This window comes from Clostridium sp. FS41 (assembly GCF_000954015.1).
Taxonomy (GTDB): Bacteria; Bacillota; Clostridia; order Lachnospirales; family Lachnospiraceae; genus Enterocloster; species Enterocloster citroniae.
This window is the reverse complement of the sequence record NZ_JYHN01000056.1, coordinates 230,687-278,504: the sequence shown is the minus strand read 5'-3', so window position 1 is coordinate 278,504 and position 47,818 is coordinate 230,687. Positions and strand designations below refer to the sequence as shown.

General features: G+C 50.6%; 44 protein-coding genes. 29 read left to right on the top strand and 15 right to left on the bottom strand.

Features of this window, described 5'->3' with window-relative positions:
• Positions 1 to 340 precede the first annotated feature (340 nt).
• From CLFS41_RS11730 to CLFS41_RS11695, 8 genes are all read right to left on the bottom strand, one after another.
• On the bottom strand, positions 341 to 1,543 hold the full coding sequence (locus CLFS41_RS11730) for an ABC transporter substrate-binding protein (RefSeq protein WP_007867645.1): 1,203 nt from the start codon (positions 1,541 to 1,543) through the stop codon (positions 341 to 343).
• A gap of 77 nt (positions 1,544 to 1,620) precedes the next feature.
• Complete coding sequence (locus tag CLFS41_RS11725) at positions 1,621 to 2,568, bottom strand: oligopeptide/dipeptide ABC transporter ATP-binding protein (RefSeq protein ID WP_045092376.1); 948 nt, start codon at positions 2,566 to 2,568, stop codon at positions 1,621 to 1,623.
• 1 nt (position 2,569) lies between these two features.
• Positions 2,570 to 3,547 carry an ABC transporter ATP-binding protein gene (locus CLFS41_RS11720; protein ID WP_045092375.1) on the bottom strand — a complete coding sequence of 326 codons (978 nt, stop codon included), beginning with the start codon at positions 3,545 to 3,547 and terminating at the stop codon, positions 2,570 to 2,572.
• Between the two features lie 21 nt (positions 3,548 to 3,568).
• Complete coding sequence (locus tag CLFS41_RS11715; RefSeq protein ID WP_045092374.1) at positions 3,569 to 4,447, bottom strand: ABC transporter permease; 879 nt, start codon at positions 4,445 to 4,447, stop codon at positions 3,569 to 3,571.
• 17 nt (positions 4,448 to 4,464) lie between these two features.
• Positions 4,465 to 5,388 carry an ABC transporter permease gene (locus CLFS41_RS11710; RefSeq protein WP_045092373.1) on the bottom strand — a complete coding sequence of 308 codons (924 nt, stop codon included), beginning with the start codon at positions 5,386 to 5,388 and terminating at the stop codon, positions 4,465 to 4,467.
• A 27-nt stretch (positions 5,389 to 5,415) separates the two neighbouring features.
• Entirely contained in the window at positions 5,416 to 6,975 is a 1,560-nt protein-coding gene (locus CLFS41_RS11705; RefSeq protein WP_045092372.1) for an ABC transporter substrate-binding protein, read from the bottom strand.
• A gap of 19 nt (positions 6,976 to 6,994) precedes the next feature.
• Complete coding sequence (locus CLFS41_RS11700; RefSeq protein ID WP_045092371.1) at positions 6,995 to 7,996, bottom strand: membrane dipeptidase; 1,002 nt, start codon at positions 7,994 to 7,996, stop codon at positions 6,995 to 6,997.
• A 94-nt stretch (positions 7,997 to 8,090) separates the two neighbouring features.
• The gene (locus tag CLFS41_RS11695; RefSeq protein ID WP_045092370.1) at positions 8,091 to 9,272 is read right to left on the bottom strand and encodes an enolase C-terminal domain-like protein; all 1,182 of its coding nucleotides are present in this window, start codon (positions 9,270 to 9,272) and stop codon (positions 8,091 to 8,093) included.
• A 337-nt stretch (positions 9,273 to 9,609) separates the two neighbouring features.
• Between CLFS41_RS11695 and CLFS41_RS11690 the strand changes: the two genes are divergently transcribed.
• From CLFS41_RS11690 to CLFS41_RS11660, 7 genes are all read left to right on the top strand, one after another.
• The gene (locus CLFS41_RS11690; protein ID WP_045092369.1) at positions 9,610 to 10,698 is read left to right on the top strand and encodes a TRAP transporter substrate-binding protein; all 1,089 of its coding nucleotides are present in this window, start codon (positions 9,610 to 9,612) and stop codon (positions 10,696 to 10,698) included.
• 22 nt (positions 10,699 to 10,720) lie between these two features.
• A complete protein-coding gene (locus CLFS41_RS11685; protein WP_045092368.1) occupies positions 10,721 to 11,215 on the top strand; it encodes a TRAP transporter small permease in 495 nt (164 codons plus the stop codon).
• Positions 11,212 to 12,516 carry a TRAP transporter large permease gene (locus CLFS41_RS11680; protein ID WP_045092367.1) on the top strand — a complete coding sequence of 435 codons (1,305 nt, stop codon included), beginning with the start codon at positions 11,212 to 11,214 and terminating at the stop codon, positions 12,514 to 12,516. Before CLFS41_RS11685 ends, CLFS41_RS11680 begins: the two co-directional genes overlap by 4 nt.
• 40 nt (positions 12,517 to 12,556) lie before the next feature.
• Positions 12,557 to 13,294, top strand: a complete 738-nt coding sequence (locus CLFS41_RS11675; RefSeq protein WP_007867627.1) for a hypothetical protein — start codon at positions 12,557 to 12,559, stop codon at positions 13,292 to 13,294.
• A gap of 164 nt (positions 13,295 to 13,458) precedes the next feature.
• Entirely contained in the window at positions 13,459 to 14,649 is a 1,191-nt protein-coding gene (locus tag CLFS41_RS11670) for a coenzyme F420-0:L-glutamate ligase (protein WP_007867625.1), read from the top strand.
• Between the two features lie 154 nt (positions 14,650 to 14,803).
• Positions 14,804 to 15,589: an aspartate dehydrogenase domain-containing protein gene (locus tag CLFS41_RS11665; RefSeq protein ID WP_007867623.1), complete on the top strand. Its 786-nt coding sequence runs from the start codon at positions 14,804 to 14,806 to the stop codon at positions 15,587 to 15,589.
• Positions 15,590 to 15,659: 70 nt separating this feature from the next.
• Entirely contained in the window at positions 15,660 to 16,556 is an 897-nt protein-coding gene (locus tag CLFS41_RS11660; RefSeq protein ID WP_045092366.1) for an NAD(P)-dependent oxidoreductase, read from the top strand.
• Between the two features lie 11 nt (positions 16,557 to 16,567).
• On the opposite strand, the gene CLFS41_RS11655 is transcribed toward CLFS41_RS11660, so the two are convergent.
• The 3 genes from CLFS41_RS11655 to CLFS41_RS11645 all read right to left on the bottom strand — a co-directional run bounded on the left by CLFS41_RS11655 (position 16,568) and on the right by CLFS41_RS11645 (position 20,692).
• A complete protein-coding gene (locus CLFS41_RS11655) occupies positions 16,568 to 17,014 on the bottom strand; it encodes a MarR family winged helix-turn-helix transcriptional regulator (protein WP_007867618.1) in 447 nt (148 codons plus the stop codon).
• Positions 17,015 to 17,117: 103 nt separating this feature from the next.
• On the bottom strand, positions 17,118 to 18,968 hold the full coding sequence (locus tag CLFS41_RS11650) for an ABC transporter ATP-binding protein (protein WP_045092365.1): 1,851 nt from the start codon (positions 18,966 to 18,968) through the stop codon (positions 17,118 to 17,120).
• Positions 18,968 to 20,692, bottom strand: a complete 1,725-nt coding sequence (locus tag CLFS41_RS11645; RefSeq protein ID WP_007867613.1) for an ABC transporter ATP-binding protein — start codon at positions 20,690 to 20,692, stop codon at positions 18,968 to 18,970. Before CLFS41_RS11645 ends, CLFS41_RS11650 begins: the two co-directional genes overlap by 1 nt.
• A gap of 210 nt (positions 20,693 to 20,902) precedes the next feature.
• On the opposite strand from CLFS41_RS11645, the gene CLFS41_RS11640 reads away from it, so the two are divergent.
• The 6 genes from CLFS41_RS11640 (at position 20,903) to thiI (ending at position 27,098) form a co-directional block, all read left to right on the top strand.
• The gene (locus tag CLFS41_RS11640) at positions 20,903 to 21,622 is read left to right on the top strand and encodes a hypothetical protein (protein WP_045092364.1); all 720 of its coding nucleotides are present in this window, start codon (positions 20,903 to 20,905) and stop codon (positions 21,620 to 21,622) included.
• A gap of 447 nt (positions 21,623 to 22,069) precedes the next feature.
• Positions 22,070 to 22,825 carry a TSUP family transporter gene (locus CLFS41_RS11635; RefSeq protein ID WP_007867607.1) on the top strand — a complete coding sequence of 252 codons (756 nt, stop codon included), beginning with the start codon at positions 22,070 to 22,072 and terminating at the stop codon, positions 22,823 to 22,825.
• Between the two features lie 62 nt (positions 22,826 to 22,887).
• Positions 22,888 to 23,844 carry a 50S ribosomal protein L11 methyltransferase gene (gene prmA, locus CLFS41_RS11630; RefSeq protein WP_045092363.1) on the top strand — a complete coding sequence of 319 codons (957 nt, stop codon included), beginning with the start codon at positions 22,888 to 22,890 and terminating at the stop codon, positions 23,842 to 23,844.
• An 11-nt stretch (positions 23,845 to 23,855) separates the two neighbouring features.
• Positions 23,856 to 24,605 (top strand): 16S rRNA (uracil(1498)-N(3))-methyltransferase, encoded by a 750-nt coding sequence (locus CLFS41_RS11625; RefSeq protein WP_045092362.1) that lies wholly within the window; start codon positions 23,856 to 23,858, stop codon positions 24,603 to 24,605.
• Between the two features lie 146 nt (positions 24,606 to 24,751).
• Positions 24,752 to 25,900: a cysteine desulfurase family protein gene (locus tag CLFS41_RS11620; RefSeq protein WP_045092361.1), complete on the top strand. Its 1,149-nt coding sequence runs from the start codon at positions 24,752 to 24,754 to the stop codon at positions 25,898 to 25,900.
• 13 nt (positions 25,901 to 25,913) lie between these two features.
• Positions 25,914 to 27,098 carry a tRNA uracil 4-sulfurtransferase ThiI gene (gene thiI / locus CLFS41_RS11615; RefSeq protein ID WP_007867592.1) on the top strand — a complete coding sequence of 395 codons (1,185 nt, stop codon included), beginning with the start codon at positions 25,914 to 25,916 and terminating at the stop codon, positions 27,096 to 27,098.
• Between the two features lie 159 nt (positions 27,099 to 27,257).
• Here thiI and CLFS41_RS11610 read toward each other — a convergent pair whose 3' ends face one another.
• Positions 27,258 to 27,491, bottom strand: coding sequence for an HPr family phosphocarrier protein (locus CLFS41_RS11610; RefSeq protein WP_007867589.1), 234 nt, complete (start codon positions 27,489 to 27,491; stop codon positions 27,258 to 27,260).
• Between the two features lie 188 nt (positions 27,492 to 27,679).
• Here CLFS41_RS11610 and mtaB point away from each other — a divergent pair, with 188 nt between their 5' ends.
• The 14 genes from mtaB to CLFS41_RS11540 all read left to right on the top strand — a co-directional run bounded on the left by mtaB (position 27,680) and on the right by CLFS41_RS11540 (position 43,469).
• A complete protein-coding gene (gene mtaB / locus CLFS41_RS11605; RefSeq protein WP_045092360.1) occupies positions 27,680 to 29,035 on the top strand; it encodes a tRNA (N(6)-L-threonylcarbamoyladenosine(37)-C(2))-methylthiotransferase MtaB in 1,356 nt (451 codons plus the stop codon).
• A 164-nt stretch (positions 29,036 to 29,199) separates the two neighbouring features.
• Positions 29,200 to 29,460 carry an IreB family regulatory phosphoprotein gene (locus tag CLFS41_RS11600; protein ID WP_007867583.1) on the top strand — a complete coding sequence of 87 codons (261 nt, stop codon included), beginning with the start codon at positions 29,200 to 29,202 and terminating at the stop codon, positions 29,458 to 29,460.
• Positions 29,461 to 29,817: 357 nt separating this feature from the next.
• On the top strand, positions 29,818 to 30,264 hold the full coding sequence (gene ruvX / locus CLFS41_RS11595) for a Holliday junction resolvase RuvX (protein ID WP_007867581.1): 447 nt from the start codon (positions 29,818 to 29,820) through the stop codon (positions 30,262 to 30,264).
• Positions 30,254 to 30,553 carry a DUF1292 domain-containing protein gene (locus CLFS41_RS11590; RefSeq protein WP_007867576.1) on the top strand — a complete coding sequence of 100 codons (300 nt, stop codon included), beginning with the start codon at positions 30,254 to 30,256 and terminating at the stop codon, positions 30,551 to 30,553. The genes ruvX and CLFS41_RS11590 overlap by 11 nt, the downstream gene beginning before the upstream one ends.
• Before the next feature lie 560 nt (positions 30,554 to 31,113).
• On the top strand, positions 31,114 to 32,817 hold the full coding sequence (locus CLFS41_RS11585; RefSeq protein WP_195415373.1) for a ribonuclease J: 1,704 nt from the start codon (positions 31,114 to 31,116) through the stop codon (positions 32,815 to 32,817).
• Positions 32,818 to 32,911: 94 nt separating this feature from the next.
• Positions 32,912 to 33,652 (top strand): endolytic transglycosylase MltG, encoded by a 741-nt coding sequence (locus tag CLFS41_RS11580; protein ID WP_045092359.1) that lies wholly within the window; start codon positions 32,912 to 32,914, stop codon positions 33,650 to 33,652.
• Positions 33,653 to 33,657: 5 nt separating this feature from the next.
• On the top strand, positions 33,658 to 34,305 hold the full coding sequence (locus CLFS41_RS11575; RefSeq protein WP_045092358.1) for an O-methyltransferase: 648 nt from the start codon (positions 33,658 to 33,660) through the stop codon (positions 34,303 to 34,305).
• Positions 34,306 to 34,363: 58 nt separating this feature from the next.
• Entirely contained in the window at positions 34,364 to 35,602 is a 1,239-nt protein-coding gene (locus CLFS41_RS11570; RefSeq protein ID WP_007867564.1) for a U32 family peptidase, read from the top strand.
• Positions 35,603 to 35,627: 25 nt separating this feature from the next.
• Complete coding sequence (locus CLFS41_RS11565; RefSeq protein WP_007867562.1) at positions 35,628 to 36,455, top strand: YdcF family protein; 828 nt, start codon at positions 35,628 to 35,630, stop codon at positions 36,453 to 36,455.
• Positions 36,456 to 36,584: 129 nt separating this feature from the next.
• Positions 36,585 to 39,554, top strand: coding sequence for an insulinase family protein (locus CLFS41_RS11560; protein ID WP_045092357.1), 2,970 nt, complete (start codon positions 36,585 to 36,587; stop codon positions 39,552 to 39,554).
• Between the two features lie 13 nt (positions 39,555 to 39,567).
• Positions 39,568 to 40,479, top strand: coding sequence for a GTPase Era (era, locus tag CLFS41_RS11555; protein WP_007867538.1), 912 nt, complete (start codon positions 39,568 to 39,570; stop codon positions 40,477 to 40,479).
• 101 nt (positions 40,480 to 40,580) lie between these two features.
• Complete coding sequence (gene recO / locus CLFS41_RS11550; RefSeq protein WP_045092356.1) at positions 40,581 to 41,231, top strand: DNA repair protein RecO; 651 nt, start codon at positions 40,581 to 40,583, stop codon at positions 41,229 to 41,231.
• A 158-nt stretch (positions 41,232 to 41,389) separates the two neighbouring features.
• Positions 41,390 to 42,043, top strand: a complete 654-nt coding sequence (locus tag CLFS41_RS11545) for a hypothetical protein (RefSeq protein ID WP_007867531.1) — start codon at positions 41,390 to 41,392, stop codon at positions 42,041 to 42,043.
• 37 nt (positions 42,044 to 42,080) lie between these two features.
• Positions 42,081 to 43,469 (top strand): glycine--tRNA ligase, encoded by a 1,389-nt coding sequence (locus CLFS41_RS11540; protein ID WP_007867527.1) that lies wholly within the window; start codon positions 42,081 to 42,083, stop codon positions 43,467 to 43,469.
• A 113-nt stretch (positions 43,470 to 43,582) separates the two neighbouring features.
• Here CLFS41_RS11540 and CLFS41_RS11535 read toward each other — a convergent pair whose 3' ends face one another.
• Together CLFS41_RS11535 and CLFS41_RS11530 are read right to left on the bottom strand one after the other, a co-directional pair.
• Complete coding sequence (locus CLFS41_RS11535) at positions 43,583 to 44,464, bottom strand: phosphatidylserine decarboxylase (protein ID WP_045092355.1); 882 nt, start codon at positions 44,462 to 44,464, stop codon at positions 43,583 to 43,585.
• Between the two features lie 57 nt (positions 44,465 to 44,521).
• Entirely contained in the window at positions 44,522 to 45,136 is a 615-nt protein-coding gene (locus CLFS41_RS11530) for a CDP-alcohol phosphatidyltransferase family protein (RefSeq protein WP_040417158.1), read from the bottom strand.
• 230 nt (positions 45,137 to 45,366) lie between these two features.
• On the opposite strand from CLFS41_RS11530, the gene CLFS41_RS11525 reads away from it, so the two are divergent.
• Positions 45,367 to 46,905, top strand: a complete 1,539-nt coding sequence (locus tag CLFS41_RS11525) for a HAMP domain-containing sensor histidine kinase (RefSeq protein ID WP_045092354.1) — start codon at positions 45,367 to 45,369, stop codon at positions 46,903 to 46,905.
• Positions 46,877 to 47,566 carry a response regulator transcription factor gene (locus CLFS41_RS11520; RefSeq protein WP_007867519.1) on the top strand — a complete coding sequence of 230 codons (690 nt, stop codon included), beginning with the start codon at positions 46,877 to 46,879 and terminating at the stop codon, positions 47,564 to 47,566. Before CLFS41_RS11525 ends, CLFS41_RS11520 begins: the two co-directional genes overlap by 29 nt.
• A 46-nt stretch (positions 47,567 to 47,612) precedes the next feature.
• Here the strand turns inward: CLFS41_RS11520 and CLFS41_RS31000 are convergent, their stop codons facing one another.
• The gene (locus CLFS41_RS31000) at positions 47,613 to 47,735 is read right to left on the bottom strand and encodes a hypothetical protein (RefSeq protein ID WP_264470465.1); all 123 of its coding nucleotides are present in this window, start codon (positions 47,733 to 47,735) and stop codon (positions 47,613 to 47,615) included.
• Between the last annotated feature and the right edge of the window lie 83 nt (positions 47,736 to 47,818).

Here is a 47,818-nt window from a genome sequence, read left to right as displayed (position 1 = left end):
GTATATAAAGAGTTCATGTTGTATGCGATAGGCAGGAATATGATGAAATACCACCGATTTTTACACCATGAAATCGAAAAATATGAAGGGAAAAAGGAGCAGAAAACCGCTTAGCAGACAGAGCGCTCCGTAAAAACCAAACAAGGGTGTTTTGCGCCCTGAAATAGGAGCAAGAAAAAGGAAGAGACAGTCCCGTAGAGAATTTTGCCTTAGAAAAGGCCCGAATTCTCTGGGATTGTCTCTTCCTATCATGTTAGGGGTTAAAAGTCGGTATTAACCGATACCCCCTTATTGTTTTTACATTGTATTTTTCACGTTATCTTTCTCTCTTTATCTCTTTCTATTTTTCATCGATCCCTACATATGTTCCGTTTTTCGCGATCAGCATGTGGGGCTTAGCATTGGGGTTATCTCCGTTTGCATCAAATCCTTCCACATCCACCATGATTCCTGAATAGGATGCATTGGAGCGGAGCCATTCCACCAGGGCATTGCCGTTTAAACCGTTTGTCTCCTCATTTTTCAGGGCTTCCGATACCATGTAGATCAGATCATATGGTCCTGCCGCTTCCTGGCCGGGATCCACGCCGGTCAATTCGGTATAGCTTTTTACGAATTTCCGGACGCGTTCATTTGTGCTCTCGGCATCAAAGGCTGACATGGTGATAAATCCTTCCGTACACTCGGCATCGGCCACCTGGAAGATAAGAGGATTGGCACAGCCAGTGTTTCCAAACACCTGAACATCCCAGCCAAGGGAAGCCTTCTGTTTCAGGAATAATCCGGCGGGATTATACTCGGTAAGCAGATATACGGCATCCGCGCCCTTTCCCTTAAAGTTTGTGATATAGGCGGTGTAATCCTTTTCCGTTTCCACCTGTACCTGTGCGGAATCAATGATATCGATGTTGTACTTATCTTTCAGATAGTTTTTTGTAAAATCAAAGTTAGTTACATCCGTATCGGCTGATGTATACAGAATGGCAGGTTTTTTTACGCCGCATTCATTTACCATGTAATCGCACATCTGCTCAATAATTGCGGAATCCTTGGCACAGATCCTCAGATAATTCTTATATCCCAGTTCCGTGATGGTATTTCCCGTATTGATCCCGGAGAGGACCGGAAGGTCGGCGTTGGCCCAGGTGGGGTATGCTGCCTTGGAACAGCCTGTGGAAATGGATGTGACCACAAAACGGTATTTGTTTGCGGCAACCATTTTCTCCGCACAGATCACTGCCTGATTGGTATTCATCTGGTCGTCATACACATCATAGACAAGTTTCTTCCCATTGATCCCGCCGTTTTCATTGATCTCCTGCACTGCAAGACGGACGCCGTATTCCTGCTGTTGTCCAAGTCCGGCCGTATCGCCGGTCATGGGCCCCATAACCGCGAATTCAATGGTTTCCGCATCTTCGCTTTTGCTGCTTTGCGGTTCGGAAGCTCCTCCGCTTGTTCCCGAAGCACTGCATCCCGCAAGGGTTACTGCTGCTAACAATGTGAGTGATAAATTTCTGATACATCCTGATCTTTTTTTCATATGAAACCTCCGCATTTTATTATATTTTCAGCTTTATACCAGCTGCCTTATGCCAGTTGCTTTTTACATACTGCTTGTTACAGATATTCATGACAGGCCACAAAATGTCCCGGTTCTATCTCAGCCAGTTCCGGTTTTGTCTGGAAGCATATTTCTTTGGCAAAGGGACAGCGTTTGGCAAACCTGCATTCATTTCCCGGATTGATGGGGGATGTGATCTCACCGTGGATGATCTCCCTTTGCTTATTGCGGCTGCTGAGCTTTGGCACCGGGATGGCGGCCAGCAGAGCCCTTGTGTAGGGATGGGACGGATGGGAAAATAAAAGCTTTTTGGGAGCAAGCTCCACGACCTGGCCCAGGTACATGACCATGATGTTGTCGGAGATATGTTTTACAACGCTCAGGTTATGTGTGATAAACATATAAGTAAATCCCTTTTGTTCCTGAAGATCCTGCATCAGGTTAAGAATCTGTGCCTGGATGGATACATCCAGTGCGGATACAGGCTCATCGCAGACAATGAATTCCGGGTTCAGCGCCAGGGCCCTTGCAATGCCTATTCTCTGCCTCCGGCCTCCGTCCAGCTCGTGAGGGTAGGAGTTGATCAAACGCTCTGCCAGCCCCACGGTCTCCATTAATTCGTATATTTTGTCGTCAAGTTCTGTTTTAGACAAGTAAAGCTTGTTTACGATCAGGGCTTCGGATATGATCTCCCCCACGCTTGCCCTGGGATTTAAGGATTCATAAGGGTCCTGAAAGATAATCTGCATCTTTTGGCGCATCATGCGCATTTTGTGCTTGTCATAGGCGAGGATATTGTCCCCTTTGTAATAGACTTCCCCCTCGGTTGAATCCAGAAGGCGCAGGATCAGGCGCCCCAGCGTACTTTTGCCGCAGCCGGACTCGCCCACCACGCCCAGCGTGGTGCCTTCTTCAATGGTAAATGATACGTCATCCACCGCGTGGAGATAGCCCTTGGCAGTGGGGAAATATTTTTTTAAATGCTGGATCTCCAGTAAATTCATATCAATTCCCCTCCTTTTGTTTTTCCCAATACCAACACATGACACGATGGCCGTTTTCAGCCTCACTGGCAGGCGGGCTGGTCTTGCATAACTCTGTTGCGTAAGGACATCTGGGATGAAAATGGCAGCCAGCGGGCAGATTGGTGGGATCCGGCATTAAGCCATCGATGGGTGTCAGCCTGTGCTTGTCGTCATCCAGGCTGGGGACTGAATTAAACAGACCCTGTGTATACGGGTGAAGAGGCGTGCTGTATATCTGTTCAACACTTCCTGATTCAACGATCTCCCCGGCATACATGATCGCCACCTTGTCGCACATTTCCACCACGATCCCCAGATCATGGGTGATCAGCAGCATGGAGGTGTGATACTCTCTTTTTAGATCCTCCATCAGGTTTAATATCTGTGCCTGAATGGTTACATCCAGCGCTGTTGTGGGCTCATCGGCAATGAGCAGCTTTGGATTGCATGCCAGTGCAATGGCGATCACCACCCTTTGTTTCATGCCGCCGGAAAACTGATGGGGATATTCTGTTTTGCGCCCTTTTGGAAGCCCGACCTTTTCCATGAGTTCATCCACCTGGTTGCTCAGTTCCTGCTTGCTGAAATGGTTGTGGAGCAGTATCATCTCGCCGATCTGTTCTCCCACGGTTTGAAGGGGGTTCAATGAGGTCATGGGATCCTGGAATATCATGGCCACCTTTCTTCCGCGGATCAGCCTCATTTTCTTTTCCGGCGATTTCACCAGTTCCTCGCCGTCCAGCACAATGCTCCCCGAAACGATTTCCGATACCTTTGGGGGGAGCAGGCCCATGATGCTGAGTGCCGTGGTGGTTTTTCCGGCGCCGGTTTCACCCACCAGTCCCAGCGTTTCGCCGTCCTTTAATTCCAGATCAATGCCGTTCACTGCGTTTACAGTTTCATTGTTGGAATAATAACGGATGTTTAAATTTTTTATCTGTAAATAATCCTTTTGCACGGTAAAACCCTCTCTTTCTGCTTACTTTAACCGGGGATCCAATGCATCCCTCAACCCATCACCCAGAAGATTCAGCGAGAGGACGGTAAGCACGATGCAGATGCCTGGAAACACGACCAGATAGGGCAGGTTACGGATAAATTCCTTGCCCTCGGAAAGCATTGCCCCCCATTCGGGCATAGGCGGGTTAATGCCTAATCCCAAAAAGCTTAAGCCCGCGGCAGATATGATGATCTCACCCACCCCCAAGGTGGCCTGCACGATCACAGGGCCGATGGCGTTTGGGATGATGTTTTTCAGTATAATGCGGCCGTCCCATGTTCCGATGGCCCGGGCCGCTTCTATGAACTCCTTATCCCGGATAGATAGGATGGAGGAGCGGATAATACGCGCATACCGCGGGACGCAGGATATGGCAACCGCCACCATGATGTTTACGATCCCGGTGCCCAGAGCGGCGATCACTGCGATCGCCAGGAGGATGGAGGGAAGGCTGAGGAAAATGTCCATGATCCTCATTAACACATTATCCAGCTTGCCTCCGTAAAAACCGGCAATGGCTCCAATGAGGCCGCCGATGACCAGTGAGGCAAAAACCGTGATAACCCCTATGGTCAGGGATATTCTGGCCCCATAGATCAAACGGGCCAGCACATCCCGTCCGTACTGGTCTGTTCCCAGCCAATGGGCCGCATTGGGGGGCTGCAGGCGGTTGGCGATATCCTGTCTGATCACATCAGTGTTATAATCCACCAGAACATCAGCAAAAATTGCGATCAGCAAAATGCATATAAACAGCCCCAGGCCAAACATGGCCTGTTTGTTTTTTCTCATTCGCAGCCATATTTCATAGAGCTGGCTTCTCTTATAAACATTCCGTTCCTTTTTGATTTCCTTCATTGTACTCCTCCTGTCGTTTAATCCGTCCGGATCCGGGGATCGAATAGGGTGTATAAAATATCGATCAGCAGATTGACAACGCTAAATGTAAAAGCCACAAACAGCACCGCTCCCATTACAACAGGAATATCTTTTTGACGAATGGATGTTACCATCTGGATCCCCATGCCGGGAATGCCAAAAACAGTTTCCGCAATTGCGGATCCGCCTAAAACGATTCCGAAGTTAATGCCGATCACGGTTAAAACAGGGATGATCGCATTTTTTAAGGCGTGCTTGAAAATAACCCTGGTTTCAGAGGCGCCTTTAGCGCGGGCTGTCCTTACAAAATCCTGGCGCAGGACTTCCAGCATGCTGGATCTTGTCATCCTTATGATCTGGGCGGAGTTTACCAGCGCCAATGTGATGGCAGGAAGTACAAAGCTTTTTACCCCATCAAATCCACTGGATGGAAACCAGCCCAGTTTCAATGAAAACAGCAGGATCAGCATAAGCCCCAGCCAGAATACGGGTATGGAGGTGAGGAGAAGTGCAAAGACAACCGTAATACTGTCGATTACCGTATACTGTTTTACTGCGGATAAGGTTCCGATGGGAATACTGAAGATGACTGCCAGCAGCATGGAAGACACAGCCATGATCAAGGTGATGGGAAAGCGGATCTTTAATATGATATCAGTTACAGGCATTCCCAGCTGATAGGAAGTGCCGAAATCTCCATGGAGTATGTTGGTCAGGTATGTAAAAAACTGTACTAAAAACGGTTTGTTTAATCCCATTTCTTCTCTTAAGGCATCCACCTGGGCCTGGGGGACTTTGTCCCCCAGGATCATACGCGCGGGATCGCCGGGCGCCAGGTACATGATCGAATAGACAAGAAATACGATTCCAAACAACACAGGGATAAAATATATAATTCGTTTGACAATATATTTACTCATTGATTTCCTCCCTATCGGTCATATTCATCATTCTTCCAAGGTCCATTCCTTTACAGGAAAGTAGCAGTTATTGTAGATCGTAACGCCTTTGATATGGGCATTGGCGCCCACGATCTCAGCAGGGAAGAATAAGGGAACCACAACCATGCTTTCGTCTGCCCTTTTGATGATATCCGTATAGATCTGTCCTCTTTCCTTGGTATCCATGGTCTGGGTTGCCTTTATCAGCATTTCGTCAATGACAGGGTCATTAAAGCATCTGTCATAGTTCTGGTCGCCGTCTGATTTGTACAGGAAGGACAGCATTTTGTCAACGCTGGGCCAGTTCAGATAGCCGATGGTCATATCGAAATCGCAGTTCCCCAAATATTCGATCCAGGTGGCCTTTTCCATCTGTTCGATCTGTAAGTCGATTCCAATCTCTGCCAGCTGTGCCTGCAGGACCTGAGCTACCTTCATGAGAAATGCTTTATCTGTTCTCACAAGCACGGTGGTGGTAAAACCATCCTGATAGCCTGCTTCTTCCATGAGCTTTTTAGCCCCTTCCAGATCGTATGTATCAAAGGGAAGGTCCTCCGTGTATCCCAGCTGCAGACTGTTTAACGGAGCGTTTGCAAGCGCTCCCGCGTTGTCATAGGAGGCGGCAATGATATCGTTTTTATTTACGGCCTTTGCAATGGCTTCTCTTACCTTCTGGTTGTCAAAAGGAGGTTTGGACTTGTTAAATGTCAGGTGCACAAAGGAGAAGCTTGGAGCCTGGTGCACGACCAGATTCTCGTCCTCATCCACAATGGACATGTCTGCTACGGATAAATCCGGCATGAAGTCAACTTCTCCCTTTTGCAGCGCAATAACAGCAGTGCTGGCATCGGGCAGGATCTTAAAATTGATCTTCTGGATCTGGGGCTGTTCTCCCCAATAGCCGTCAAATGCAACAAGTGAAAACGGCTGCCCGGGAATACATTCCCCTTCCAGCTTATAAGGGCCGGTTCCAATGGGATGGAACTTATAATTGTCACCTGCTTCGGTCACAGCCTTTTCGCTGACAATGGAACCGCCCAGGCTTCCGATCACTTGAAGGAAGTTAGCTTGTATATACTTACATGTGATCACAAGGGTGGTATCGTCCGGCGCTTCCACGTGGTCGATCATGGAAAAACTGGAGGCTGTTACCGGCTCGGACATGGCGCGTTCCACTGAGAATTTGGCATCGGCGGAGGTGAATTTGTCACCGTTGTGGAATAGCACATTATCCCGTAATTTAAAGGTATACACAAGATTGTCATCGCTGACAGACCATTCAGTGGCCAGCTCAGGCAGGATTTCTGAGGATACTTCGTCTTTGCTGTCAACAAGCGTATTGTAGATATTGCCGCCCTGTGCGATCATGGAAGTTCCGTCAATGGTGGTATGGGGGTCAAGGCTGGTCTGCTGGCTCAAAAGCGCAATGGTCACCTGCTTTTGTGCAGCCGTGTCAACGGTTTTTTCTGACGCAGTCCCTTCTGTTGAAGCTGGTTTGCCTGCACAGCCTGAAACTAACATGGCAAGACAGACTAAAAGTATTGTTGTTTTTTTGTTTTTTCTCATAGTTCTTCTCCCTTCACGATCATCCTATTGTAGAAGCCAGTAAACGCATCAGATTATCCCCGAGTATTCCTTTGATCTCTGATTCTGTAAAACCGGTTTCCATTAATTTTTCCACAAAAAGAGGAAGTTCCTCGTGTGTTTTTATCACATCGAATGTCTCGTTTGCGGTCTGGTGATTCATCCTGTCAAACTGATCCAGTCCCAAACCGGCAATTTCCAACATACCATGTTCTTTTAGATAGCAGTAATGCCGGATCAGGTCGTCCAGTGATGCATGTTCCTGGTCCTCGAAGCGCAGCATCATGCTGACACCGTTTAAACCAACCACACAGGAACGTTCCATCATAACTGCAAGTTGTTTATCCATCAGGTTTCGGGGAGAGTGGGAAATCTCATACACATTTGAGTGGGTGGCTATGAATGGACAGCCTGTCAAATAGATCAGATCCCAGAATCCGGTAAAATTAAGGTGGGAAACATCCAGGAGCATTCCTAGCTTCTGGGCATATTCGATCAGGCGTTCACCGTCCTCTGTAATGCCATACCCGGGCCGTTCGCTGTAAAAACGTGCGCCGTCCGCGGCCCAGTTTGAGCGTGCCCAGCATAATCCCAGAACACGCACTCCCAGGTTGTAGAAGATCCGCAGCAGTGAGACATCTCCGTTTAAGGGCTCAACCCCTTCCATGGTGATCAGGATCCCTATTTTGCCCTGATGTCTGGCTTCCCGGATCTCATCCGTATTCCGTACAATGACTACCTCATCCCGCAGCTCATCCAACTCTGTGTAAAGGGCTTCGACCTGCCGCAGTGCCTGTCTCAAGCCCTGTTCAGGAAGATATTCATCATCCACAAAGATTGCTGCAAATATCACGTCCACACAGCCTGCCCGGAAGGATTCCAGATAGTCTTCTTTTATTACGTGCTGCCTTCCCATTGCGTGCTTGCGCTCCAAATCGGACATCAGATCCAAATGGGCGTCTATTACCATTGATTCTTTCAGTATCTCGTCTGCTGTTTTCATAGCCTTCCCTCTCTATAACCTTCCCTCTCTATACATGTTTGTGTTCCGTATGTTTTTGCTCTGTGTAACATCCCTTTTTAATATGTATGTTGTTTCAGACCTGCCTGCAGATGGTCTTGCTCTCGCAGTCACCGCCTGTTAAGGGCATGCCCCAGATAAAGTCCATTCCGAATCCAGGTTTTTCAGGAAGATACATTTTGCCGTCCTTCAGCTTGTAGCCGCTGAAATCAACACCTTCCGTGGTATCGGTTACTCCTTCCACACGGGCAACGCCGGGATATCCCGCACAGAACTGGGCTGCATAATGTGTTTTCAGCTTCAGGCCCCAGGCATGAGGAGAGATCCTTGCGCCTATTTCTTCAAGCTTTGGCATTACCCTTCTCCAGGGAGTAAGGCCGAATGCATGCCCCAGGGTATAGTCGCCCTGGATATCCATCTGGAATACGCCTAACAGGCCCTTTTTATACAGGTCAATGAGAAGATCCATGTTGGGATCGGTTTCCCCATCGGCGATCAATGTTCTTGGTGACTTGGCATCCAGATGCTCCCGAAGCGCGCGGAAATCCTGTTCATTTTCCCTGAAGGGCTCTTCGATCCAGTACAGTCCCACGTCAGCCACCCCGTCCACATACTGCTTCATTTTTTCCACGGTGTAGGCATCATTGGCATCCACCAGGATCTCACAGTCCGGGAAGCGTTCCCTGACAGCCCTTGTCACATCGATATCCCGCTTTAATCCGTCCGTCCAGTTCATCCACATGGGAGCACGGCCGATCTTAAGCTTAAATGCCCTGTAGCCGTAGTCGTATCCGTACTGGCATTCCTCCAGGATTTTTGCGATCCCTCCGGGTTTTCTGTCAGGGCTGATATCGTCAAAATAGATCAGCGTGTCATAAACGGGAACCGCGCCCACCCCCTTGTTGCCGAACATCTTGTAGCATGGAATGCCAAGTATGCTGCCGGCCAGGTCATGTAATGCAAAGTCAAAGGTAGAGAGGCTCATGTCCACGATCCCCTTGTCCGGGTCAAATACATCCGAGACGGATTTTCCCAGGATCATTCTGTCATCTGTTTCCGGATCCTGATGGTAAAACAGTCCGGATGACAGGCCCCATCCGCGGGCCCCCTGATCGGTGATGATTTCCTTTACTACAAACTCATCTCCATATGCATGTTCATTTCTGAATGCATTTTTGCCCACAAGACGGGGGAAATGGCTCCTGACTTTGTAGGTATTTACATTTGAAATTTTGTGGTACTGAAGTTCGTTGTTCATTTTGGTCACCTCGTGAGAATATTATTTGTTTGCTTTAGACAATTTTAATAATATTTTACAGGAAAGTCATTTCAATAATCTGTCAGGATTATGTACTATTTTTTCAAAAACAATGTTTTGACTGGTGAGGGAGCGGGCGGCGGGATATGTGCAAAACGCAAAAAATGTAGACAATATAGCAAGATAAGAAACAATATATATCTATATAAGTAGAATTGCAGCAAGAAAGGATATATGAATGGCAAACATAATAATCGATTTATAAGACTTATTTTTGTAAACTATAGACAAGTCAAAAGCGCTGGAGAAAAAAATACATATAACGGAGGTAGCAATTATGAGATCAATAAAAAAGTGGTTGGCATTAGGTATGTGTGTATCGCTTGCGGCAGGGTTGGCAGGATGTTCCTCAACCGCCCCATCCGGTACCCAGGGAAACAATACAGCATCAGCAGAAAGCAGTAAGAGCGGGGAAAGCAGCAAAGGTTCGGAGAACGGGAAAGCTTCGGGGGTAAAGACGATCCGTATCGCCAACGGACAGCCTGAGGACCATCCTGAGAATATTGCCCTCTATGCATTTAAGGATTTTATTGAGGAGAGGCTGGGAGATAAGTATACGGTGGAGATCTATCCCAATGAGCTGATGGGCGGTTCTGCCCAGGCTTTGGAGCTGATGCAGTCCGGTTCCCTGGAAATGGTAATTGCCAGTACCAGCAATCTGGAAGCATTCTCCAATACATACAAAATCTTTGGGCTTCCTTACTTGTTTGACAGCCTGGACAGCTATTACAAGGTAATGGACACAGAGGAGTTTATTAATAAGATTTACAGCAGTACCATTGATTCGGGAATCCAGGGTGTTGCCTGGTTCAGCGCCGGGACAAGAAGCTTCTATTCCCCTAAAAAGATTGAATCTCCTGCTGATCTGAAGGGTAAAAAGGTCAGGGTACAGTCCAGTGACACCAATGTAAAGATGGTGGAGGCCCTGGGAGGCGCAGCAGTCATCTTATCCTACGGCGAAGTGTATACAGCTCTTCAGAACGGCGTTATCGATGTTGCCGAAAGTCCTGAGATCGCTCTGGTCAGCCATAAGCATGGTGAGGTTGCCAAATTCTACAGCTATGATGAGCACCAGATCATGCCTGACATGCTGGTTGCCAGCCCTAAATTCATGTCCAGTCTGAGTGAGGAAGAAAAGGCGGTTTTTGAAGAAGGATTTAAAATGTGTTCCGAAAAAGAGAGAGTTGAGTGGGACGCAGAGATTGATGCAGTGAAGGAAAAAGCACTGGAAATGGGTGTTGAGTTTGTGGATGTGGACAAAGAGCCCTTTAAAGAGCTGCTTCTGCCCGTTACCCAGAAGGTACTGGAGGAAAATCCCGACCTGAAACCTCTGTATGATGAGATTAAGCAGATACAGGAGAACTAGAATTTTTACTGGAGGTGATTGAGTGAAACAGGCAAAACAGATATTGGACAAAATATTGTGTGTCATTTGCGCGGTACTGATGGCATTCATGAGCATTCTGGTCGTTTATCAGGTGTTCACCAGATACGTATTAAACAATCCAAGTACATTTTCCGAGGACCTTCTTACCTATGCATTTGTGTGGATGTCGCTGTTAAGCACAGCGCTGGTATTCGGCGAGCAAGATCACATGAAACTTTCGATCCTGGCTGATAAAGTAAATGGGAAAGGTCAGATCATATTGTCTATTGTGACGGAATTGATTATACTGGTGATAACCTATATCATATTCCTGAATGGCGGAAAATCATTTATGAACGTGGGTGCAATGCAGGTTTCACCAACACTCCACATACGTATGGTTTATGTGTATGCCATCCTGCCGGCTGCGGGTGTCCTCATTGTTATATATTGTATTCTTAACATAGGACTGCTGACATCGCAGTTTATGAAACCGAAAGGAGATGAAAAGGTATGAGTGGAACAGTAACAGCAGGATTGATCATTTTGATCGTACTTGTGGTTCTTTTGCTGGCAGGAGTCCCCATCGGTATATCCCTCAGCGTGGCTTCCATGGCTGCAATCGTGTCATCCCTTGGTTATGCCGAGGCTGTCTCGGCCGCGGCGCTCAGGATGTTCCGCGGGATATCCATATTCACCCTTCTTGCGATCCCCTTTTTCATACTTGCGGGAAATATCATGAACAAGGGCGGGATCGCCATGCGCCTGATCAATCTGGCAAAGGCCCTTACGGGAAAGATACCCGGGTCCCTGGCCCATACAAATATTGTGGCAAATATGATGTTCGGCGCCATATCCGGTTCCGGAGTGGCGGCAGCATCCGCCATGGGCTCCATTGTGGGCCCCATTGAAAAACAGGAAGGCTATGATGAGGATTTCTCAGCGGCGGTCAACATAGCCACAGCCCCCACGGGACTGCTGATACCCCCAAGCAATGTCCTGATCACCTATGCCCTGGCCAGCGGCGGAACCTCTGTGGCCGCCCTGTTCCTGGGCGGTTATATCCCCGGGGTCCTTTGGGGGGTAAGTTGTATGATTGTGGTGTATTTTTACGCCAGAAAGATGGGGTATGTCAGCAACATCAAAGTAAGTCCCAGTGAATTTATAAAGGTGCTTTTAGATGCTGTTCCCAGTCTGCTGCTGATCGTGATCATTGTGGGCGGGATCTGTACCGGGATCTTTACCGCCACAGAAGCGGCCGGTATTGCAGTGGCATACAGCCTGGTCTTATCCCTTTTTATATACCGGACCATTGATCTAAAGGAATTGTATGTGATCCTGGTGGACAGCGCTAAGATGTCCGGAACCATTATGTTCCTGGTGGGCGCTTCCAACATCATGGCATGGGTCATGACTTTTACCGGGATCCCGGGAGCCATAGCAAGCGCGATTCTGGGAGTTTCAGACAACAAGGTGGTCATCCTGCTGATCATTAATATCCTGCTTCTGTTTGTGGGAACATTTATGGATATCACACCGGCCATATTGATATTTACCCCAATCCTGCTGCCCATCTGTACCCAGCTTGGCATGACGCCGCTGCACTTTGGGATCATGATGACCTTTAACCTGTGTATCGGCTGTATCACGCCCCCGGTGGGAAATATCCTGTTTGTGGGCATCAAGGTTGCGGGCAGAAAGCTGGAGGATGTGATGAAACCCCTGCTAAAATGCTACATTGCGATATTTGTTGTGCTTATGATGGTAACCTTCATACCGGCATTGTCAAGCTGGCTGCCTGCATGGGCCGGATATTGATAGGATCAAAAAATAAAATAAATTTCTAGGAGGAATAGAGATGGAATATAGTGGAGGAAGACCTTTTTACGGGGATGTGGTAGGTGTCCTGATGCTGGACATGGAGGCTCCTTTGATTCCGGGAAATGTAGGAAATGCAATGTCATACGAGTTTCCGGTCCGCTACAAGGTTATGAAGGGACTGCCTGCTGACTGGTGGTGTGATGAGATCGGCCCGGATGAGACGCGCTGCCAGATGTTTATCCAGGCGGCAAAGGAGCTGGAGGCTGAAGGGTGCAAAGCCATTACCTCCGGATGCGGTTTCTTTGCAATTTATCAGAAACGCGTGGCGGCAGAGGTCAACATCCCTGTATTTTTATCCCCGCTTCTGATGGTGCCCATGCTTTCCATGATGATGGGAAAAAGAAGGGTGGGGATTTTATCTGCCGGAGGAAGGCACTTAAAGGGAGATTTCTTAAAGACGGTTGGAATTGATGAAAATGTAAACTATGCGGTTGGAGGCCTGGATGACACCGAGGAATTCTATCATGTGCATGTTACCTGTAATAAGAAGACCATCAACCCTGAGAAGATCCAGGCAGAGGTGATCCAGGCAGCAGAGAATTTGATCAGGCAATATCCAGATATAGGCTGCTTTGTGTTTGAATGCAGCGATATCCCGCCTTTTGCAAGGGAAGTGGCGCGCAGGACAGGACGCCCGGTATTTGACTTTATCGGGCTGGCCCACATGGTGGCCAGAGCCGTGGTGCCCCCTAAATATCCGGAGTTTTTCGGTTGATCCAATGATCGGAAGTAAACTGAAACCCCAGAGGTCATAAGGCCCCTGGGATTTTAGTATGTAAAATGACTGGCAAAATTTGAATGAAAATACTTCCCCTATCCGATTTTTTATACTATAATAGAATAGTTGACGTAAATTATAATGTACAGGAGAAAATACATATGGAAAGAAAAGTAGGTACAGTTTCAAGAGGTATCCGCTGTCCGATCATCAGGGAAGGCGACAATCTGGCGGAGATTGTGGTCAACAGTGTGCTGGAGGCAGGGGCAGATGAAGGCTTTGAAATCCGCGACAGGGATGTTATCTCCGTGACAGAATCCGTGGTTGCAAGGGCGCAGGGGAATTATGCTCCCATTCAGGCCATATCAGAGGATGTGAAGGCAAAACTGGGAGGAGGTACCATCGGAGTTATTTTCCCGATCCTGTCCAGGAACCGTTTTTCCATCTGTTTAAAGGGAATTGCAGGGGGCGCCAAGAAGATCGTCCTTATGCTCAGCTATCCCAGCGATGAGGTGGGCAATTCACTTGTTTCCCTGGACCAGGTGGATGAGGCAGGGATCAATCCATACAGCGATGTGCTTACCCTGGAGCGCTATCGGGAACTCTTTGGAGAGAACAAGCATGAGTTTACCGGCGTGGATTATGTGGACTACTACTGTCAGATCATCCGGGAGGCCGGGGCGGAGGCGGAGGTTATCTTTGCCAATAACCCCAGGGAGATACTGAATCATACCAAGCGTGTCCTTACCTGCGATATCCATTCCCGTGCAAGGACCAAGCGCATCCTTAAGGAAGCCGGCGCCGAAGTGGTGTGCGGAATGGACGATATCCTCAATGCACCGGTGAACGGCAGCGGTTGTAATGAGAAATACGGTCTTTTGGGTTCCAACAAGTCCACAGAGGACAGCATCAAGCTTTTCCCAAGGGAGTGCATGGACCTGGTGCTGGATATTCAGAAACAGATCCTTGACAGGACGGGAAAGCATGTGGAAGTCATGGTATACGGCGATGGGGCGTTTAAGGATCCGGTAGGAAAGATCTGGGAACTGGCCGACCCATGTGTTGCGGTAGCCAACACAGAAGGGCTGGAGGGAACGCCCAATGAGGTCAAGTTAAAATACCTGGCTGACAATGATTTTAAGGACCTGTCAGGCGAGGCTTTAAAGAATGCCATTTCACAGAGGATCAAGGAGAAGAAATCCAATCTGGTGGGAGATATGTCCTCCCAGGGAACCACTCCAAGGCGTCTTACGGACCTGATCGGATCCCTGTGTGACCTTACCAGCGGCTCCGGTGATAAAGGCACTCCGGTGATCCTGGTGCAGGGATATTTTGATAATTATACAAACTAGAGTTCAGTTTCATAGTAGTGTGAGCAGCTTCAGCAATTCTGCACCGGCAGGATTGGTGGAGCTGTTTCGGCGTAAGGAGCACGTGGAATTTTGACGGAAAAGCCGGGAAAACACCCCCTCCTTTTCTGAAAACTATACAATGAAAGAGGATGTTATGAGTAAAATAAAGTTTGGGATCATGGGAAACGGTTATTTGGCCGGAATCATTGTGGATGGCTACCTGGACGGTATCCTCCACGAGTATGAACTGGTGGGGATACTGGGACGCACTCCCCATAAGACAGCTGCCATTGCTGAAAGAGGCGGGTGCAGGGCATGCTCCACGGTGGAGGAACTGCTGGCTTTGAAGCCTGATATCGTGGCGGAGGCAGCCTCCGTACAATGTGTAAGGGATAACGCGCAAAAGGTGCTGTCCGCTGGCGTGAATCTGATCGTGCTTTCCATCGGCGCGTTTGCAGATGAGGTATTTTATGATAAGATAAAAGAGACAGCCATCAGACACAACTCAAAGGTACATATTGCTTCCGGAGCAGTGGGCGGATTTGATGTGCTCCGCACCATCTCCCTCATGGGCCAGGCCAAGTCCGGTATCCGCACCAAGAAAGGTCCGGCATCCCTGATGAACACACCGTTATATGATGACGACCTGATGACGGAGGAGGGGGAGCCCCATGTGTTCTCCGGCAATGCCAAGGAGGCGATCTCTATCCTGCCCACCAAGGTAAATGTGGCGGTAGCCGCATCCCTGGCAACCACGGGGCCGGAGGATACCAGCGTGAATATATTCAGTGTGCCGGGAATGGTGGGGGACGACCATAAGATCACCACGGAGATCGATGGGGTAAAAGCCACCGTGGACATCTATTCCAGCACCAGCGCCATTGCCGGCTGGAGCGTGGTGGCGGTGCTTAAGAACCTTGTATCACCCATTGTGTTTTAGGATGCGCCCCTGCAAACGGAGGGGACCCGACAGATACGGAGAATAAATTGAGAACAGGAGAAGGAATCATATGTTTAAAAAAATAGTGGCAATTGAGCCGGTGAACCTGACGGCGGATGCTGAGAAGGAACTGCGCCTGTATGCAGAGGAAGTATGCATGTACCATGACATACCCGGGGACGACCAGGAGATCATCCGCAGGATAGGGGATGGGGACGGAGTGCTTGTAAGCTACACATCCAAGATCAGCGCCCATGTTATTGAGAGCTGCCCCTCCATCCGCTATATCGGGATGTGCTGCAGCCTTTACTCTGAGGAGAGCGCCAATGTGGATATTGCCTGTGCAAGAAAGAACGGGATCACAGTGCTTGGAATACGGGACTATGGTGACCGGGGGGTGGTGGAATTTGCAATCAGCGAACTGGTCCGCTTTCTCCACGGATATGACAGGCCCCTGTTCAGGGATATGCCCATAGAGATCACGGATCTGAAAGTGGGGATCGTGGGGATCGGCGTGTCCGGGGGAATGATCGCGGATGCCATGCGGTTCATGGGAGCGGATGTCTCCTATTACAGCCGCACCAGAAAAGCGGAGAGGGAGAGCCAGGGAATGACCTACCGCCCCTTAAAGGAGCTTCTGGAATACAGTGAGGTGGTCTTTGCCTGCCTGAACAAGAATGTGATCCTCCTCCATGAGGAAGAATTTAAACAGCTGGGTACGGGAAAACTCCTTTTTAACACATCCATTGGCCCTGCCTTTGATATCCCGGCCCTGGGCGAGTGGCTGGACCAGGAAGGCAATTATTTTATCTGCGACACGGAGGGCGCGTTGGGGGATCCCGCAGGAAAACTCCTGAAACATCCCCATGTGGTCTGCGCCCATGGGTCCGCAGGCAGGACAAGGCAGGCCTTTGACCTTCTCAGCAAAAAAGTGCTGGATAATCTACGGACATTTTTAGGCGCCTAGATCAGGCTGCCTCAGAGGGGCGTAAAGTCACAGTGCTCCAGGTTGTCGCAGATTTTTTCCAGACAGGCACAGAACTGCTCCATCTCCTCCGGGGTCAGGCCCTTCCAGATCTGCCTGTCCACAAAGTCCAGGACCTGGTGCACTTTTTCCGCTTCCATGATCCCCTCCCCGGTGAGACAGATGAGGAAGGAACGGCGGCAGCCGGGGTCGCGTTCCCTGACCAGGTAGCCGGACTCCTCCAGCCTGTCCAGGGAGCGGGACATGGTGGTCACGTCCATATGGCAGGTGTCTGCCAGTTCTTTTTGTGTAACATGGTCCTTTTTCATCAGGGCGTCCAGTATGCGGGCGTGTCCCTGGCCAAAGGCCAGGCCGATTTGGCTGAAATAGGGCTGAAGCAGATGCTTGCGCGCTTTTTCCGAGCGGACCAGCAATTGGCGTACTTTATATGGTTCAATCATAATTCAGGCTTCCTTTCCATGGATCCGGCCGCACCCGCGTTGGTGCGGCCGGTTGTTTCAATCTGATCTATTTATTTGTTCTTTTTGGGATATCCCATTTCTCCTATTCCAGTTCAAACTGTCCCGTGTACAGCTGATAGTACCTTCCCTTTTCCTCCAGCAGTTCATCATGGCTGCCTCGCTCTATGATCTCACCCTTTTCCAATACCAGGATGGCCTTGGATTCCCGTACCGTGGACAGCCTGTGGGCAATGACAAAGACCGTGCGCCCGTCCATCAGGGCGTCCATGCCCTTTTCTATGAGCTTTTCCGTCCTGGTGTCGATGGAACTGGTGGCCTCATCCAGGATCAGCACGGGCGGGAGGGAGATGGCGGCCCTTGCAATGGCCAGGAGCTGGCGCTGGCCCTGGGAAAGATTGGAGCCGTCACTGTGGAGCACGGTGTCATATCCTTGTGGAAGACGGCGGATAAAGGAGTGGGCATTGGCCACCTTGGCGGCATTGACCACATCCTCCCTGGTGGCGTCCAGACGTCCGTACCGTATGTTGTCGGCAATGGTGCCTGTAAACAGATGGGTGTCCTGGATTACCATGGACAGGGAGCGGCGCAGGTCATCCTTTTTGATGTCCCGGATGTCAATGCCGTCATAGGTGATGGTTCCGCTGTCCAGCTCATAGAAGCGGTTCACCAGGTTGATGATGGTAGTCTTTCCCGCGCCGGTGGAACCCACAAAGGCGATCTTCTGGCCAGGCTTTGCGTACAGGCTGATACCATTGAGAATGGTTTTTTCCCTGGTGTATCCAAAGACCACATTGTTAAAGCGCACATCCCCCCGTAGGGGAATCAGGCGGCCGCCATCCTGTTCCTTCCATGCGTATTCCTGGGTAAACTCACTGCATTCCCTAAGGGTTCCGTCACTGTCACGGCATACATTGCACAGGGTCACGGTTCCCTCATCTGTCTCCTGTTCCTCGTTCATCATATCAAAGATACGTTCCGCGCCGGAAAGGGCGGCCAGCAGGAAGTTGATCTGCTGGGTGAATTGGTTCATGGGCATGGAGCTTTGCCTTACATAGACCAGGTAGGAAGCAAGTGTTCCCAGGTCCGTCAACCCGGCCAGGGCGAACAGTCCTCCCACACAGGCCGACAGAGCGTAATTGACATAGGACAGCGCCACAATGGTGGGGACAGTCATGCCCGAGTAGGTGAGGGCCTTTGTTGCGGCGGTCCTGAACGCTTCATTCCTGCGGCAGAATTCTTCATAGTCCTGGGCCTCGTGGTTAAAGACTTTCTCCACTTTTTGGCCCGCCACCATTTCCTCCACGAATCCGTTGATGCTCCCCAGATATTTCTGCTGCTGTACAAAATATTTCTTGCTCCTTTTTCCGTTATAACGGATAAACAGGAACATGAGGGCCAGAAATACCATGACGATCAGGGAGAGCCGCCAGCTGAGGACCAGAAGCATGGTCAGGGTGCCTGTGATTGTGATAAAGCTCTGTATCATCATGGCAAAGCTGCTGTTTAACGCTTCGCTGATGGTATCCACGTCATTGGTGAAACGGCTCATCAGCTCCCCGTGAGTGTGGGCGTCAAAGTAGGTCAGGGGGAGGCGCTGGGTGTGCCTGAACAGGTCTGCCCGGATCTCGCTTACAACCTGCTGGGAAATGTGGACCATCATCTGATTGTAGGCCAGGCAGGCCAGGGCGCCGCACAGGTATAAAAGCCCCATCAGGGCCAGCATTTTCATAAGTCCCGGAATGTTGCCCGGAATGATATAATCATTGATCACCGGCTTTAACAGATAGGTGCCCAAAATGCTGGCCGAAGCGCTGACCGTGACCAGGAGTGCGATGATCAGCATATACCATTTGTGGCGCCCAAGGTAACCAAGCATCTGCACCAGGGCGCGGCGCGTATTCTTTGGCCGGTTATAATTTGCTATTCTTGCCATTACAGATTCGCCCCTTCCTGCTGAGAATAATAGATCTCCTGGTAGATCCGGTTGCTTGCCAGGAGTGTTTCGTGGCTGCCGATGGCATTGACGGTCCCGTCCTCCAGTATGATGATCTGGTCGGCATGGGACACCGAGGAAATGCGCTGGGCAATGATAATCTTGGTAGTCCCCGGCATACTGCCGGCCAGTCCTTCCCGTATCTTTGCCTCTGTAGCCGTGTCCACTGCGCTGGTGGAGTCGTCCAGGATCATTACCTTTGGTGATTTGAGTACGGCCCTGGCAATGCAAAGCCGCTGTTTTTGGCCGCCGGACACGTTGACGCCGCCCTGTCCCAGCTCCGTATCGTAACCGTGTTCCAGGCGGTCGATGAACTCATCCACGCAGGCGATGCGGCAGGCATCCTCTATCTCCCGGTCGGTTGCATCCTCCTTGCCCCACCTAAGGTTATCCTTGACCGTGCCTGAAAACAGGGTGTTTTTCTGCAGCACCATGGCAATGGAATCCCTCAGTTCTTTTAACGGGTACTCATATACCGGATGCCCGTCAATGTAAACCGTGCCCTCTGTTGCCTCGTAAAGCCTGGGGATCAGCTGTACCAGCGTACTCTTGGCAGCGCCGGTCTGGCCTATGATCCCAACTGTCTGGCCTGGACTGATGTGGAAGGAAATATCAGAAAGCACGTATTCGGCCGCATCCGTATGATATTTAAAATATACGTGGTCAAAGCGGATATCACCCTGTTCCACTTTTAGATCCAGGGCGCGGTCCTCCCGGATATCGATCTCCTCCTCCATGACCTCAGAGATCCGCTTCCAGGAAGCCAGGGCGCGGGTGGTCATGAGGAATACATTGGAAAACATCATCAGGGAGTTGAGGACCTGGAGCACATAACTTAGGAAGCCGGTCAGTTCCCCCACCTTGACGCCCCCAATGGTCACCAGCCTGCCGCCGAACCACAGGATGCACAGGATGGTGCTGTACATTACGAACTGCATGGCGGGCATGTTCAGGGCAGCCAGGCGGAATGCGCGTTCCGCCGTGGTCTGGAGATTGGTGTTAACCTCCTCAAACTTTTCAATCTCATAGTCTCCGCGGACATAGGATTTGACGACCCGGACGGCCGTAAGGTTCTCCTGTATGATCCGGTTGACCAGGTCGATGGCGCCCTGCATGACGCCGTACAGGGGACGCACATGGCTGATGATCAGAAACAGCAGAATCCCCAGCACCGGGGCTGCCACAAAAAACACCATGGCCAGCTTGGGGTTGATGTAAAAGGAAGCCACCATGGCGGTGAGCATCATAACCGGGGAACGAAATCCCGGACGCAGGCCCGTTGCCACGGAGTTCTGGATGGTGGTCACATCGCTGGTAAGCCTGGTGACCAGGGAGGAACTGCGGAAATGATCCGTATTTGCAAAGGAAAACTGCTGCAGCTTTCCAAATTCCGCCTTACGGATCTCCGCCCCCAGCCCCTGGCCGCACCGGGCTGAGAACATGGCCGCCCCCTGGCCCAGCACAAGGGATATGAGGGCAAAGACAACCATCTGAAGCCCTTTCATCAGAATGTAATGCCTGTCGGCGTTGGCCACGCCCACATCCACAATGGAAGCCATCACAAGGGGGATGACAAGCTCAAACACGGTCTCTGCCTCGATACAGAGAGCAGCCAGTATGGCGTCCTTTCTGTAAGGTTTCAGATAAGATAGAAATTCCTTCATTCTGGAATCCTCCTCTTCTTGGAATTACTTTAAAGTATATGTCTCTATAAATTGTAAAAGCAATAGTTGCATATGCAATTATTGTATGCTCATGTGTTGAAAATGTCAATATACTTGTGGTATACTTTCTTGTATTGAGATAAACTTGAGCGTTGGTAAAGCACATTATAGAGTTGGTAGAACATACCATGGGGAAAAGAGGAGAACATCATGAGAAAAATATGTTCCGGAGCGCTGTTGATGGCAGCCATAACAGTATTATCCGGTTTGGGGGCAGGAACCGCCATGGCCTATGGGCCGGGGGACAGCCGGTATTACAATGATTATTACAGGGGAGGTCCGGGGGTGAATTACGACTATGGGACCGGCTATTCAGGCGTCTATGACTACGGCGGCCCCTCAGGCACCCAAGGCAATGCCCAGGTGACATCAGATAACACGGTCCGGTCCTATCCGGGCTTTAACACCAATGTTCCGGACACCTCAACCTATGAGTTCGACCCAAATTACTGGTGGGACTGGGATGATGATGACGATGATTGGGATGATGATGACTGGTGGTATTACAGCGGCGGACCAGGCGCCCAGTACGGACAGGGCTGGAGATACAGTCCCAACGGCTGGTGGTTCCAGCTCTACGGCGGCAGCTGGCTGTCCAATGGCTGGCAGCTGATCCACAGCCGCTGGTACCGCTTTGACCAGAGCGGATACATGGTCACCGGCTGGTTCACGGACGGGGACGGGAACAAATACTACCTGAACCCGGTGGATGACGGCACCCTGGGCATGATGCGCACAGGATGGCAGGTCATAGACGGCCGCTCCTACTATTTTAACACCCAGTCGGACGGAACCATGGGAAGGCTCTACACTAACACCGCCACTCCCGATGGATACCAGGTAGGGGCCGATGGTGCGCTTCTCCAGTGAGAGAGGCGTTAGGATGATCATGCGGTCTGCGACCCCGTCCCATAAACAAAAACAGAGCCCTGACTCCTGCGGCAAGCAAGTGTTCAGCGCTCTGTTTTTTATCCTCATGTATTTTTATACGACCAGAAGTAGTATCTCCTCTTTTGTATCATCTGTCATTTGTAGACTGAAATTTCTGCCTGGGTCCGTACCATCCGGTGTGTGTGATGGAGTTGTAATGCAATCAGGAAATTTCTTTTACCTGCCTGCCCGCAGTGCGGCGGGGGCGGTCAAATTAATATGTGCCGGAATCCCCGGCCCCTGGCAGTTATCATTCATCCGTTCATAATGTTAATGCAGGATGCGCTTTTTTTATTGCAAAAAAAAATTGCCGCTTATTGCCAGTGCATTTATTATGTGATAATATAAAGGTTGTTTTAGCGCGTGTTAGGAAAAGGGGATTAAATCATGATACAGTATCTTATTGTGTGCCCGCTTGTTTTTGTTGCCGGACTGGTGGATTCCATTGCCGGAGGAGGCGGGCTCATTGCTTTGCCCGCGTATCTCATTGCAGGGGTTCCTGCCCATGTGGCATTGGGAACCAACAAGCTGAGCTCCGCCATGGGAACCGTGGTATCCACGGCCAGGTTTGCAAAGCACGGATACCTTAAGGGAAAAATGTTCATGGCCGCATGTTCCGCGGCGGCGGCTCTGGTGGGATCGTCCCTTGGCGCACACCTGGCATTGATGGTGCCGGAGACGGTCATCAAACACATGATGATCCTGATTCTTCCGATCGTTGCATTTTACGTGCTCAGGAATAAGGATATGGGGGCAGGCAAAAGGACAGGCGTGATATCGGACAAAAAGGTATTTGCCATCTGCGTGCTGGCTGCATTTTTTGTGGGCGGCTACGATGGATTTTACGGGCCGGGAACAGGGACGTTCCTGATCCTCATACTCACAGGAGCAGCAGGGCTGGATACTCGCAGTGCTTCTGCCCAGACCAAGGTTATTAACCTGGCTTCCAATATAGCTGCACTGGCAACATTCATTTTTACGGGAAATGTATTTTATCCCCTGGGCCTTACGGCTGGCGTGTGTTCCATTGCGGGCCACTACATCGGGGCGGGAATGGTGGCCCATGACGGACAAAAGGTAGTGCGTCCGGTGGTGCTTCTGGTACTGGCAGTGCTGTTTGTAAAGATTCTCAGCGGAAATTAAGTGAAGATAACAGATAGATGGAAACAGTGATTGAAAAGATAGACTGGATAGGAGAATAGCAGATGAAATGGAAAAAATTCACATTAACTACCACCACGGAAGCGGTGGACCTGGTGAGCAGCATGTTTGATGACATTGGAATAGAAGGAATCGAGATCGAGGACAATATTCCCTTGACTGAGAAGGAGACAAAGGGGATGTTTATCGATATCCTCCCTGAACTGCCCCCGGATGAGGGGATCGCCAAGGTAAGCTTTTACCTGGATGATGATGCGGATGTGGAGGAGATCCTTAAAAAGGTGGAGGAGGGGCTGGATGAGCTCTCCCTGTTCACGGATCTGGGAGCCAGGATTATCACGGCGGGCGAGACAGAGGATAAGGACTGGATCAACAACTGGAAACAATACTTTAAGCCCTTTACCGTGGACCATATCCTGATCAAGCCCACCTGGGAGACCGTGCCGGAGGAGCACAAGGATAAGCTGCTGGTGCAGATTGATCCGGGCACTGCATTTGGAACCGGAATGCATGAGACAACCCAGCTGTGTATACGCCAGCTGGAAAAGCGGGTGGATAAGGATACCCTGGTGCTGGACGTGGGGACAGGAAGCGGGATCCTGGGGATTACTGCCTTAAAGCTGGGGGCAAAGGAAGTCTGGGGCACGGACCTGGATGAAAATGCCATCACCGCAGTGGGGGAGAACCTGGAGGCCAACAGCATTTCCACTGACAGATTCCATGTAGTCCAGGGAAATATCATTGATGACAGGGATGTGAAGGACTGGGCCGGGTATGATAAGTATGATGTGGTTGTGGCCAATATCCTGGCGGATGTGATCATTATGCTGGTGGACGAGATTCCCGCCCATTTAAAGAAGGGGGGATATTTTATCACCTCAGGTATTATCAATATGAAGGAAGAAGCAGTAAAGGCAGCATTTGCCCGGTGCGGGGAGCTGGAAGTAGTGGAAGTGACTTACCAGGGTGAATGGGTATCTGTCACTGCCAGAAAGAAATAAGAGGAAACGCCATGCATCATTTTTTTGTGGGCCCGGAACAGGTTCTGGGTGATGGGATACGGATCGTGGGACCGGATGTGAACCATATGAAGAATGTCCTGCGCATGAAACCGGGGGAGCAGGTGCTGATCAGTGACGGTACGGGAAAGGATTACACCTGCAGCATCATTTACATTGACAGTGAGGCGGTGGAAGCCGGTATCCGGTCCGTGAGCAATGAGGGGCGGGAGCTGCCTTCCAGAATCTGGCTCTTTCAGGGACTGCCCAAATCTGATAAGATGGATCTGATCATCCAGAAGGCAGTGGAACTGGGCGCGTTCAGGATCGTGCCGGTTGCCACAAAGAATACGGTGGTAAAGCTGGACCCTAAAAAGGAAGCGGCCAAGGTTGGACGCTGGCAGGCTATTGCAGAGAGCGCGGCCAAACAGTCCAAACGCAGTGTGGTGCCGGCGGTCATGGGAGTGATGAGCCTGGCAGAGGCATTTGAACATGTACGGCAGGAGCGGTTTGAGGTGCGCCTGATCCCCTACGAACAGGAGTCCGGCATGGAGGGCGGCAGGAAAGAACTTGCCCGCATCGGACCGGGGCAGGACATTGCAGTGTTCATCGGCCCTGAGGGAGGCTTTGATGAACGTGAGATCCGGCAGGCGCTGGAAATGGGCGTCCGTCCGGTGAGCCTGGGGAAACGGATCCTCAGGACAGAGACGGCCGGACTGGCCATGCTGTCGGTGATCATGATGCGTCTGGAGGGGGCTCTGTGAACTGGCATTGGAGGCCGATCACTTTCCTTTTTATAAGAAGTGTACTCCGGGAGCCGCACCGGCACCCATTTTGCGGCTGATTTTTTGCCGGGAGATTACGGGGGTGCACAGAAACTTTGTGGATGAAGAATGTAAGGAGATAAAGGATGGAAGCATATTTTGATAACTCAGCCACTACCCGGGTATTTGACAGTGTGCGGGACGTGGTGGTAAAGGTGATGACAGAGGATTACGGCAATCCCTCTGCCAAGCACAGAAAGGGCATGGAGGCGGAGCAGTATGTGCGCCAGGCGGCTGCTGATATAGCAAAGACCTTAAAGGTAAAGGATAAGGAGATACTCTTTACCTCCGGCGGCACGGAATCCAATAACATGGCCCTCATCGGTACGGCCATGGCCAATCAGAGGGCGGGAAAACATATCATTAGCACCAGGATCGAGCACGCTTCGGTGTACAATCCCCTGGCGTTTTTGGAACAGCAGGGGTTTGAGGTGACTTACCTGTCAGTGGATCATAAGGGCCACATTTCCCTGGAGGAACTGGAGCGGTCCGTCCGCCCGGATACCATCCTTGTGTCCATCATGTATGTGAACAATGAGATGGGAGCCATCGAACCTGTGGATGAGATCGCAGCCCTGATCCATGGAAAGAATCCCAACACCCTGTTTCATGTGGACGCCATCCAGGCTTATGGCAAGCTGGTGATCCGTCCCGCAAAACAGGGCATTGACCTGCTGAGTGTCAGCGCCCATAAGATCCATGGTCCCAAAGGGGTCGGTTTCCTGTACATTGCGCCGGGGGTAAAGATGCGCCCCCTGCTCTACGGAGGCGGCCAGCAAAAGGATATGCGCTCGGGCACGGAAAATGTTCCCGGCATCGCGGGCATGGGAGCTGCGGCAAAGGAAATGTACACGGACCATCAGGCTAAGATGGACTATATCACCGGACTGAAGGATCATATGATCCACAGGATGGAACAGCTGGAAGGCGTTACGGTGAACAGCTTAAAGGGAGGGGAGAGCGCTCCCCAGATCGTCAGCGCCAGTTTTGAGGGAGTGAGGAGCGAGGTTCTGCTCCACGCCCTGGAGGACAGAGGAATCTACGTGTCCTCAGGCTCTGCCTGTTCATCCAACCACCCTGCCATCAGCGGGACGCTGAAGGCCATCGGGATAAAGAAAGAACTTCTGGATTCCACACTCAGGTTCAGTTTTGGAATGTTTAACACAATAGAGGAAGTTGATTATTGTATCGGTGTATTGGAGGAGATCCTTCCCGCACTGAGAAGATACAGATAGAAAGAGGTATAAGATGCAGTACCATTCATTTTTAATTAAGTACGCGGAGATCGGAACCAAGGGAAAGAACCGCTATATGTTTGAGGACGCGCTGGTAAAACAGATCCGCTATGCCCTGCGCGATGTGGACGGCCGGTTCGAGGTGTCAAAGGAGTCAGGCCGTATTTACGTAAAAGCAGAAGGGGAATATGATTATGATGACACCGTGGAAGCCCTGAAACGGGTATTCGGTATTGCGGATATCTGCCCCATGGTCCAGATTGATGACAAGGATTATGAGAACCTGAAGCAGCATGTGAGGGATTACATGGACCAGGTCTATCCTGATAAGAACATTACATTTAAGGTGGATGCCAGAAGAGGGGACAAGCAGTATCCGGTGACCTCGGACCAGATCAACAGGGATCTGGGAGAGGTGATCCTGGAGGCATTTCCCCAGATGAAGGTGGATGTACACCATCCGGATGTGCTTCTCCATGTGGAGGTGCGCCAGAAGATCAACCTGTTCTCTGTAAAGATTCCCGGACCGGGCGGTATGCCGGTGGGAACCAACGGAAAGGCCATGCTCTTACTGTCAGGCGGTATTGACAGTCCGGTGGCCGGTTATATGATCGCCAAGCGCGGCGTGAAGATCGATGCGGTGTATTTCCACGCTCCGCCTTATACCAGCGACAGGGCTAAGCAGAAGGTGGTGGATCTGGCCAACCTGGTTGCCCGCTATGCAGGCCCCATCATGCTCCATGTGGTGAACTTTACCGACATCCAGCTTTATATCTATGACAAATGCCCCCATGAGGAGCTGACCATTATCATGCGCAGGTACATGATGCGCATTGCCCAGACCATTGCGGAACAAAATGGCGCCATTGCCCTGATCACAGGGGAGAGCATCGGCCAGGTGGCCTCCCAGACAGTACAGTCCCTGGCAGCCACCAATGAGGTGTGCACCATGCCGGTATTCCGCCCCGTGATCGGATTTGACAAGCAGGAGATCGTGGATGTGTCTGAAAAGATCGGGACCTTTGAGACATCCATACAGCCGTTTGAGGACTGCTGCACCATTTTTGTGGCAAAGCATCCTGTAACAAAACCCAATATCAATGTGATCCACAGTTCAGAGCGCAAGCTGGAGGAGAAGATTGAACAGATGGTGGAAACCGCCCTTGAAACAACGGAGAAGATCCTCTGCGAAGGATAACCTCAGTGAAGGATGATCTCAGTGAAGGATGATCTCAGTGAACAAGGAATCATTCAGAAACACAAAAAAGAGTCTGCCATGGCAGACTCTTGATTCATTCAGGATCAATATCAATATAACAGCGTGGTTCATGTCCACGCTTTAGATGTAATCCGCAGATCAGTCAATGATGTATGGAGCCAGGATACCCAGAATAGTATCAACATCGCTCTCAGCATGGATATTAAGGTCAATAGGCTTGGACAGATCCAGGCTGAAGATGCCCATAATGGACTTTGCGTCAATAACATATCTGCCGGAAACCAGATCAAAATCAACATCAAACTTGGATAAATCATTTACAAATGACTTAACCTTGTCAATGGAATTTAACGAAATGCGAACTGTTTTCATACGAAGAACCCTCCTTGTGGTGTGTGTTGGATTGCAGTAAACTGCTTTGCTTTAATACTACAGACCGGAGGGGTAAAAGTCAATAGTGAGATTGCATGAAAAATTTAGTAACAAACTGGTAATTTGGTTACAGTTCAGCTATGGGTAAAAAACGGAACTCACAGCCGGATTTAAAAGGAGGTTTTAACATGCCGAAAGCAGCCCTTCATAACCTGGGATGCAAAGTAAATGCTTATGAGGCGGAGGCCATGCAGCAGCAGCTGGAGGAGCACGGATATGAGATCGTGCCCTTTGACCAGAAGGCCGATGTCTATATCATCAATACATGTTCCGTTACAAATGTAGCGGATAAAAAATCACGACAGATGCTTCACCGGGCTAAACGGATGAACCCGGATTCCGTGGTGGTGGCAGCCGGATGCTATGTCCAGGTGGCGGCCGACATCCTGGAAAAGGACGGGTGTGTGGACGTGATCATAGGAAATAATCAAAAGGCGCAGCTGGCCCGGATCCTGGACGGATACCTGGAAGGGCGGGAGGATTCCAAAGCCCATGTCCTGGATATCGACCATACCAATGAGTATGAGTCCATGCGGGTGAGCAGGATCTCCGGCCACAGCAGGGCGTTTATCAAGGTGCAGGACGGATGCAACCAGTTTTGCAGCTACTGTATCATTCCCTATGCCAGAGGCAGGGTGAGAAGCCGGAATCCGGAGGATGTAGTGGAGGAAGTGAAGGGACTGGTGGCCCAGGGCTATAAGGAAGTGGTGCTCACAGGGATCCATCTCAGTTCCTACGGCATCGAACACCTGTCGGACGGCCCGGTACAGGGAGGAGATTGGGACCACACAGCCCTTTTGGACCTGATCCTAAGGATCCATGAGATCCCCGGCCTGGAGCGGATCCGGCTGGGTTCCCTGGAGCCAAGGATCATCACTGTGGAATTTGCCGGAATACTGGCCGGGCTTTCCAAGTTTTGCCCCCATTTCCATCTGTCCCTGCAGAGCGGCTGCAGCGAGACGCTGAAACGGATGAACCGTCATTATACCGCCCAGGATTACATGGAGCGGTGCAATATCCTGAGAAGCTGTTTTGACCATCCTGCCATTACAACGGATGTGATCGTGGGATTTCCGGGAGAAACGCAGGAGGAATTTACAGCCACCAGGGAGTTCCTGGAGCAGGTGCATTTTTTTGAAATGCATGTATTTAAATACTCCAGACGCGGAGGCACCAGGGCCGCGGACATGCCGGATCAGGTCCCGGAGCCTGTTAAGGCGGCCCGCAGCGATGTGCTCCTTGATCTGGAGGCAGCCATGTCAAAGGAGTACAGGGAATGGTTTATAGGCGGGCAGGTATCCGTGCTTTTTGAGGAAATGGTGGAGGTGGAAGGGAACATGTATATGGTGGGACACACACCTCAGTATGTAAAAGCCGCCCTTGCGGTGAACGGGCCGGAAGGGGACGGGCTTCAAGGGACGATCCATACCCTGAAGGCAGTGGGGCTTTTGGGAAATGACCTGCTGCAGGTTGCATTTCCATAAAAGGAATATTCTAGAAAATTGGCGCATATTCCCGGGTTGACGGAAAAATTGTGTGCAATTTTACAAATATATGACAATAATTAGAAAAAATTAAGAAAATTATCTATTGCCGAATATGAAAATATAATGTAGAATAGAGAAGAATACTTAAAGGACGTGATGACATGGGCAATATAAGAGAAACTCAATATTTTCAGGCTGTTCAGGACAAGAAGATGGAAGTTAGTGATGTGCTGGAGCAGGTGTATATTGCCTTGACCGAGAAAGGATATAACCCTGTGAATCAGATCGTGGGTTATATCATGTCTGGGGACCCGACTTATATTACCAGCCATAAGGGCGCCAGAAGTCTTATTATGAAAGTGGAACGGGATGAGATTCTGGAAGAACTGATGGCTGTCTATATTGATGCCCGTTTGCGGTAAGCTGGAGTTTTCCATTGCATTTGCTGCTGGCAGGTCGGGGTGCGGATACCCTGTGAATTTTATGTTCCGGAGCAGGACTCCGGGAATTTGGCCGCGGATAGCGTATCAGTACCCTGTCCGGCCAGGGACCATAGTGCGACAGTGATTGCGCCACAGCGAGGAATGAGAAGGCCCGGGAACGGGCCTTCATGACAATGTACGGTTATTATAAGTAATATAAGATACGAATGGGATGCATCAGTTGGTGGATAACCAGCTGGTTTTGTTGTGCTTAGAGCATTATTTTTACATGCCCTGCTCCTTTGCGGACAGGCATGGTGATGCCGGTGATCCCGGATTTGAACGGAGGATTTTAATATGAGAATTATGGGTCTGGATTTTGGCTCAAAAACAGTTGGGGTTGCAGTGTGCGATCCTTTAGGTATTACTGCGCAGACAGTGGAGACCATCACGCGAAAAGATGAGAACAAGCTGCGCCAGACCCTTGCAAGAATAGAGGCATTAATTGGCCAGTATGAGATTGAACGGATCGTTCTTGGATATCCTAAGAATATGAACAATACGCTGGGCGAACGGGCTGTGAAGACAGAAGCGTTTAAAGAAGCCCTGGAACGCAGAACCGGACTGCCTGTTGTTTTGTGGGACGAGCGTCTCACCACAGTGGCGGCAGAACGGGTTTTGATTGAGAGCGGCGTGCGCAGGGAACACAGGAAAGAAAGTGTGGATCAGATTGCGGCAGCCATGATACTGCAGGGATATCTGGACAGTTTGTTAAGTGGTTTGGGAGATAGGAATGAAAGATAAGACAAGAGATAACCAGTCCGTGGAGGACATGATCACAATGGTAACGGATTCAGGCGAGTCCGTGGATTTTTATGTATTAGAAGAGACAAGAATCAATGCAGTTAACTATCTGCTTGTAACAGATGCGCCGGAAGATCAGGACGGAGAGTGCTACATTCTAAAGGATGTTTCCGGGCAGGAGGACGCAGATGCCGTGTATGAGTTTGTGGAAGATGACCGCGAACTGGACGGCCTCATGGGTGTGTTTGAAGAACTGTTAAGCGATGCAGATGTGGAGCTTGAGAAATAGAGATTGGAGGAATCAATTTGAATTTAGAAGAAAAAGAGAATATGGCAGAGGTGGGCGCACAGACGGCAAATGTACAGGAGGCAAACGTACAGGAAGCCAATGTACAGACAGCCGGCGCGCAGGCGGCTGTAACGGAGACCCGTGCAGCGGACATGCAGACGGCCAACGTGCAGACAGAAGCATTGGCTGCAGCGCCGGAGCAGGCGGCTAAGAAGCCTCAGAACAGGAGGCCGGCACAGAGAAAGACCGCTTCCAAGGAGCCGGGAAGCCAGACCGCAGAAGCATCCAGGAAGAAATCATCCGGTACCGGTAAGAGCCAGGGGCAGAATGCCGGACGCGGGGAGCAGAAGAACACCCAGACCACAAAGGCGGCACCGGCCAGACAGACGGCTCAGAACAAACAGAGCAAACCGGCCGGGCAGGGCAGACAGGCGTCTCAGTCCAAGCAGGCGTCCCAGTCCAAAACGGTGTCCCAGCCCAAGCAGGGAGCCCAGTCCAAATCGGCATCCCAGCAGAAACAGCAGCAGTCACAGCCCAAGGCAGCATCTGCCTCAAAGGACCTGAAGGTGCTGGCTCCTGCAAAGCATTCTTCCAAGGAAGGAAAAAAGGACGGCAAGGGAAAACTGAAGATCATTCCTCTGGGCGGTTTGGAGCAGATCGGAATGAATATCACTGCCTTTGAATATGAGGACAGTATCATCATCGTGGACTGCGGACTTGCGTTTCCGGGGGACGATATGCTGGGCATTGACCTGGTGATACCGGATGTTTCATATCTGAAGCAGAACATCGACAAGGTAAAGGGATTCGTGATCACCCATGGACACGAGGACCATATCGGTGCGCTTCCATATATCCTGCAGCAGATCAACGTGCCTGTGTACGGCACCAGGCTGACCATAGCGCTGATTGAGCATAAGCTGGAGGAACACCGCCTGATGAAAAACACAAAACGCAAGGTGGTAAAGCATGGACAGTCCGTGAACCTGGGATGTTTCAGGGTGGAGTTTATAAAGACCAACCACAGTATCCAGGACGCCTCCGCGCTGGCTATCTTCTCACCGGTGGGTATTGTACTCCACACGGGCGACTTTAAGATCGACTACACGCCGGTGTTCGGTGATCCCATTGACCTGCAGCGCTTTGCGGAACTGGGAAAAAAAGGTGTGCTGGCTCTGCTTGCGGACAGTACCAATGCCACAAGACCCGGATTTACCATGTCCGAGCGGACCGTTGGCAAGACCTTTGACACCATATTTTCAGAACACAAGAACCAGCGCATTATCGTTGCCACCTTTGCGTCCAATGTGGACCGCGTGCAGCAGGTGGTGAATACGGCATACAAGTATGGGCGCAAGGTGGTTGTGGAGGGCCGGAGTATGGTGACGGTGATGGAGATCGCCAGCCAGCTGGGCTATATCAATGTGCCGGAGGGAACGCTGATCGATATTGAGCATCTGCGCAACTATCCGCCTGAATCCACGGTGCTGATCACCACGGGAAGCCAGGGAGAATCCATGGCAGCCCTTTCACGTATGGCGTCAGGTATCCACAAAAAGGTTTCCATCACCCCGCGTGATGTGGTGGTTTTAAGTTCCACACCCATACCGGGCAATGAAAAGGCAGTGTCCAATGTGGTCAATGAGCTGTCCATGAAGGGCGCTCAGATCATCAACCAGGATACCCATGTTTCCGGACATGCCTGCCAGGAAGATTTAAAACTTATCTACTCACTGATCCATCCTAAATTTGCCATTCCGGTCCACGGTGAATACCGTCATCGCATTGCACAGAAGGAACTGGCCGAGTTCATGGGCGTTGCAAAGGAAAACGCCGTGCTGGTCAACTCCGGCGATGTGGTGGCACTGGACGGAAACACCTGTGAGGTGATCGACCATGTGACCTGCGGAGGCATCCTGGTGGATGGCCTTGGAGTGGGTGATGTTGGCAATATTGTATTGCGGGATAGACAAAACCTGGCTCAGAATGGTATTATTGTAGTGGTACTCACATTGGAGAAGCACAGCAACCAGCTTCTTGCAGGGCCGGACATTGTGTCCAGGGGCTTTGTGTATGTACGGGAATCAGAGGATCTGCTGGAGGAGGCGCACACGGTTGTGGCCGATGCGGTGGAGGACTGTCTGGACCGTCACGTGAATGACTGGGGAAAGATAAAGAACATTATCAAAGACAGCTTAAGTGACTTTTTGTGGAAACGTATGAAGCGCAATCCGGTGATCCTGCCGATCATTATGGAAGTGTAGCCCCTCATGGGGCTGCCGTCCGGCGGGCAGCAGGATTTGCACTGCGGCGGTCTGGGCGTCAGCACTGTCCGCGGCAGTGACAGAGGAATGGATTATGAGTAATAGAACAAGGGAAATCAACAAAATCACAACCACCATTATCAGCATATCGGTAAAGCTCATTGTATATGCCCTGATCATATTGCTTCTCTACGAGGCAGTGGCCAGAGGATATGCCTTTGGGCATGAGATATTTTTTGCTGAGGCGGTGGAGGATGCACCGGGCACGGATGTGGTGGTACAGATCAGCGAGGACGAGACCGTGTCTCAAGCCGCGGAGTATCTGGCCCATAAAGGCCTTATCAAAAGTGAATTTGCATTTATTTTCCAGAGTAAATTTTACGATTACGACACGGTTTACCCTGGTACCTATACACTGAATACATCCATGACATCCAAGGAGATCCTTCAGCTGCTCAATGAAAAGCCGGAGACAGAGGATGTGTCACCTGCCCAGTCTGGCAATGCCAAGGCAAAGACGGCTGCCCAGACAACGCCGGCGGCAGCGGGAGAATCCGATGCCCCTTCGGGAAGAAGCATACCGGAGGGAACGGAAGGATCGTCTCAGGGAGGAACAGCTGCGGCTTCAGCCGGACAGGGCGATACCGCCCAGAGCAGCGGAGCTTTGGACGGAGCAGCGGCCCAGGGCGGCGAGACAGCCCCGGACGGGAATGCAGAAGGCCGTGCCATGAGTCTTGGGGAGGAAGCCCGGGACAGCATGGCTAACCAGGAATCCTATGAAGGTGAAGACCAGGAGATGGAAGGCGGATGGATTGAGGATGCTGCTGAGGAATAGACCACATGATTGTTAATGACAGGATAACAGATTACCTGCACTCCCTGGAATCCAGCCAGGGAGTGTTGTTGGATACCATAGAAAAGGCGGCGCTGGATGGCCGTGTCCCCATTATCAGAAGGGAGACCGCGTCCCTGCTACGGACTCTGGTGGCGGCACTGAAGCCGTCACAGATTCTGGAGATCGGTACAGCGGTTGGGTATTCGGCCCTGCTGATGTGCCAGACCATGCCCCGGGCATGCCATATCACTACCATTGAGAAATATGAGAAGCGGATCCCTGTGGCCAGGGAAAATTTTAAAAAGGCCGGCGAGGAAAGCCGGATCACCCTGTTGGAGGGAGATGCGGACCAGCTCCTTGGCCAGCTGGAAGAAGGCCGGTTTGACCTGGTGTTCATGGATGCGGCCAAGGGCCAGTATCTGCACTGGCTGCCCCTTCTGCTGAAGCTGATGCCGCCGGGGGGAGTCCTTATTTCGGATAATGTGCTCCAGGACGGCGATATCGTGGAGTCACGGTTTGCGGTGCAGCGCAGGAACAGGACCATCCACAGCAGGATGCGGGAATACCTCCACACATTAAAGCATATGGAGGAGTTTGAGACAGCCGTTATTCCCATTGGAGATGGAGTCACCATCAGTACAAGGATAAAATAACGGGCGCTGGCGCCAATCCGTCAAGGCGGATTGAAACACACTCTAAGGAGAGGTGAAGATGAGAGAGACAGAATTGCTGATTCCGGCAGGAAGCCTGGATGTGCTGAAAACAGCGGTTATTTTCGGTGCGGATGCCGTATATATTGGAGGAGAGGCCTTCGGCCTTCGGGCCAAGGCCCATAATTTTTCCAGAAACGATATGAAGGAAGGAATTGCCTTTGCCCATGCGCGCGGGGTCAAAGTCTACGTGACGGCTAATATTCTGGCCCACAACGGGGACCTGCCGGGGGTGGAGGCTTATTTTGAAGAATTAAAGGAAATAGGCCCGGATGCCCTGATCATTTCAGATCCGGGTGTATTTGCCGTTGCGAAAAAGGTGCTGCCCGGCATGGAGATCCATATCAGCACCCAGGCCAACAATACCAACTACGGCACTTATCTGTTCTGGCACAAGCTGGGCGCCAGGCGGGTGGTGACTGCCAGGGAACTGTCCCTGGACGAGATCCGGGAGATCCGGGAGCATATTCCCGAGGATATGGAGATCGAGAGCTTTATCCATGGGGCTATGTGCATTTCCTATTCAGGGCGCTGCCTGCTGAGCAACTTCTTTGTGGGCAGGGACGCCAACCAGGGCGCCTGCACCCATCCCTGCCGGTGGAAATATTCCATTGTGGAGGAAACCAGGCCCGGCGAATATATGCCGGTCTATGAAAATGAGCGTGGTACGTACATTTTTAATTCCAAGGATCTGTGCATGATCGGCCATATCCCGGAGATGATGGATGCGGGAATTGACAGCTTTAAGATAGAGGGCAGGATGAAGACGGCCCTGTATGTGGCAACCGTGGCCAGAACCTACAGGAAGGCAATTGATGATTATAAAAAGGATCCCCAGCTGTACAGGGATCACATGGAGTGGTACAGGCAGGAGATCGGAAAATGCACCTACAGGGAGTTTACCACGGGATTTTACTTTGGCAAGCCCACTGAGGATGCCCAGATTTATGACAATAATACCTATGTGAAGAATTATGCATATCTGGGAACCGTTCTGGAAGTGGACGGCCGGGGACGGTGCCTGATCCAGCAGAAGAATAAATTTTGTGTAGGCGATACCATAGAAGTGATGAAGCCGGACGGCCGCAACCTGGAGTTGACCGTAGCCGGCATGGAGGATGAAGAGGGCAATGCCCAGGACAGCGCGCCACATCCGAAACAGGTCCTCTGGATCGACCTGGGGATGGATGCTGATCTGGAGGTCTACGACATTTTACGCAAAAAAGAGGAAAGCGCTTAGTTTTGCAGACAGGAGGTGCCTGCGGATGATAGATGGAATACTCATTGGGCTTGCGGTTTTGTGTGCTGCCTATTTTGTGGTGATCGTGGTATATGCGGGCATCGGCACTTCCTTTGCCTTCATATGGCTGTTCTTTGCGGCCCTGCTTCTGTTCCTGGTATACGGGAAATGGTATTACGCCAGGAACCTGGACCGGATCCCCGGATGGGTGCCGGTTTCCGTGGTCACCACATGCGTGGCAGGGGTTGCGGTACTGGCAATGCTGTGTGTGCTTGTGTTTTTGGGCGCAGCCACCTCTGCCAAGAGCAACCTGGACTACGTGATCGTGCTGGGGGCCAGGGTAAAGGAGCGCACGGTCAGCAATTCCCTGCGAAAGCGCCTGGATAAGGCCATGGAATACGCGGAGGACAATCCGGATACGATCCTGGTGCTGTCAGGAGGCAAAGGGCCCGGGGAGAGCACCAGCGAGGCGGAGGTTATGTACCAGTACCTGGTGTACAACGGCGTCAGGCCGGAACAGCTGCTGATCGAGGACCGTTCCGAGAGTACGGTGGAGAATATTGCGTACAGCAAGGTGGTTATAGAGCAGCACAGGAAAAAGAACCAGAAGGTGCTGGTGCCCCTTCGGCAGAAAACCACATCCGTGCCCTATGCAGTGGCGCCGGACCGGCCGTTGGAGATTGGGGTACTTACTAGTAATTTCCATATCTACCGGGCCAGGATGACTGCTGAAAAATGGGGATTTGACAATGTATACGGTATTTCCGCGGATTCGGACCCGGTGCTGTTCATCCACCTGTGTGTGAGGGAGTGCGCTTCCATTGTCAAGGACCGGCTGATGGGAAATATGTGATCCATTGCCACGGGATTGAGACTCCCGCCTCTTATGGCGGCGAGTCATAATAAATGGTATAAGTCGAAGCAACCATGGCAGACTATAAGGTGAGACAGATTGAATCTATAGAATGGAGAGAGTGAATCTATGGCAGATGAAAGGAAGCTGGAAGCGGTTAAGGCGCTGGATGCCTACCGTGTGGTGGAAGAAAAGTTTGTGGAGGAAACAGATTCCGGGGCAATGGTCCTGGAACATGAGAAAAGCGGCGCAAAGCTGTTTTTGCTTTCAAATGAGGATGATAACAAAGTATTCTGCATTGGATTCCGCACGCCGCCTGAGGACAGCACCGGTCTTCCCCATATTCTGGAACACAGTGTACTGGAGGGATCTGAGAAGTTTCCGGTAAAGGACCCGTTTGTGGAGCTGGTCAAGGGATCGCTGAACACATTTTTAAATGCCATGACCTATCCGGATAAAACCGTATATCCGGTGGCCAGCTGCAATGAAAAGGATTTCCAGAACCTGATGGATGTGTATCTGGACGGTGTACTCCACCCGGCCATCTACAGGGAACCTAAGATCTTCCTGCAGGAGGGCTGGCACTATGAAATGCAGTCCCCTGAGGATGAGCTGACCATTAACGGGGTTGTGTACAATGAGATGAAGGGGGCATTTTCCTCACCGGAAAGCGTGCTGGACCGGTTTACAAGGAATGTTCTGTTCCCGGACAGTACCTATGCCCATGAATCTGGAGGGGATCCCTCCGTGATCCCGGATCTGACCTATGAGCAGTTCATTGAATTCCATAAAAACTATTATCATCCGGCCAACAGCTACATCTATCTGTACGGCGATATGGATATGGCGGAAAAGCTTGAGTGGCTGGACCGGGAATATCTCAGCGGCTATGACAGGAAGGACTGCCATGCGGACTCCTCCATTCCCCTGCAAAAGGCATTTGAAGGCCCGGTGGAAAGGGAAATCACCTATTCCGTCACAGAGGAGGAGGGAACTGCCGACAGGACCTACCTTTCCGTGAACACAGTGGTGGGAACCAGCCTGGATCCCGTGCTGTACATTGCATTTAATATTTTGGAATACACCCTGATCAATGTGCCGGGCGCTCCCTTAAAGCAGGCGCTGATCGATGCGGGAATCGGGCAGGATATCCTGGGAGGATATGACAGCGGCATCCTCCAGCCTTATTTTACCGTGATTGCAAAAAATGCAAACAGGGAACAGAAGGGTGAATTCCTTTCCGTTGTAAAGGGAACCCTGCGCAAACTGGCCGACCAGGGGATTGACAGAAAGAGCCTGAAGGCAGGGTTGAACTATTATGAGTTCCGGTCCAGAGAAGCGGATTACGGCTCCGCGCCCAAGGGGCTGATGTATGGCCTGGGTGCAATGGACAGCTGGCTGTACGGCGGGGATCCGCTGGTGCATCTGGAATACCAGAAAACCTTTGAATTTTTAAATAAAGCAGTGGATGAGGGGTATTTTGAGCAGCTGATCCGCACCTATCTGCTGGATAATCCCCACGAGGCAGTGGTCATTGTGAGCCCCAGGGTGAACCAGACCGCCCAGGAGGACAGGAAGCTGGCGGAGCGTCTGGCAGCGTACAAAGCCTCTCTGGGCAGTGAGGAGATCGCTAGGCTTGTGGCTCAGACAAAGGCGTTAAAGGATTACCAGGAGGAGACCTCGTCCCAGGAAGATCTGGAAAAGATCCCCATGCTTCAGAGGGAAGACATTGACAGGAAAAGCGCGGACCTTTCCTACCAGCTTAAGATGGAGGACGGCGTAAGGGTGGTCCACAGCAGCATGTTTACGTCAGGTATAGGATATCTGAAGGTGCTGTTTAACACAGACAGGGTTCCGGTGGATGACCTTCCCTATGTGGGGCTTCTTAAATCCGTGCTGGGCTATGTGGATACTGAGAATTACACTTACAGCGACCTGTCCAGTGAAATCTATCTGGGCAGCGGAGGCATTAATTTTGCCGTGAGTTCTTATCCGGATGTGACCAGACCGGGAGAATTTACAGGTGCGTTTGTGGCAGGCGCCAAGGTATTCTATGATAAGCTGGGATTTGCTTTCTCCATGCTGACCGAGATGCTGACCCGGTCCAGGCTGGAGGATGAAAAGCGTCTGGGAGAGATCCTGGATGAGACCCGTTCCAGGGCCAGGATGAAGATGGAGGATTCCTCCCACGGTGCTGCGGTTGGAAGGGCTTCTTCCTATTACAGCGCATCCGCGGCATTTAACGATATCATAGGCGGAATTGGATATTATCAGTTTTTGGAGTATGTAAGCCGCAGATACAGCGAGGAGCCGGAATACAGGCAGGCGCTGATCGGAAAGCTTAAGGATACGGTGAGACTGCTGTTTACTTCCGACAATATACTTGTGTCATATACGGCTGACGAGGAAGGGTATGGTCATCTGCCTGTGGAGCTCAAGACCTTTAAGGCCAGCCTGCCGGCAGGAAGGGGCAAGCAGTACAGGTTCACCTTTGAAAAGGGGAACAGGAATGAAGGTTACAAAACAGCGTCCCAGGTGAACTATGTGGCCAGATGCGGTTCTTTTGCAGGTAAAAAGGCGGATGGAAAGGAACTTGTGTACACAGGTGCCCTGAGAGTGCTGAAGGTTATCCTGAACTACGAATACCTGTGGATGAACCTGCGTGTAAAAGGCGGTGCGTATGGCTGTATGAGCGGCTTTGGAAGATCCGGGGATGGCTATCTGGTATCTTACAGGGATCCCAATATTGCCAACACAAACCAGATCTATGAGGGAATTCCTGAATATCTGGAGGGATTTTCCATCGATGAGCGGGATATGACTAAATATGTAATTGGAACCATCAGCGATGTGGATACACCGCTGACACCATCCCTTAAGGGAAACAGGAACCTGTCAGCCTACCTTTCCGGCGTGACCATGGATATGATACAGCAGGAAAGGGATGAGATACTGAACGTGACCCAGGAGGATATCAGGAATCTGGCAGATATTGTCCGGGCAGTCCTCAATACAGGCGCCCTGTGTGTGATCGGAAATGACGAGCAGATTAAGGCGGACCGGGATATGTTTGGGGAGATTAAGAACCTGTACCATTGATAAGGAGAGATAAATGGAAGAAAATACACAGAAGAAATCCGGCTTTGTAGCCCTGGTAGGACGGCCGAATGTGGGAAAATCCACCTTGATGAACCATCTCATTGGCCAGAAGATCGCCATTACGTCTGATAAGCCCCAGACCACCAGGAACAGGATACAGACGGTTTATACGGATGAGCGGGGACAGATCATTTTCCTGGATACCCCCGGAATCCATAAAGCAAAGAATAAACTGGGTGAATATATGGTCAATGTGGCGGAGCACACCCTGAAGGACGTGGACGTGGTCCTGTGGCTGGTGGAGCCCACCACCTTTATCGGTGCGGGGGAACGCCATATAGCCGAGCAGCTGAACAAGACCAGAACGCCTGTGATCCTGGTCATCAACAAGATCGATACGGTAAAGCAGCAGGACGAGATCCTTACCTTTATGGCGGCTTACAAGGACGTGTGCCGGTTTGCGGAGATCGTGCCCCTGTCCGCGCTGAAGGATAAGAACACGGACCTGCTTACTGAACTGATCTTCAAATATCTTCCCTATGGTCCCCAGTTCTATGATGAGGATACGGTGACCGACCAGCCCATGCGCCAGATCGCTTCTGAGCTGATCCGGGAAAAAGCGCTGCGCCTGCTGAGCGATGAGATCCCTCACGGCATTGCGGTGACCATTGAGAAGATGAAGGAACGCCCCAACGGCATCATTGACATTGATGCCAGCATTGTGTGTGAAAGGGATTCCCACAAGGGGATCATCATTGGCAAAGGCGGAAGCATGTTAAAGCGCATTGGAACCGAGGCCAGGAAGGACATCGAGCATATGATGGATACGCAGGTCAACCTGCAGCTGTGGGTCAAGGTAAGGAAAGAATGGCGTGACAGCGATCTGTATATGAAGAACTATGGCTATGACGGCAAAGATGTGTAATGATATGTTGTATTTACAACGAATGTATGGGAGATACCACGTATAATAAGGGTTAGATGGAAGTAAGGTCTGATGGTACTGCAGGAGGGAGGGATACTGAAATGAGAGAAACAGTGACACTGACTGGAATGGTTCTCATATCAGCCCCTTCCGGGGATTATGACAGGAGACTGGTATTGCTGACAAGGGAGCGGGGGCGGATCACCGCCTTTTCCCATGGCGCCAGGAAGCCTGGTAATGCCCTGATGGCTGCCAGCAGGCCTTTTTCCTTTGGCACCTTTTCCATGTATGAAGGGAGATCGGCCTATAACCTGCAGTCGGCACAGATCACCAACTATTTTGATGAACTGTCCATGGATATGGAGTGCACCTGCTACGGCTCCTATTTTCTGGAAATGGCAGATTATTTTTCCCAGGAAAATATGGATGGGACGGAAATGCTCAAACTGCTGTACCAGTCCCTGAGGGCCCTCTTAAAACCAGCCATACCCAACCGCCTGGTGAGGCGGATCTTTGAACTGAAAACCATGGTCATCAATGGAGAGTATACGGAAACGCCTCCCTCCCCTGTTTCGGAATCCTGCAATTATGCATGGGAGTATGTGGTCTGCTCCCCGGCGGAGGCCCTGTATAAATTCGTCTTAAAGGAAGATGTGATGAGGGAATTTGATGGGGCGGTGGACAAAAGCAGAAGATATTATGTGCATCATGAGTTTAAGTCCCTGGAGATTTTAGATATGCTCACAACATAAAATCCATGTTAAGGCTTGAAATTATAGGATGTTAAGGATATAATATCCGGGTAGGATCGGCTCCCCTGGATGTATTTGGGAAATGTCCCGGCAAAAGGGACGAAAGGTACAAATCCATGGAACAGTCCTTAAGATGTTTGATCACGAAAGGAACGGGTATGAAAAAAATCGGATACAGGTTGCTGACTCTTGTGACCGCGGCAGTCCTTATGACCGGCTGTGCCGGACTGGGCTCATCGGGCGGGGCAAAACCCACGGAGAACAGCGTTATGATAGAAAAGGACGGCAGCGTCCGGTGGCAGTCTGTGGAAACCTATGAGGCAGGCGATTACACCGAGGAGGAAATGACCGCATTCCTGGAGCAGCGGATCAGTGATTACAACAGCTCCCTGGGAAAGGCGGCATCGTCCAGAAATTCAGAGGGGGAACAAAAGCTTCCCGTGGCATTGGTGTCAGTCAGCCTGGAGAGCGGAAAAGCCTATTCCGTGACGGAATATGATGCAGCAAACCGCCTGGTGGAGTTTGCACAGGAGATCGGTGATTACAATGTGACCTTCAGCGCCCTGGAGTCAGGAAGGGCCGCGGTGATGGGCCAGCAGATGGAGGGAGTCTCCTTTCTGGATGAAAAGGGCAAGGCGGCGGATTCCGCCGCGGTTCTGTCTGACGGGCAGAGAATCGTGGTAAAAGCAGAGGGCCCGGGGATCATCAAGGCAGAGAAAAAGATTATGTATGTCAGCGAGGGCTGTGAGCTGAGGGATTCCAGCACGGTGAAGACACCGGAGGAAGGCACCAGCTTTATTGTTATTAATTAGTATTTAATTTAAAGAAGATAAAAGAGAGGATACGGATATGGAAAAGACAATGGAGAAGATCGTGGCGCTTGCAAAGAACAGGGGCTTTGTATATCCCGGTTCTGAGATTTACGGCGGCCTTGCCAATACCTGGGACTACGGTAACCTTGGTGTAGAGCTTAAGAACAATGTTAAAAAGGCCTGGTGGCAGAAATTTGTAATGGAGAGCCCCTACAATGTAGGCGTGGACTGCGCCATTTTGATGAATCCTCAGACCTGGGTTGCCAGCGGACATCTGGGCAGTTTCTCCGATCCCCTGATGGACTGTAAGAAATGTAAGGAACGGTTCCGCGCCGACAAGCTGATCGAGGACTTTAACGATGAGCACGGCATACAGATGGAGGGTTCCGTGGATGCATGGTCACAGGAGCAGATGAAGCAGTACATTGATGACAACAATATCTGCTGTCCAAGCTGCGGCGCCCATGACTTTACCGAGATCCGCCAGTTTAACCTGATGTTTAAGACATTCCAGGGCGTGACCGAGGATGCTAAGAGCACGGTTTACCTTCGTCCTGAGACGGCCCAGGGTATTTTTGTAAACTTTAAGAATGTTCAGAGAACCTCCAGGAAAAAGGTTCCCTTTGGTATTGCCCAGATCGGAAAGTCCTTCCGCAACGAGATCGCGCCGGGTAACTTTACCTTCCGTACAAGGGAGTTTGAACAGATGGAGCTGGAGTTCTTCTGCAAGCCCGATACGGACCTGGAATGGTTTGCTTATTGGAAGCAGTACTGCATCGACTGGCTGAAGGCCCTGGGCATCAAGGATGAGGAGATGCGTGCAAGGGATCATGAGAAGGAGGAGCTCTCCTTTTACAGCAAGGCGACCACTGACCTGGAGTTCCTGTTCCCATTTGGCTGGGGAGAGCTGTGGGGAATTGCGGACAGGACCGACTATGACCTGACACAACACCAGAATGTATCCGGACAGGATATGTCCTACTTTGATGATGAGAGCAAAGAAAAGTACATCCCATATGTGATCGAACCGTCCCTGGGCGCTGACCGTGTGACTTTGGCATTCCTGTGCGCAGCCTATGACGAGGAGGAGATTGGCGAGGGTGATGTGAGGACCGTGCTTCATTTCCATCCGGCCATTGCGCCTGTAAAGGTAGGGGTGCTGCCTCTTTCCAAAAAGCTGAACGAAGGGGCGGAGAAGGTATATGGCGAACTCTCCAAATACTTTAACTGTGAGTTTGACGACAGGGGCAATATCGGTAAGAGATACAGAAGACAGGATGAGATCGGCACCCCCTTCTGTGTGACCTATGATTTTGACTCCGAGGAAGACCATGCAGTGACAGTACGTGACAGGGATACCATGGAGCAGGTAAGAATCCCCATCCAGGGACTGAAGGATTACTTTGCTGATAAGTTTATGTTTTAAATAAAAATAGCCGGATAAAGGCCGCACATCCTGAAATTCTCATGGGATGTGCGGCCTTATTTGCTGTAAATATAGTTTTTGTAAATATAGCTGCGGTAAGCATCCGCAGGGGATCAGGGGCGTCTTCCAATGGCTTCACCCATCTTTACCTTGGTTTCGATATCCAGGGCGGTATTGCGCAGAATATCCTTGTCAACGGTGGCCTGTCCTGGTTCAAACAGCAGGATCACAGTGGATCCGCCAAAGGCAAAATACCCCTTTTCCTGACCGCGGAACACATCCAGTCTGGTATATGCCTTGTGATGGTTTACAATCTTTCCCACCATCATGGCTCCCACCTCCATCATCAGTACGGTTCCGAATCCACGGGATCTGAGCAGGGAATATTCCCTTGTATTCTCTTTGTACACAGGCCGGCATACGGCTGCTGCCGGATTTACTGTGTGCAGCACGCCGGGTATCCTCCGGTAGGAGGAGCGCAGACCGCTGTCAATATAGGCGTAGCGGTGATAATCGGATACGGTGAGACGAAAAACCAGGGCAGTGCCGCCCATATAGCGGGATGCCAGCTTATCATCCCTTAGAAGCTGGGACACCGTATAATCCGTATGTTTGATGGACAAATGCTGCTTTCGGCTGATGGGATATGCGCTGACCAGTCCGTCACAGGGACTGCAGAGTATGTCCGGGTCCTGGCTGAAGGGTCTGGCCGTCTCCTTCAGGGAACGGGTAAAAAAGGCATTAAAGGACCGGTATGCTCCACCGGCCGGAGTTTCACAGCCTCTCAGGGAAATGCCGGAGGATCGGACAAAAGGCCTGATCAAGAAAGTGGATAAGGGGGAATCCAGGAAATATCCTCCGATTCTGGATATGCAGGGATGGACCAGGGGCTTAAGGATCAGGCGCCCCGGAAGGCTGTTGTAAAGAGTCCTGAGCAGCTTATCCTGAGTGTTTTCCCTCCCATGGATATGTCCGGACCTGTCTGCGTATTTCATTGAACCACACCTTTCTTTTGATTGATATAAAGACAGGGGAATCATAGAAAGACTCCCCTAAAAAAAGTAAATCTTAGCCAGCGCCACCGCAACCAGGGCAATGAAAAATGAAAGCAGTTTCCATCCCGGTTTCCGCAGCTGGAAATTGATGATGAACAGTAGACCCACGGTCAGGATACAGATGTGCAGTTCCGACAGGAACCGGTGTCCAAGCAAGGGCCTTAGGGTACAGAACAGCGGAAGGATAATGGAGATGGATGTAATGGGAAGCCCCTGATAATACTTGCGGGCCTCGTCTGTCTCGTCCTGGCGGTGCTCCTCCATCACATTAAAAAATGCCAGCCGTATGACTCCGGCAGTGAGATAAAAGACCAGGATACAGACTCCGGCGATTCCCCTCATGCCCATGGAATAACATAGGATCATGGGAAAAGCCCCAAAACAGACAACATCGCACAGGGAGTCGATCTGGATACCGAAGCGTTTCTCATCCTCCGTGCGGTTGGGCTTGGTGCGGGCCACTTTGCCGTCAAACATGTCGCACAGGCCGGAAAAAGCCAGGCAGAACAATGCGTATTTGGCAAATCCCTGGACCGTAAGAATCATTCCCAAGGCAGCGCTTGCCAGCCCCATGTATGTCAAAACCACGGTGTAACTGTAAAAACCAATCATATCATAAACCCCAATCATTACTGCTTTTTCGCCCTTCTGTTTCATGGGCAATAGTACTATTATATCAGAAATCACAGAGGAAACAAGGAAAACAGGTGAGTTATTAATAAAATTTATAATAGTTTTATAAACGATTATAAGTAAATGTGATATACTAGCAATAGCGGCTGACGTCTGTCTTTTATATATGGATAAGGCGTACCGCAAGTAGATGAAGGAGGATGGGACTTATGAAATTAAAGACCCGTCTTGCAGTAGCATTTTTGACCATTACCATTGTACCCATGATGCTGTTTTACCTGATGGCGGTTGTGCTCAGCAATTATCAGGCAAAATCGTTTATTAAGGAGTATGACCTTTCGGAGCCCGTGGATTTCTTTTCCGGCAACTCCATGCAGATTTTCAACCGGCTGACCAAACGGTCCCAGGAGGATATCCGGAAAACCCTGGATAAGAATCCGGGGCTGTACAGTGATAAGGAGTATCTGGATACCATTAATGCGGAGCTGAAAAATCACTATGCCTATCTGGTGGTGATCAGAGAGGATGCCATTATCTATTGTGGGGATAATAATATTATGGAAGACGAGGCGCTGTGCGCGCAGCTTCCCCACTTTGGCGCCATGAAAAGTGAAACGGATGGCGGTATCTACCTGGACGGCGGCATCTATCTGGACGGAGAGAGCCAGCACCTGATCAAGCGGATGGACTTTGACTTCCCCGATGGGGAGGCGGGCAGTGCCTTTATTATCTCCAATGTGGATGACCTGGTGCCCGAGGTGAAGTCCATGCTGAGGGAGATGCTGATACTGGGCGCCATGATTTTGGTCATAGCAGGGATTGCCCTTACGCTGTGGGTGTACCGTTCCATTCTTAGCCCTCTTAACAAGCTTCAGGAAGCCACTAAGAAGATACGTGACGGCAACCTGGAATTCACATTGGAAGTGGATGCGGATGATGAGATCGGCCAGCTGTGCCAGGACTTTGAAGAGATGCGTATCAGGCTCAGGGAGAACGCGGATGAGAAGGTGCAGTATGACAAGGATAATAAGGAGCTGATCAGCAATATTTCCCATGACCTGAAAACGCCGATCACGGCCATCAAAGGGTATGTGGAAGGGATCATGGACGGCGTTGCATCTTCACCGGAAAGACTGGACAAATATATCCGGACCATTTACAATAAGGCTAATGATATGGACCGTCTCATAGATGAGCTGACCTTTTATTCCAAGATTGATACCAATAAGATCCCCTACACCTTTTCCAAGATCAATGTGGCCCGGTATTTTAAGGACTGCGTGGATGAGGTGGGATTGGATATGGAAGCCAGAGGGATCGAACTGGGATATTTTAATTATGTGGATGAGGATGTGGTGGTGATTGCTGACGCGGAACAGATGAAGCGCGTTATCAACAATATTATCAGCAACTCTGTGAAGTATCTGGATAAGAAAAAGGGTATTATTAATATCCGGATAAAGGACGTGGGGGATTTTATACAGGTGGAGATAGAGGATAATGGAAAGGGAATTGCAGCAAAGGATATTCCCAATATCTTTGACCGGTTTTACCGGACTGATTCCTCAAGAAATTCATCCCAGGGCGGAAGCGGTATTGGCCTGTCTATTGTGCGCAAGATCATAGAGGATCACGGGGGCCGTATATGGGCCACCAGCAAGGAAGGAATTGGCACGGAGATTCACTTTGTCCTAAGAAAATATCAGGAGGTTATACAGGATGAGCAAGATACTGATCGTGGAAGATGAGGAGAGCATAGCGGAGCTGGAAAAGGATTATCTTGAGCTTTCCGGGTTTGAGGTCGAAATTGAGAATGACGGGACCGAGGGACTTGACAAAGCCCTTAAGGAAGACTATGATCTGCTGATTCTGGACCTGATGCTTCCCGGCACGGACGGATTTGAAATCTGCAAACGGGTGCGGGAGGTAAAGAACACGCCAATTATCATGGTCTCAGCCAAAAAAGAGGATATTGACAAGATACGCGGCCTGGGCCTGGGCGCTGATGATTATATTACAAAGCCCTTCAGCCCCAGCGAGATGGTAGCCAGGGTTAAGGCCCATATGGCACGGTATGAAAGGCTGATCGGCAGCGGACAGCCGTCCAATGAGATGGTGGAAATCCGCGGTCTGAAGATTGACAAGACAGCGCGCAGGGTATGGATCAACGGCGAGGAAAAGACATTTACCACCAAGGAATTTGATCTGCTTACGTTCCTGGCCCAGAACCCCAACCATGTGTTTACTAAGGAAGAATTGTTCAGCAAGATTTGGGACATGGAATCCATCGGAGACATTGCTACTGTAACGGTGCATATTAAGAAAATAAGAGAAAAGATTGAGTTTAATACAGCCAAACCCCAGTATATTGAAACCATTTGGGGGGTTGGATACCGCTTTAAGGTGTAAACATTGTGTGGTATTTGATGTAAAATAAACGTAGCAAAGAAAGTAGTTAAGACCATGTGGTCACAAAGCGAAATCCCGTGTATGCCAGTATACGGGATTTTTTGCATACGCCGTCCAGACCGTCCGCCCGGAATCCTATGTTCCATCCCAAATATCCATAGGGTTCCATATATTCCGCCAACTGGTACATTTGCCCATTGGGAGGGGGAAACATTGTAAGCGCTTACATGGAAGCGGTAAGGACAGGGGGAT

Excerpts from the sequence above, each read along its gene's own strand:
- CLFS41_RS11730 (WP_007867645.1), bottom strand. The coding sequence starts at position 1,543 with ATGAAAAAAAGATCAGGATGTATCAGAAATTTATCACTCACATTGTTA.
- CLFS41_RS11725 (WP_045092376.1), bottom strand. The coding sequence starts at position 2,568 with ATGAATTTACTGGAGATCCAGCATTTAAAAAAATATTTCCCCACTGCC.
- CLFS41_RS11715 (WP_045092374.1), bottom strand. The coding sequence starts at position 4,447 with ATGAAGGAAATCAAAAAGGAACGGAATGTTTATAAGAGAAGCCAGCTC.
- CLFS41_RS11710 (WP_045092373.1), bottom strand. The coding sequence starts at position 5,388 with ATGAGTAAATATATTGTCAAACGAATTATATATTTTATCCCTGTGTTG.
- CLFS41_RS11705 (WP_045092372.1), bottom strand. The coding sequence starts at position 6,975 with ATGAGAAAAAACAAAAAAACAACAATACTTTTAGTCTGTCTTGCCATG.
- CLFS41_RS11700 (WP_045092371.1), bottom strand. The coding sequence starts at position 7,996 with ATGAAAACAGCAGACGAGATACTGAAAGAATCAATGGTAATAGACGCC.
- CLFS41_RS11695 (WP_045092370.1), bottom strand. The coding sequence starts at position 9,272 with ATGAACAACGAACTTCAGTACCACAAAATTTCAAATGTAAATACCTAC.
- CLFS41_RS11690 (WP_045092369.1), top strand. The coding sequence starts at position 9,610 with ATGAGATCAATAAAAAAGTGGTTGGCATTAGGTATGTGTGTATCGCTT.
- CLFS41_RS11680 (WP_045092367.1), top strand. The coding sequence starts at position 11,212 with ATGAGTGGAACAGTAACAGCAGGATTGATCATTTTGATCGTACTTGTG.
- CLFS41_RS11675 (WP_007867627.1), top strand. The coding sequence starts at position 12,557 with ATGGAATATAGTGGAGGAAGACCTTTTTACGGGGATGTGGTAGGTGTC.
- CLFS41_RS11670 (WP_007867625.1), top strand. The coding sequence starts at position 13,459 with ATGGAAAGAAAAGTAGGTACAGTTTCAAGAGGTATCCGCTGTCCGATC.
- CLFS41_RS11665 (WP_007867623.1), top strand. The coding sequence starts at position 14,804 with ATGAGTAAAATAAAGTTTGGGATCATGGGAAACGGTTATTTGGCCGGA.
- CLFS41_RS11660 (WP_045092366.1), top strand. The coding sequence starts at position 15,660 with ATGTTTAAAAAAATAGTGGCAATTGAGCCGGTGAACCTGACGGCGGAT.
- CLFS41_RS11655 (WP_007867618.1), bottom strand. The coding sequence starts at position 17,014 with ATGATTGAACCATATAAAGTACGCCAATTGCTGGTCCGCTCGGAAAAA.
- CLFS41_RS11650 (WP_045092365.1), bottom strand. The coding sequence starts at position 18,968 with ATGGCAAGAATAGCAAATTATAACCGGCCAAAGAATACGCGCCGCGCC.
- CLFS41_RS11645 (WP_007867613.1), bottom strand. The coding sequence starts at position 20,692 with ATGAAGGAATTTCTATCTTATCTGAAACCTTACAGAAAGGACGCCATA.
- CLFS41_RS11640 (WP_045092364.1), top strand. The coding sequence starts at position 20,903 with ATGAGAAAAATATGTTCCGGAGCGCTGTTGATGGCAGCCATAACAGTA.
- CLFS41_RS11635 (WP_007867607.1), top strand. The coding sequence starts at position 22,070 with ATGATACAGTATCTTATTGTGTGCCCGCTTGTTTTTGTTGCCGGACTG.
- prmA (WP_045092363.1), top strand. The coding sequence starts at position 22,888 with ATGAAATGGAAAAAATTCACATTAACTACCACCACGGAAGCGGTGGAC.
- CLFS41_RS11625 (WP_045092362.1), top strand. The coding sequence starts at position 23,856 with ATGCATCATTTTTTTGTGGGCCCGGAACAGGTTCTGGGTGATGGGATA.
- CLFS41_RS11620 (WP_045092361.1), top strand. The coding sequence starts at position 24,752 with ATGGAAGCATATTTTGATAACTCAGCCACTACCCGGGTATTTGACAGT.
- thiI (WP_007867592.1), top strand. The coding sequence starts at position 25,914 with ATGCAGTACCATTCATTTTTAATTAAGTACGCGGAGATCGGAACCAAG.
- CLFS41_RS11610 (WP_007867589.1), bottom strand. The coding sequence starts at position 27,491 with ATGAAAACAGTTCGCATTTCGTTAAATTCCATTGACAAGGTTAAGTCA.
- mtaB (WP_045092360.1), top strand. The coding sequence starts at position 27,680 with ATGCCGAAAGCAGCCCTTCATAACCTGGGATGCAAAGTAAATGCTTAT.
- CLFS41_RS11600 (WP_007867583.1), top strand. The coding sequence starts at position 29,200 with ATGGGCAATATAAGAGAAACTCAATATTTTCAGGCTGTTCAGGACAAG.
- ruvX (WP_007867581.1), top strand. The coding sequence starts at position 29,818 with ATGAGAATTATGGGTCTGGATTTTGGCTCAAAAACAGTTGGGGTTGCA.
- CLFS41_RS11590 (WP_007867576.1), top strand. The coding sequence starts at position 30,254 with ATGAAAGATAAGACAAGAGATAACCAGTCCGTGGAGGACATGATCACA.
- CLFS41_RS11580 (WP_045092359.1), top strand. The coding sequence starts at position 32,912 with ATGAGTAATAGAACAAGGGAAATCAACAAAATCACAACCACCATTATC.
- CLFS41_RS11575 (WP_045092358.1), top strand. The coding sequence starts at position 33,658 with ATGATTGTTAATGACAGGATAACAGATTACCTGCACTCCCTGGAATCC.
- CLFS41_RS11570 (WP_007867564.1), top strand. The coding sequence starts at position 34,364 with ATGAGAGAGACAGAATTGCTGATTCCGGCAGGAAGCCTGGATGTGCTG.
- CLFS41_RS11565 (WP_007867562.1), top strand. The coding sequence starts at position 35,628 with ATGATAGATGGAATACTCATTGGGCTTGCGGTTTTGTGTGCTGCCTAT.
- CLFS41_RS11560 (WP_045092357.1), top strand. The coding sequence starts at position 36,585 with ATGGCAGATGAAAGGAAGCTGGAAGCGGTTAAGGCGCTGGATGCCTAC.
- era (WP_007867538.1), top strand. The coding sequence starts at position 39,568 with ATGGAAGAAAATACACAGAAGAAATCCGGCTTTGTAGCCCTGGTAGGA.
- recO (WP_045092356.1), top strand. The coding sequence starts at position 40,581 with ATGAGAGAAACAGTGACACTGACTGGAATGGTTCTCATATCAGCCCCT.
- CLFS41_RS11545 (WP_007867531.1), top strand. The coding sequence starts at position 41,390 with ATGAAAAAAATCGGATACAGGTTGCTGACTCTTGTGACCGCGGCAGTC.
- CLFS41_RS11540 (WP_007867527.1), top strand. The coding sequence starts at position 42,081 with ATGGAAAAGACAATGGAGAAGATCGTGGCGCTTGCAAAGAACAGGGGC.
- CLFS41_RS11535 (WP_045092355.1), bottom strand. The coding sequence starts at position 44,464 with ATGAAATACGCAGACAGGTCCGGACATATCCATGGGAGGGAAAACACT.
- CLFS41_RS11530 (WP_040417158.1), bottom strand. The coding sequence starts at position 45,136 with ATGATTGGTTTTTACAGTTACACCGTGGTTTTGACATACATGGGGCTG.
- CLFS41_RS11525 (WP_045092354.1), top strand. The coding sequence starts at position 45,367 with ATGAAATTAAAGACCCGTCTTGCAGTAGCATTTTTGACCATTACCATT.
- CLFS41_RS11520 (WP_007867519.1), top strand. The coding sequence starts at position 46,877 with ATGAGCAAGATACTGATCGTGGAAGATGAGGAGAGCATAGCGGAGCTG.
- CLFS41_RS31000 (WP_264470465.1), bottom strand. The coding sequence starts at position 47,735 with ATGGAACCCTATGGATATTTGGGATGGAACATAGGATTCCGGGCGGAC.